The organism is Waltera sp. (genome assembly GCF_046969025.1).
Classification (GTDB): domain Bacteria; phylum Bacillota; class Clostridia; order Lachnospirales; family Lachnospiraceae; genus Acetatifactor; species Acetatifactor acetigignens.
Map to the genome: position 1 here is coordinate 1 of NZ_JBKVQF010000010.1, position 57,671 is coordinate 57,671.

General features: G+C 45.3%; 57 protein-coding genes and 4 pseudogenes (1 of these 61 running past the window's edge). 51 read left to right on the forward strand and 10 right to left on the reverse strand.

Annotated features, from left to right (window positions below):
* Window positions 1–89: 89 nt before the first annotated feature.
* Window positions 90–350: pseudogene (locus ACLTOH_RS07015) on the forward strand (hypothetical protein); the annotation flags it as partial.
* A gap of 205 nt (window positions 351–555) precedes the next feature.
* Window positions 556–1,671, forward strand: coding sequence for an anaerobic sulfatase maturase (locus ACLTOH_RS07020; RefSeq protein WP_022152699.1), 1,116 nt, complete (start codon window positions 556–558; stop codon window positions 1,669–1,671).
* A 106-nt stretch (window positions 1,672–1,777) separates the two neighbouring features.
* Here ACLTOH_RS07020 and ACLTOH_RS07025 read toward each other — a convergent pair whose 3' ends face one another.
* Window positions 1,778–1,927 carry a hypothetical protein gene (locus ACLTOH_RS07025; RefSeq protein ID WP_227733920.1) on the reverse strand — a complete coding sequence of 50 codons (150 nt, stop codon included), beginning with the start codon at window positions 1,925–1,927 and terminating at the stop codon, window positions 1,778–1,780.
* Between the two features lie 479 nt (window positions 1,928–2,406).
* Between ACLTOH_RS07025 and ACLTOH_RS07030 the strand changes: the two genes are divergently transcribed.
* Window positions 2,407–2,601: a DUF4258 domain-containing protein gene (locus ACLTOH_RS07030; RefSeq protein ID WP_337770666.1), complete on the forward strand. Its 195-nt coding sequence runs from the start codon at window positions 2,407–2,409 to the stop codon at window positions 2,599–2,601.
* 5 nt (window positions 2,602–2,606) lie between these two features.
* On the forward strand, window positions 2,607–2,834 hold the full coding sequence (locus ACLTOH_RS07035; RefSeq protein WP_021925096.1) for a type II toxin-antitoxin system MqsA family antitoxin: 228 nt from the start codon (window positions 2,607–2,609) through the stop codon (window positions 2,832–2,834).
* Window positions 2,835–2,897: 63 nt separating this feature from the next.
* Here the strand turns inward: ACLTOH_RS07035 and ACLTOH_RS07040 are convergent, their stop codons facing one another.
* Window positions 2,898–3,227, reverse strand: coding sequence for a hypothetical protein (locus ACLTOH_RS07040; RefSeq protein WP_227063401.1), 330 nt, complete (start codon window positions 3,225–3,227; stop codon window positions 2,898–2,900).
* A gap of 186 nt (window positions 3,228–3,413) precedes the next feature.
* Between ACLTOH_RS07040 and ACLTOH_RS07045 the strand changes: the two genes are divergently transcribed.
* The 7 genes and pseudogenes from ACLTOH_RS07045 to ACLTOH_RS07075 all read left to right on the forward strand — a co-directional run.
* Complete coding sequence (locus ACLTOH_RS07045) at window positions 3,414–3,854, forward strand: flavodoxin family protein (RefSeq protein WP_412223738.1); 441 nt, start codon at window positions 3,414–3,416, stop codon at window positions 3,852–3,854.
* Between the two features lie 6 nt (window positions 3,855–3,860).
* Window positions 3,861–4,037 (forward strand): annotated as a pseudogene (locus ACLTOH_RS07050) (DUF6440 family protein); the annotation flags it as partial.
* Between the two features lie 35 nt (window positions 4,038–4,072).
* Window positions 4,073–4,153, forward strand: a pseudogene (locus ACLTOH_RS07055) (hypothetical protein); the annotation flags it as partial.
* Window positions 4,154–4,204: 51 nt separating this feature from the next.
* On the forward strand, window positions 4,205–4,660 hold the full coding sequence (bcp, locus tag ACLTOH_RS07060; RefSeq protein WP_412223740.1) for a thioredoxin-dependent thiol peroxidase: 456 nt from the start codon (window positions 4,205–4,207) through the stop codon (window positions 4,658–4,660).
* A complete protein-coding gene (gene yaaA, locus ACLTOH_RS07065; protein WP_412223742.1) occupies window positions 4,660–5,403 on the forward strand; it encodes a peroxide stress protein YaaA in 744 nt (247 codons plus the stop codon). Before bcp ends, yaaA begins: the two co-directional genes overlap by 1 nt.
* A gap of 86 nt (window positions 5,404–5,489) precedes the next feature.
* Window positions 5,490–6,149 carry a PepSY domain-containing protein gene (locus tag ACLTOH_RS07070; RefSeq protein ID WP_412223743.1) on the forward strand — a complete coding sequence of 220 codons (660 nt, stop codon included), beginning with the start codon at window positions 5,490–5,492 and terminating at the stop codon, window positions 6,147–6,149.
* A 42-nt stretch (window positions 6,150–6,191) separates the two neighbouring features.
* Window positions 6,192–6,461, forward strand: a pseudogene (locus tag ACLTOH_RS07075) (group II intron reverse transcriptase/maturase); the annotation flags it as partial.
* Window positions 6,462–6,478: 17 nt separating this feature from the next.
* Here the strand turns inward: ACLTOH_RS07075 and ACLTOH_RS07080 are convergent.
* Complete coding sequence (locus tag ACLTOH_RS07080; protein ID WP_331682180.1) at window positions 6,479–6,616, reverse strand: type II toxin-antitoxin system YoeB family toxin; 138 nt, start codon at window positions 6,614–6,616, stop codon at window positions 6,479–6,481.
* Between the two features lie 403 nt (window positions 6,617–7,019).
* Here ACLTOH_RS07080 and ACLTOH_RS07085 point away from each other — a divergent pair, with 403 nt between their 5' ends.
* The 4 genes from ACLTOH_RS07085 (at window position 7,020) to ACLTOH_RS07100 (ending at window position 12,269) form a co-directional block, all read left to right on the forward strand.
* Window positions 7,020–7,982, forward strand: a complete 963-nt coding sequence (locus ACLTOH_RS07085; protein WP_178016075.1) for an aromatic acid exporter family protein — start codon at window positions 7,020–7,022, stop codon at window positions 7,980–7,982.
* Between the two features lie 60 nt (window positions 7,983–8,042).
* Window positions 8,043–8,639 (forward strand): sugar O-acetyltransferase, encoded by a 597-nt coding sequence (locus tag ACLTOH_RS07090; RefSeq protein WP_117467554.1) that lies wholly within the window; start codon window positions 8,043–8,045, stop codon window positions 8,637–8,639.
* A 173-nt stretch (window positions 8,640–8,812) separates the two neighbouring features.
* Complete coding sequence (locus ACLTOH_RS07095) at window positions 8,813–10,531, forward strand: methyl-accepting chemotaxis protein (RefSeq protein ID WP_412223744.1); 1,719 nt, start codon at window positions 8,813–8,815, stop codon at window positions 10,529–10,531.
* Between the two features lie 46 nt (window positions 10,532–10,577).
* Window positions 10,578–12,269: an EAL domain-containing protein gene (locus ACLTOH_RS07100; protein WP_412223746.1), complete on the forward strand. Its 1,692-nt coding sequence runs from the start codon at window positions 10,578–10,580 to the stop codon at window positions 12,267–12,269.
* 51 nt (window positions 12,270–12,320) lie between these two features.
* On the opposite strand, the gene bilS is transcribed toward ACLTOH_RS07100, so the two are convergent.
* Window positions 12,321–12,833 carry a flavodoxin family protein BilS gene (gene bilS, locus ACLTOH_RS07105; RefSeq protein WP_118591192.1) on the reverse strand — a complete coding sequence of 171 codons (513 nt, stop codon included), beginning with the start codon at window positions 12,831–12,833 and terminating at the stop codon, window positions 12,321–12,323.
* 141 nt (window positions 12,834–12,974) lie between these two features.
* On the opposite strand from bilS, the gene ACLTOH_RS07110 reads away from it, so the two are divergent.
* The 9 genes from ACLTOH_RS07110 (at window position 12,975) to ACLTOH_RS07150 (ending at window position 22,271) form a co-directional block, all read left to right on the forward strand.
* The gene (locus ACLTOH_RS07110) at window positions 12,975–15,122 is read left to right on the forward strand and encodes a GGDEF domain-containing protein (RefSeq protein WP_412223748.1); all 2,148 of its coding nucleotides are present in this window, start codon (window positions 12,975–12,977) and stop codon (window positions 15,120–15,122) included.
* A gap of 300 nt (window positions 15,123–15,422) precedes the next feature.
* On the forward strand, window positions 15,423–15,572 hold the full coding sequence (locus ACLTOH_RS07115) for a hypothetical protein (RefSeq protein ID WP_412223750.1): 150 nt from the start codon (window positions 15,423–15,425) through the stop codon (window positions 15,570–15,572).
* 380 nt (window positions 15,573–15,952) lie between these two features.
* Entirely contained in the window at window positions 15,953–16,210 is a 258-nt protein-coding gene (locus tag ACLTOH_RS07120) for an HPr family phosphocarrier protein (RefSeq protein WP_022154617.1), read from the forward strand.
* 36 nt (window positions 16,211–16,246) lie between these two features.
* Entirely contained in the window at window positions 16,247–17,866 is a 1,620-nt protein-coding gene (gene ptsP / locus ACLTOH_RS07125; RefSeq protein WP_148448735.1) for a phosphoenolpyruvate--protein phosphotransferase, read from the forward strand.
* A gap of 7 nt (window positions 17,867–17,873) precedes the next feature.
* Window positions 17,874–18,605, forward strand: a complete 732-nt coding sequence (gene nagB / locus ACLTOH_RS07130) for a glucosamine-6-phosphate deaminase (RefSeq protein ID WP_022154619.1) — start codon at window positions 17,874–17,876, stop codon at window positions 18,603–18,605.
* A 21-nt stretch (window positions 18,606–18,626) separates the two neighbouring features.
* Window positions 18,627–19,757 (forward strand): N-acetylglucosamine-6-phosphate deacetylase, encoded by a 1,131-nt coding sequence (gene nagA, locus ACLTOH_RS07135; RefSeq protein WP_412223751.1) that lies wholly within the window; start codon window positions 18,627–18,629, stop codon window positions 19,755–19,757.
* Window positions 19,751–20,230 carry a PTS glucose transporter subunit IIA gene (locus ACLTOH_RS07140; RefSeq protein WP_022154621.1) on the forward strand — a complete coding sequence of 160 codons (480 nt, stop codon included), beginning with the start codon at window positions 19,751–19,753 and terminating at the stop codon, window positions 20,228–20,230. The genes nagA and ACLTOH_RS07140 overlap by 7 nt, the downstream gene beginning before the upstream one ends.
* Window positions 20,231–20,307: 77 nt before the next feature.
* The gene (locus ACLTOH_RS07145) at window positions 20,308–21,777 is read left to right on the forward strand and encodes a PTS transporter subunit EIIC (RefSeq protein ID WP_412223753.1); all 1,470 of its coding nucleotides are present in this window, start codon (window positions 20,308–20,310) and stop codon (window positions 21,775–21,777) included.
* A gap of 125 nt (window positions 21,778–21,902) precedes the next feature.
* On the forward strand, window positions 21,903–22,271 hold the full coding sequence (locus tag ACLTOH_RS07150) for a type IV pilin protein (RefSeq protein WP_412223755.1): 369 nt from the start codon (window positions 21,903–21,905) through the stop codon (window positions 22,269–22,271).
* Window positions 22,272–22,389: 118 nt separating this feature from the next.
* On the opposite strand, the gene ACLTOH_RS07155 is transcribed toward ACLTOH_RS07150, so the two are convergent.
* Window positions 22,390–23,208 carry an endo alpha-1,4 polygalactosaminidase gene (locus ACLTOH_RS07155; RefSeq protein WP_412223757.1) on the reverse strand — a complete coding sequence of 273 codons (819 nt, stop codon included), beginning with the start codon at window positions 23,206–23,208 and terminating at the stop codon, window positions 22,390–22,392.
* Window positions 23,209–23,497: 289 nt separating this feature from the next.
* Between ACLTOH_RS07155 and ACLTOH_RS07160 the strand changes: the two genes are divergently transcribed.
* From ACLTOH_RS07160 to ACLTOH_RS07170, 3 genes are all read left to right on the forward strand, one after another.
* Window positions 23,498–24,271 carry a PocR ligand-binding domain-containing protein gene (locus ACLTOH_RS07160; protein WP_412223759.1) on the forward strand — a complete coding sequence of 258 codons (774 nt, stop codon included), beginning with the start codon at window positions 23,498–23,500 and terminating at the stop codon, window positions 24,269–24,271.
* Window positions 24,272–24,462: 191 nt separating this feature from the next.
* Entirely contained in the window at window positions 24,463–25,302 is an 840-nt protein-coding gene (locus ACLTOH_RS07165; RefSeq protein WP_412223761.1) for a DUF6033 family protein, read from the forward strand.
* Window positions 25,303–25,313: 11 nt separating this feature from the next.
* Window positions 25,314–26,465 (forward strand): hypothetical protein, encoded by a 1,152-nt coding sequence (locus ACLTOH_RS07170; RefSeq protein ID WP_337631120.1) that lies wholly within the window; start codon window positions 25,314–25,316, stop codon window positions 26,463–26,465.
* A 201-nt stretch (window positions 26,466–26,666) separates the two neighbouring features.
* On the opposite strand, the gene ACLTOH_RS07175 is transcribed toward ACLTOH_RS07170, so the two are convergent.
* Window positions 26,667–27,455, reverse strand: coding sequence for a class I SAM-dependent methyltransferase (locus ACLTOH_RS07175; protein WP_022312346.1), 789 nt, complete (start codon window positions 27,453–27,455; stop codon window positions 26,667–26,669).
* A 78-nt stretch (window positions 27,456–27,533) separates the two neighbouring features.
* Window positions 27,534–28,139, reverse strand: coding sequence for a TetR/AcrR family transcriptional regulator (locus ACLTOH_RS07180; protein WP_118538812.1), 606 nt, complete (start codon window positions 28,137–28,139; stop codon window positions 27,534–27,536).
* A gap of 175 nt (window positions 28,140–28,314) precedes the next feature.
* Between ACLTOH_RS07180 and ACLTOH_RS07185 the strand changes: the two genes are divergently transcribed.
* The 16 genes from ACLTOH_RS07185 to ACLTOH_RS07260 all read left to right on the forward strand — a co-directional run bounded on the left by ACLTOH_RS07185 (window position 28,315) and on the right by ACLTOH_RS07260 (window position 46,005).
* Window positions 28,315–29,475, forward strand: a complete 1,161-nt coding sequence (locus tag ACLTOH_RS07185) for a Fic family protein (RefSeq protein WP_118538865.1) — start codon at window positions 28,315–28,317, stop codon at window positions 29,473–29,475.
* A 126-nt stretch (window positions 29,476–29,601) separates the two neighbouring features.
* Window positions 29,602–30,060 carry an RNA polymerase sigma factor gene (locus tag ACLTOH_RS07190; RefSeq protein WP_337417849.1) on the forward strand — a complete coding sequence of 153 codons (459 nt, stop codon included), beginning with the start codon at window positions 29,602–29,604 and terminating at the stop codon, window positions 30,058–30,060.
* Window positions 30,057–31,724, forward strand: a complete 1,668-nt coding sequence (locus ACLTOH_RS07195) for a hypothetical protein (RefSeq protein ID WP_412223763.1) — start codon at window positions 30,057–30,059, stop codon at window positions 31,722–31,724. Before ACLTOH_RS07190 ends, ACLTOH_RS07195 begins: the two co-directional genes overlap by 4 nt.
* Window positions 31,725–31,896: 172 nt before the next feature.
* Complete coding sequence (locus ACLTOH_RS07200; RefSeq protein WP_412223765.1) at window positions 31,897–32,751, forward strand: hypothetical protein; 855 nt, start codon at window positions 31,897–31,899, stop codon at window positions 32,749–32,751.
* Between the two features lie 122 nt (window positions 32,752–32,873).
* Entirely contained in the window at window positions 32,874–33,086 is a 213-nt protein-coding gene (locus ACLTOH_RS07205) for a hypothetical protein (protein WP_412223767.1), read from the forward strand.
* A gap of 132 nt (window positions 33,087–33,218) precedes the next feature.
* Window positions 33,219–36,407, forward strand: a complete 3,189-nt coding sequence (locus ACLTOH_RS07210) for a M56 family metallopeptidase (protein WP_412223769.1) — start codon at window positions 33,219–33,221, stop codon at window positions 36,405–36,407.
* Window positions 36,408–36,605: 198 nt separating this feature from the next.
* A complete protein-coding gene (locus tag ACLTOH_RS07215; RefSeq protein ID WP_412223771.1) occupies window positions 36,606–36,974 on the forward strand; it encodes a BlaI/MecI/CopY family transcriptional regulator in 369 nt (122 codons plus the stop codon).
* Window positions 36,971–38,377, forward strand: coding sequence for a M56 family metallopeptidase (locus ACLTOH_RS07220; protein ID WP_412223773.1), 1,407 nt, complete (start codon window positions 36,971–36,973; stop codon window positions 38,375–38,377). Before ACLTOH_RS07215 ends, ACLTOH_RS07220 begins: the two co-directional genes overlap by 4 nt.
* 60 nt (window positions 38,378–38,437) lie before the next feature.
* Window positions 38,438–39,553: a hypothetical protein gene (locus ACLTOH_RS07225; protein WP_412223774.1), complete on the forward strand. Its 1,116-nt coding sequence runs from the start codon at window positions 38,438–38,440 to the stop codon at window positions 39,551–39,553.
* Between the two features lie 60 nt (window positions 39,554–39,613).
* Window positions 39,614–40,456 (forward strand): hypothetical protein, encoded by an 843-nt coding sequence (locus ACLTOH_RS07230; RefSeq protein ID WP_412223776.1) that lies wholly within the window; start codon window positions 39,614–39,616, stop codon window positions 40,454–40,456.
* Between the two features lie 126 nt (window positions 40,457–40,582).
* On the forward strand, window positions 40,583–41,533 hold the full coding sequence (locus tag ACLTOH_RS07235) for a hypothetical protein (RefSeq protein ID WP_412195370.1): 951 nt from the start codon (window positions 40,583–40,585) through the stop codon (window positions 41,531–41,533).
* 43 nt (window positions 41,534–41,576) lie between these two features.
* On the forward strand, window positions 41,577–42,029 hold the full coding sequence (locus ACLTOH_RS07240) for a hypothetical protein (RefSeq protein ID WP_412223778.1): 453 nt from the start codon (window positions 41,577–41,579) through the stop codon (window positions 42,027–42,029).
* A 44-nt stretch (window positions 42,030–42,073) separates the two neighbouring features.
* On the forward strand, window positions 42,074–42,205 hold the full coding sequence (locus tag ACLTOH_RS07245) for a hypothetical protein (protein ID WP_265104389.1): 132 nt from the start codon (window positions 42,074–42,076) through the stop codon (window positions 42,203–42,205).
* An 89-nt stretch (window positions 42,206–42,294) separates the two neighbouring features.
* Window positions 42,295–44,109: an ABC transporter substrate-binding protein gene (locus ACLTOH_RS07250; protein WP_412223780.1), complete on the forward strand. Its 1,815-nt coding sequence runs from the start codon at window positions 42,295–42,297 to the stop codon at window positions 44,107–44,109.
* Window positions 44,110–44,268: 159 nt separating this feature from the next.
* Complete coding sequence (locus tag ACLTOH_RS07255) at window positions 44,269–44,694, forward strand: hypothetical protein (RefSeq protein WP_337415312.1); 426 nt, start codon at window positions 44,269–44,271, stop codon at window positions 44,692–44,694.
* Between the two features lie 81 nt (window positions 44,695–44,775).
* On the forward strand, window positions 44,776–46,005 hold the full coding sequence (locus ACLTOH_RS07260; RefSeq protein WP_337415311.1) for an FG-GAP repeat domain-containing protein: 1,230 nt from the start codon (window positions 44,776–44,778) through the stop codon (window positions 46,003–46,005).
* A 439-nt stretch (window positions 46,006–46,444) separates the two neighbouring features.
* Here ACLTOH_RS07260 and ACLTOH_RS07265 read toward each other — a convergent pair whose 3' ends face one another.
* On the reverse strand, window positions 46,445–46,930 hold the full coding sequence (locus ACLTOH_RS07265; protein ID WP_412223781.1) for a TspO/MBR family protein: 486 nt from the start codon (window positions 46,928–46,930) through the stop codon (window positions 46,445–46,447).
* Between the two features lie 226 nt (window positions 46,931–47,156).
* On the opposite strand from ACLTOH_RS07265, the gene ACLTOH_RS07270 reads away from it, so the two are divergent.
* Window positions 47,157–48,509: an MATE family efflux transporter gene (locus ACLTOH_RS07270; RefSeq protein ID WP_337770459.1), complete on the forward strand. Its 1,353-nt coding sequence runs from the start codon at window positions 47,157–47,159 to the stop codon at window positions 48,507–48,509.
* A gap of 88 nt (window positions 48,510–48,597) precedes the next feature.
* Here the strand turns inward: ACLTOH_RS07270 and ACLTOH_RS07275 are convergent, their stop codons facing one another.
* Window positions 48,598–48,963 carry a metal-dependent transcriptional regulator gene (locus ACLTOH_RS07275; protein WP_022154453.1) on the reverse strand — a complete coding sequence of 122 codons (366 nt, stop codon included), beginning with the start codon at window positions 48,961–48,963 and terminating at the stop codon, window positions 48,598–48,600.
* Between the two features lie 308 nt (window positions 48,964–49,271).
* Between ACLTOH_RS07275 and ACLTOH_RS07280 the strand changes: the two genes are divergently transcribed.
* The 6 genes from ACLTOH_RS07280 to ACLTOH_RS07305 all read left to right on the forward strand — a co-directional run bounded on the left by ACLTOH_RS07280 (window position 49,272) and on the right by ACLTOH_RS07305 (window position 53,722).
* The gene (locus ACLTOH_RS07280) at window positions 49,272–49,484 is read left to right on the forward strand and encodes a FeoA family protein (protein ID WP_118669447.1); all 213 of its coding nucleotides are present in this window, start codon (window positions 49,272–49,274) and stop codon (window positions 49,482–49,484) included.
* 38 nt (window positions 49,485–49,522) lie between these two features.
* A complete protein-coding gene (locus tag ACLTOH_RS07285) occupies window positions 49,523–49,744 on the forward strand; it encodes a FeoA family protein (RefSeq protein WP_022154451.1) in 222 nt (73 codons plus the stop codon).
* A 142-nt stretch (window positions 49,745–49,886) separates the two neighbouring features.
* Entirely contained in the window at window positions 49,887–52,382 is a 2,496-nt protein-coding gene (gene feoB / locus ACLTOH_RS07290) for a ferrous iron transporter B (RefSeq protein WP_118505691.1), read from the forward strand.
* 162 nt (window positions 52,383–52,544) lie between these two features.
* Window positions 52,545–52,685 (forward strand): FeoB-associated Cys-rich membrane protein, encoded by a 141-nt coding sequence (locus ACLTOH_RS07295; RefSeq protein WP_022154449.1) that lies wholly within the window; start codon window positions 52,545–52,547, stop codon window positions 52,683–52,685.
* A gap of 28 nt (window positions 52,686–52,713) precedes the next feature.
* Window positions 52,714–53,133, forward strand: coding sequence for a transcriptional repressor (locus ACLTOH_RS07300; RefSeq protein ID WP_118505699.1), 420 nt, complete (start codon window positions 52,714–52,716; stop codon window positions 53,131–53,133).
* Window positions 53,134–53,362: 229 nt separating this feature from the next.
* Window positions 53,363–53,722 (forward strand): heavy-metal-associated domain-containing protein, encoded by a 360-nt coding sequence (locus tag ACLTOH_RS07305; protein ID WP_227063340.1) that lies wholly within the window; start codon window positions 53,363–53,365, stop codon window positions 53,720–53,722.
* A 530-nt stretch (window positions 53,723–54,252) separates the two neighbouring features.
* Here the strand turns inward: ACLTOH_RS07305 and ACLTOH_RS07310 are convergent.
* Entirely contained in the window at window positions 54,253–55,644 is a 1,392-nt protein-coding gene (locus tag ACLTOH_RS07310) for a sodium:alanine symporter family protein (RefSeq protein WP_337769940.1), read from the reverse strand.
* Between the two features lie 220 nt (window positions 55,645–55,864).
* Here ACLTOH_RS07310 and ACLTOH_RS07315 point away from each other — a divergent pair, with 220 nt between their 5' ends.
* Window positions 55,865–57,671 carry the 5' portion of a helix-turn-helix domain-containing protein gene (locus ACLTOH_RS07315; protein ID WP_337769941.1) on the forward strand. It continues 449 nt past the right edge of the window, so only the first 1,807 of its 2,256 coding nucleotides appear in the window; it begins with the start codon at window positions 55,865–55,867; its stop codon lies beyond the right edge, outside the window.

Genomic DNA, 57,671 nt, shown 5'->3' on the forward strand with positions numbered 1-57,671 from the left:
TCAAAACTTATGCTTATCTTCCGACAATGGTATTGAATGGAGTGGGAGATATCGCCAGTATAGCAAAAGCAAAAGAGAAATAGTGTTCGATAACTGGAAAACGTCATGCATCTCCACATCTTTTCCTTATCATGGAAATAGAACAGGGAATTTTACTTTCTTCTTATGAAATTCCAAAAGGAGAAGATAAAAATACATTTTCATATGATTCTATGAAGAATGTTGATTGCTCTAAACTAGAAAAATCTGAAAAATTTACTCCTGCACTTTATCATGAAAAGGACGGAATCTGGGAAGGTGGCAGCACAAGCCAGTTCTCTCCGGTAATGACATTCAAACTTGGGGAGCGGAGTGTCATTGGCTGATGTTTGCACGGCCTTTTGGGGAAGTGGTATTATCAACATTGATGGAGTTAAATGGGACATGGTGCTGATTTTTGCAATCAGTGTGGTACTGCTTAGGAAAACAAAATGGAATCCTGTTTTTGTGATGATATTGGCTGGGGTATTAAAAGTATTAGTAGCACTTATATAAGAAAAATATAGGGAGGATGATATGCCGACAATCAGCGTACTGATAAAACCTGCATCAGGGATGTGCAACATGCAATGTGATTACTGTTTCTATTGTGATGAAATGAAAAAAAGGTCACAGGATTCGTATGGGTTTATGTCAGAACAAACACTAAAAAATGTTATTAGAAAGACTATGATTCATGCTGAAGGGTTAATAAGCTATGTATATCAAGGTGGTGAGCCTACTTTGCGTGGACTTACTTTTTTTGAAAAAGCTGTGGAATACCAGAGGCATTATAACAAGCATGGAATACGGGTGAATAATGCTTTGCAGACGAATGGATATCTGCTAGATGATGCATGGTGTAAATTTTTCAAAGAAAATCAATTTTTAATTGGGTTATCAATAGATGGTACAAAACAGCTTCATGATATGTACCGTCATGACAAAAATGGAAATCCGACATTTGATCGGATTAAGTCTGCGGCAGATCTTATGGATCAATATGGAGTGGATTACAATATTCTGACGGTAGTAACACAGAATGCTGCTTATCATGCGACGGAAATATATAATTATTATAAGAGGCAGGGGTGGAAATATCAACAGTATATTGCATGTTTGGATCCGTTGGGGGAAATTAGGGGGAAAAGTTCATTTGCCTTAAAACCTGAACAATATGGACGGTTTTTAGTAGAGTTATTTAACTTATGGTACGAGGATTGGAAAAATGGAGAACATCCTTATATAAGACAATTTGAAAACTATATAGGAATTCTGCTTGGATATCAGCCGGAATCCTGCGAACAACGAGGAATCTGTGGTATACAGAATGTGGTGGAAGCCGATGGTAGTGTGTATCCGTGCGATTTTTATATGTTAGATGAATACAGACTAGGCAATTTTAATAGTGACCGTTTGGTAGAGATTGATGAAAAGCGAAAATCAATTGCATTTGTGGAGCAGTCGCAAAAGTCTGCAAAAGACTGCATAGAATGTAAGTTCCATACACTATGCAGAGGGGGCTGTCGAAGAAATAGGGAATTTGATGTTGCTAAAGGAGAATATGCAAATTATTATTGCGAAAGCTATCGTTTCTTTTTTGAACAATGCTTAGAGAAAATGATTCATATTGTTGAGACAATAAAAAGGTAGAAGGTAGAACTTATGAGAGGGGGAAACATTTTTCAATCCATCCACCCAATTACACAAAATCACAATTGTCTCGTAATTTATATTGCTATATGTACGCCACTTAACATTATACATTTTTCATGCGCTCCCTGAGTTGCTTTCTGGCTTCGGATACACTGAGGGTAGGAGCACCGTCTATGCGTTCCTGCTCGGCTTGTAAGACATTTGCATGTAGCTGCAGTGTCTGTTCCCTTTTTTCAAAGGCATCAATACTCATCAAGACAAGATCTCCTTCTCCCATCTTTGACACTTTATAGAGCCAAAGATGGGATTGTAGCATAGTAAAGCGACAGTGAAAATCGCAAAGCCGTGCCATGCGAGGACAGTTTAGTGCTAATGTTGTGTCACAAAAGACTATTGATTTTCCGGAGTATTTTTGCAACAATACATAGGTAATATTATGTTACGCTTTATGAAAAGGAAAAATATATGATTTTCATCATAATCCAACAATAAAAGCTGAATAGTTTGCGCTCGCAGCAAGTCCTGAAGTTGTGTTTTTTCCATTACTATAATCATATTCATGCCTTCCCCTATCAAAATCCGATTTGTTAACGCCTTATAATTATAATACAAGAGATATAAGGTTTTTGTAACGATATGAGCTAAAGATAGAGTAAACTAGATTTAGGTATTATATGAGGTAAAACTGATGTATAATATTTATAGATTACAACAATGTTAAGGAGGGAACGAATGAATTTAGAAATATATCAACAATTGTGTGCTGAATCAAAAATTCTCTGGACACAGCATTGTTTACAGCGAATGCAGGAAAGAGATATCAGTCGTGCCGACGTAAAAAATGGAATTGCAACCGGCGAAATCATAGAGGATTATCCAGATACAAAGAAATTTGAAGATGATTTAAAGACACGAAGAAAGAGGTGATGGATATGTGTATGTATTGCAAAAATAGTACAACCGTAAATAGTACAACAACACACGTCGTAAATTATAAAAATTGCATTATTGTAATTAAGAATGTTCCATGCCTTGAATGTGAGCAGTGTGGAGAAAAATATTATACGGATGAAGTTGCTGAGCGACTTGAAACGATTGTAAATATGGCAAAGAAATTGATGCAGGAAATTGCAGTTATTGACTATCCACAGGTAGCATAATCTTCTATATCGGGAGAGGGTGCCGAGGCCCCTCTCTTTTCTTCTTTTTATCTTTTCTCTGTACTATTCAATCCATCGCATTTGGAGACTTTCTCCGAAAAAGTTCCGGAATAGACGTTCTAAAGTAATAATCTGCCAACCTTTGCCCAAAAAATCAGGACTCTTTACCCCATTATAAATCACAGTTCCATATTTTATTTCTTCAAGATCATAACAAACAAATTCATTTTCTGCCAGTGATGATTTTTTTAACAGATGGGATATCATGTATTCGACCAGACCTTCGTATCCGGTATAATCAGCTTTATACCATATACCTTCGTTTTCCCATTTTAACTGATTTCCTTTTGAAGACTGGCGGTCATTTGTCCGGATATTCTGTTCAAATTTCATTGAATTGGTATTTTTAGCATGATAAGATAAAGTCAGAAAGATAGTTTATAATGGTCGAAAAAACATGGCACAAAGAAAAGGAACTGCGACAGGCGGCAGGGGACGGTTATTTATAGTAAAATTAAACCATTGCCAGAACATGAAATAGCATGATAAACAGAGAAAATTATCAGGGAGAATGAGTACATGAAAGCAGCAATTATTTATGCATCGGTTCACCATGAAAATACCAAAAAGGTGGTGGAAGCAATCGCCGGTGAAAACGCGGTAGATCTGATCGATGCTACGAAGGAAAAAGAAAGAGATTTGTCAGGATATGACCTGATCGGCTTTGCCTCCGGGGTATATTATGGGAAATTTCATCAGACAGTACTCAATTTTGCTTCTGTCAATTTACCGGCAAATAAAAATGTATTTCTGCTCTGCACCTGCGGCGGCAGTGCGGCATTCCAGTCAATAGAAGAAGTTGTAAAAAGCAAGCAGGGGAAGATCGCCGGGAAATTTTCCTGTAAGGGGTATGATACCTTCGGTCCGTTCAAGCTGGTTGGAGGGATTGCAAAGGGACACCCCGATCATAAAGATCTGGCAGATGCGGTAACATTTTATAAAGGAATCATTCGGAGGTAGACAGAAATGGCAAAGGATCAAAGATTCGAGATCGTATATTCACAGGGGACGATAACTGTTACGGAAATTTGGGTGGATAAAGAGACCGGGGTAAATTATTTATATCATGCAAGTGGCTATTCCGGAGGTTTGACACCATTATTGGATAGAGAAGGGAAGCCTGTTATTTCGCCAATTATGAACAGCAGCCGCTCCCGGTCACACGACAGGAATTTGAAAACCGGTCCATGCTGTATCATATCCTGGAAGACATGAAAGCGTTTCTTGACATCAAAAAAGACTTTATCACAGCAAGGTGATGTATTATAATGTAAAAACCAAATTAGATAAGAAAGTGGAGGAAAACATATATGTTAGAAGCAGGAAAAAAAGCACCCGATTTTGAATTGCCGGATCAGGACGGTGTAATGCATAAATTAAGTGATTATGCAGGCAAAAAAGTGATTTTATATTTTTATCCAAAGGATAACACACCCGGATGTACGAAACAGGCATGCGGTTTTTCAGAGAGATATCCGCAGTTTGCGGAAAAGGGTGCGGTCATTCTTGGAGTCAGTAAAGATTCCGTGGCTTCTCATAAGAGATTTGAAGAAAAATATGGTCTGGCATTTACACTTTTAGCTGATCCGGAACGTAAGGTTATTGAAGCCTATGATGTCTGGAAAGAAAAGAAAAACTATGGAAAAATATCTATGGGCGTGGTAAGAACTACTTATCTTATTGATGAGCAGGGAATCATTATAAAGGCAAATGATAAAGTCAAGGCGGCAGATGATCCTGAAAATATGCTTAAGGAATTGGCATAATGAAGATTATTTTATCACCTGCAAAAAAGATGATTGTAGATACCGATAACTTAGCACCGGTTGAACTGCCTGTCTATATTGATAAGACAGCAGAAGTATTAAACTGGATGAAAAGCAAATCCAAAGAAGAGCTGAAAGCAGTCTGGAAATGTAACGATAAGATTGCCGAACAGAACTTTCACAGACTGGAAACTATGGATCTGTACCGTGGACTTACTCCGGCAGTATTATCCTATGAAGGAATCGCATTTCAGTATATGGCACCAGCTGTGTTTGAGGATAGACAGCTTGCATATGTACAAAAGCACTTGAGAATCCTGTCTGCGTTTTATGGGGTTTTGGAACCAATGGATGGGGTGACACCGTACCGGTTAGAAATGCAGGCAAAGGTCGGGATAGGAGATGCAAAAAATCTGTATGATTACTGGGGGGAGAGATTATATCGTTCAGTGATTGATGACAGCAGGGTTATCATTAATCTGGCATCAAAAGAATACTCAAAATGCATAGAAAAGTATCTGACACCTAAGGATACCTATATTACGGTCTCCTTTTGTGAGTTATCGGGAAATAAACTGGTAACGAAAGGGACATATGCCAAAATGGCCCGAGGGGAGATGGTCCGGTTCATGGCAGAAAGAGAAATTGAGAATCCTGAAGAGATACGAAAATTTGACAGACTTGGATATACTTTCAGAAGAGATTTGTCATCTGAATCGGAATATGTATTTGAACGAAAATGATTAATGTGAATTGCTGATATGAGTATGGATATGGCTGCCTGCTACAATCTACGCAATTCACTTTGAATAGAAGGAGGTAAAGATAGATGATGAAACGCAAATTGATCTTAACCGGCGCAGCACTGTCCCTGGCAGTGGCTATGACCGGATGTGGCGGTAAACCAGTGATAAATCAGCAGCCAAGCAGCCGGGAGAAGAATGCGGTAGATACCCAGGCACAGACGGAGGCGACAGTCCCCGCTGCCGATTCTGCCACAACGCAGAGTTCTGCCGCAGCTACCGCGCAGACGGTAACCGGCACAGTGGATGAGGAAATGGCACAGAAGATAGCTCTTGAGCATGCCGGAGTGAAGGCAACGGATGCAACGATCACTAAGTCAAAGCTGGACTATGAAGGCAGACGCCAGGTATATGAAATTGAATGGTACGCAGGCGGTAAGAAGTACGACTATGAAATAGCCGTGGATACCGGTGAGATTTTAAGTTCCGCATACGATGAAAAAACATCCGGATGGAGTGTCAGCAATAGCAGTAACGTTACTGTCAGTGAGGCAGATGCAAAGCAGACGGCACTTGGCCGTGTAAGCGGTGCAACACAAAAGGACATCTACGAATGGAAATTCGATTATGATGATGGACGTCCGGAATACGAAGGCAAGATCATCTATGGCGGAACGGAATATGACTTTACGATCGATGCATCCAGTGGAGCTGTCATAGAGTGGGAGGCTGAGAGCGTCCGTTAGTTATGCTCATAAAAAAGTAAGGGGTTGTATTCCCGGTAATATGTGAAAGCGTCTAGGTCATTCCATCGGATATGGAAAGAAAGAGACAGTGCACAGCCGAGACTTTTGGAAGCGATACTGTATAAAGACAACTTTAACAGAGCGTATAAGAGAGTTAAGGCAAACAAGGGAGCGCCAGGAATTGATGGCATGACCATTGAGGAGGCTCTTCCATATTTAAAGGAACATCAACAAGAGATAACCGACCGCATTTATCGTGGAAAGTATACTCCGTCTCCAGTAAGACGAGTTGAGATTCCACTCAAAAGAGGGCTCATTGCCCTCTTTTATCAATCCTCATAGTGTCCACGGCAGGAAATAATCCACAAAAATCCATTTTCATCAATGTTGTAGACGAGTCTGTTTACATCATCAATTCTTCGGCTCCACGCTTTTCTGTGACGAAGCGGTTCCGGTTTCTCTGTCAACCGATGTGATTCATGAATCGTATAAAAATCATGGAATAAATAATATCAATATGATAGATTATAATTTGAAAAGACCCTCTTGAATCGTTTGGATCAGGTGTTTATGATAAGATGAAATAAGAACATAGCGTAGCTTATTAGGAGATCATTATGTGTGGACGGTATTATGTGGATGACGAAACAGCAGAAGAAATCGAAAAAGTAATCCGCTTGGAGAGATCCGGACCATCAAACAGCTGCAGATACACTCCCAGGAACGAAAGAACTATGCAGGTATTCCATCCATAGTGTTTGATTGTACGATTGTCATTTTAGGCAGACAGCTAGCCGCAAAGCTGATATACTATATGTCAGAGGGCAGGTGGGTGCTGAATTTTAAATAGTAAGAATGGAAACCATACCTATGAAAATGAAAACTGAGGAAACCATAAAACTGATCAAATATGTTACCGGCTCCGTAGCTGCCGTACTGCTTGCAGCAGCCCTGCAGCTTCAGTTTGCGTATGCCGCAGGGATTATCACTCTCCTGACGATCCAGGACACGAAGAAGGAAACTGTGCGGATAACAGCGAAGCGCATGATCATATTTGTGATCATGACGATCTTGTCAGCAGTGATCTTTCCACTTGCCGGATATCACGTGTGGGCGTTCGGTATTGTACTGATCCCATATCTGTTTAGCTGCATGGCATTAGACATGAAGGAAGCGATTGCTCCTATTGCAGTACTTTGTACACATTATGTTTCAGCTAAGAGCTGCAGTCCGTCCATGATTCTGAACGAATTCCTGATCCTGGTGATCGGAGCGGGGATAGGCACACTGTGGAATCTCTATATGCCGGATGGCAGAAGACAACTGTTGGATTATCAGAAAACCGTGGATGATAAAATCGTGTACATCTTACACAGAATGGCGATCTACATTGAACTGGAGGACAAAACGGATTATACTGGAAGCTGCTTTGATGAACTGGATGCAATGCTTGTGAACCTGAAAAAAGAGGCATTACGATATATGAATAATCATCTGATCACAGAGGATGATTACTATTACGAATATATGCAGATGCGGGCAAGACAGTGCGTGATACTGAAAAGAATATATGCAGACATCATCCGTCTGACCACTACGCCGGAGCAGGGGAAAGCACTGGCAGATTTTATACGTCAGACTGCCGATGAATTTGAAGAACAAAATAATGTGGAAACCCTGCTGTCGGAGTTAGAGAGACTGCACCACTATTATGAACAGCAGCCGCTCCCGGTCACGAGACAGGAATTTGAAAACCGGTCCATGCTGTATCATATCCTGGAAGACATGAAAGCGTTTCTTGACATCAAAAAAGACTTTATCACAGCAAGATAATGCGAGACTTTGAACAGAGAACATAACAATATAAAAAACGAGATCAGGAGGCTATCGGAAATGACGGAAAGAGAAAAAATGTTAAGCGGAGAGTTGTATGATTCATCGGATAACGAATTGGAACAATTACGTTTGCATGCACGTAAATTAGCAAGAAGATATAATTTGACAGATGAGGATCAGCAAGAGGTGCAGACACAGATATTGCGGGAATTATTGCCGGCAACAGAGGAACTTCCGTATCTGCAGGCACCGGTCTATTTTGATTATGGATGTCATACTTACTTCGGAAAATATAGCTCTGCTAATTTTAATTTCACATGCTTAGACGTAGGTGAAATACATATAGGGGATAATGTGATGATCGGTCCTAATGTTACATTGGCAACTCCTATGCATCCATTATTGCCTGAGGAGCGTAATGTCAGGAAAAGAGAAGATGGCAGCCTTTATACTCTTGAGTATGCGAAGCCGATCACTATAAAAGATAATTGCTGGCTGGCATCCAATGTGGTTGTTTGTGGTGGTGTAACCATAGGGGAGGGATGTGTAATAGGAGCAGGAAGTGTTGTGACCAGAGATATTCCTCCCTATAGCCTGGCAGCCGGAAACCCATGCCGTGTTATTCGCAAAATAACCGAAAAAGATCATATGTAAGATAGAATTGATCAATTTTCACCAGTTTATTGCAATAGAATCACTAATATTTAGCAAAAAAATTTTATATTTATTAATAGAATTTTCCAATCAACTGTGCTATAATACGGACGTTTAAGCACATAGAAGTTGAATTGAAAATTTACAGAAGCTGAAAGGAAGGGAAAACTATCATGGAAAAGATCAAAAAGCATATAGCTAACTTAAAGGTTGCAGGAAAATTAAAATTATATCGAATGACAGTGCTTGTTATGACATTCTTTTTAGTGTTGGTGGCACTGATCTCGACATTAGTGATCCGTTCAAATATAGAGAAGATCACGGAGGTCTGGTCTCCGGCATTGGAAGATCTGCAGGAATTAGAAACAATGACTGCAAAATATAGAATCAAACAGTATCAACATCTGGTAGAATCAGATGATGCTGTTATGACCTCTTGTGAAGAAGAAATTCAGAAGCTGGAGAGTCAGATCCAGGATACCGATGCGAATCTGGAGGCAATCATGTCTGCAGACAGAGATGCTCAAGAAGGACAGGACGATTACGAAGTAGCAAACGCTGCATGGGAAGAATACAGGGCTGCTTCGGATGAAATCCTGAAGTTGAGCCGTGAAGGTAAACAGCAGGAAGCAGCGAAACTGATGATCGGAGAGGTGTATGAAGAGTATAAGGCATTTGCTGAGAAATTAACTACATTACGTGACAAGTTCCAGGTAGAATTAGACCGGGCAAAGACCATGGCCAATGTATGCACCATCATCATATTTGTCGTGATCGTGGCAGCAGGTCTTGCGATTGCTGTAGTGACGACACTGATCGGAAAGATCATTACCAATTCCATTACCGAGCCGGTAGAACAGATAGAGGCAGCAGTTGCCAGCCTGCGTAAGGGCGAACTGTCTAATGTAGAAATGCTTACCTATGAGTCTGAGGATGAGCTTGGCGATACCATCAGGAATCTGAAAGAAGCCATGGGTATTCTGGCAGATTATGTCAGCGAGATCTCTGTGGAGGTAAAGGCAATAGCGCAGGGTGACCTGACCAGAAATGGTGATGATATTACAGATTTCCTGGGCGATTTCTCGGAATTGAAGACATCACTGCTGTATATTCTGAAACGGTTTAACAGTACCCTGACCGAGATCAGCAATCTGGCAGAACAGGTATCATCGAATTCATCCGAGGTGGAAAATGCATCAAAATCCCTGGCGGACGGTGCAACAGAGCAGGCAGGAGTCATCGAGGAATTGAATGCCACCATTGACACTGTCGTGGATCTGGCGGCAGATACAGCGAAGGTAACACAGAACGCATCGGCACGTGTAAAAGCCTCTGCAAATAAAGCGAACGAAGAAAAAGAAAAAATGAACGATCTGCTCAAGGAAATGGAGCACATTACAGAAATCTCCAAGGAGATCGGTAATATTATCACAGATATCGAGGATATTGCATCCCAGACCAACCTGTTATCCCTGAATGCTTCCATTGAAGCTGCCAGAGCAGGAGAAGCAGGAAGAGGATTTGCAGTAGTGGCAGATCAGATCGGCAAGCTGGCAGCAGACAGTGCAAAATCTGCTGTAAATACAAGAGATCTGATCGATAAGACCTTAGTGGAAATCGAAAAGGGCAATACGATTACAAGAACAACAGCAGACGCATTCAATCAGATCATTGCAGATATGGAGTCCTTTGCAGAGCTTGCAGAGAACACCATGGAGAAAGCCAACTCCCAGGCAGAGTCCTTGGAGCAGATCGGCCAGGGAATTGAACAGCTGTCCGGCGTAGTACAGGGCAATGCTGCATCCTCCGAAGAGAATACTGCGATCAGTATTAATCTGGCAGAGGGAGCAGCCAAGATGCGTGACCGTGTGAATATCTTTAAGCTATTCTAGAAAATGGCAGGAATAGAGTGAAGTTGTCGGAAGGAAAGTTTTTGTTGTGATTAATGATATATTTAGAGTGTTTGGAGAGCAGACAGCAGAAATCTTATTTGAGATCATTACAGAATGTATGGATGATTACCTGTATATATTTGATCTGCAGAATAATACCTTTGAGATTTCACAGTCAGCTGTGGAACGGTTTAATATGTCGAAAAATGTTCTGACAGATGCTGCAAATGAAGTTATGAATGTAGTATATGAGGAAGACCGCAGGATGCTTGCAAAGCATCTTGCGGATATATGCGAAGGAAGAGAAAATGTACATAATCTTCATTACAGGTGGCTTGATAAAGAAGGTATGCCGGTCTGGATTAACAGCCGTGGTATCGTGATCATTGATCAGCAGGGAAAGGCAGAGTATCTGGTCGGGTGTCTGAATGAGACCGGCAACAGGAGAAGAGCCGATAATGTCACAGGACTGCTTGGCGGTCCGGAATTCCTTGCTTACCTGCGTGCACAAAAAGAACCCATTACCAAGGGATTTTTTATGCATATAGGAATTGATGATTTCGGAGCGATCAATAGCTCCAGGGGAGCTGATTATGGTAATTATATCCTGAAAAGCGTAGCCGGCTGTATGAAGGAATGCCTTTCAGACAAGCAGAGAATTTACCATCTGGTAGCGGATCAGTATGTGATCGTGGATCTGGAAGCTTCCTCCGCAGAAGACGCTGTGGCACTGAAAGAAAAGATTACAGATAAACTTCATAATTTCATAGTAGCCGAAAATTATGAAGCTATATTTTCTATTTCTATTGGTGTTATAGATGCAGCAACATTTTGTGAGGGAACCGAAGAATGCCGCAAAAAGTTTGAATTTGCCTTGAAACAGGCAAAAAGCATGGGTAAAAATGGATTCTATATTTTTGACCAGGATGACTATGAGGTCTTTTTACGAAAAGGAAGAATCATAGCAACACTTCGTAATGCTATTGTGAACCATTATGATGGCTTTGAAGTATACTACCAGCCGATCGTGGACTGTCAGTCCGAACAGATCATTGGAGCAGAGGCACTGATGCGTTTTTCCATGATAACGGAAGAAGGGCGGGAGTTTGTTTCACCGATGGAGTTTATCCCATTATTGGAAGAGACCGGATTGATCATTCCCGCTGGAAGATATATTTTGAACGAAGCTGCAGCAATGTGCTGTGAAATGCAGAAATATATTCCTGACTTCCGGATGAATGTAAATGTATCCTATGTTCAGATCCTGCAAGGCAATGTGGAGCGGGATATTCTGGATGCAATTCAAAAATATTCATTACAGCCGGAATGCTTATGTGTTGAAATGACAGAAAGCGGATTTATGGATATGACACCTTCGTTCTGTAAATTTCGTAAAACTCTGGACAAGAACGGGATTCCCTTTGTGATCGATGATTTTGGAACAGGATATTCGAATCTTCATTGTATCCGTGATATGAATCCAAGTTACGTGAAAATGGATAGGGATTTTACTGCCAAGGCGATGAACAGTGCCAGGGATTATGAATTATATAAAAATATCATCCCCATGGTACATAGTATTAAAGTCAGGATATGCGCAGAAGGCATCGAGGAAAAAGAATGGCTTCTGAAAATGAAAGAAATGAAGGTTGATTATCTGCAGGGATATTATTTTGGAAGACCATGTGGAAAGAAACAGTTTCTGCAGCAATATGCCAGTGGCATCAACGTTAAATAAAGAGAGTAAGGCAGACTCAGCTATGTGGGGCTGCCTTATTTTATGGTCTTATCAGAAGGATGGATCCATAACGGCTTCTTTCAGTTTTTCCAGGTCATTGGCATCAGGGTGAGACAATGCACAGTCAAAATTCTGGATCAATACATCAAGATTTGCCGGATGATCAGGAGCTTCCTTCATTTTCAAGTAGCGTTCCCGGACAGACTGCGGCATTCTGCCCTGACACATATACTCTCCGACGATAACATTGCTTGCGTCAATGAACTGCTTAACCTGACTCAGAATTTTCCGAAAATAGATATCACTGCCACCAAAGCCTGCAGTTCCAAACAGAAAAATCTGTTTATTCTTTAACTGCGATAATAGCTGTAATGTCTTGGTATCTGCATTTCCCTTGTCTGTCCAAAATCCGATATAGAGCAGTTCGGAAGAAGGGATCACTGTGTCGGACACACCGAAATACTCACATTCATCCTGAGGTAATGCCTCGTGGATCGCATCAGCCAGCACCTTGGTATTACCTGTTAAGCTGCTATAAACGATGGAATATTTTTTATTCTTCATATCATGTTGTCTCCTTTCATAGGATCATGAAATTATCATATCGCATTCCTATTTTAGTTCGGAAAGCATGATTTGTCGAATGAATTTTCCATAAACATTTTACGGGGGCTGCCCCGGTATCATTTAATGAGGTTAAAAAAGTTGACAGAAGAGAAATATACGATCCGAAAGTATAAAAGAATTTTATTTTATGTGGTGATCCTTGTGCTGCTTGCAGCCTTTGTTTTAGGGCAGCGCATTTACCCCAGTGAGAGGGACACGGTCACGGAGGAAAGCATTACTTTTACGGGAACCTTTTACCGGGTGCTGGCAGACGGAACAGAACAGGAGATCCAGGTCCCGGGCAAATGTGATGTGCCGGCAGGAGAGCTTTTGGTCATCCGGGCAGTGCTTCCACAGGATTATAAGGAAAATACGATCGCCATCAGGTCCTCCCTGGAGAATGTGCGTATTTACATCGGAGGGGAACTGAGGACGGTGTATGATACGGAGAATACCAGACCTTTTGGGAAAAATTCTGCCAGCCGGTATGTGTTCTGCGAGACATCAGGAGAGGATGCGGGAAAGGAAGTGCGGATCGAACTGCAGTCCTTTACCCACAAGTATTCCGGTGTCGTCAATACGGTATATTGTGGGGATAAATTAGATATCTGGGCATATATGTTCCACTGCTATTTTATGGTAACTTTGATCGCCTGTACGATGTTGTTTGCCGGACTGGTCGTGCTGATCATCAGTCTGGTGCTCGATATTGTATACAAGACAAGATTTGATCTGGAGTACCTGGGATGGTGCATGATCCTGGGAGCAGTGTGGATGCTGGGAGAATCGAAGCTGCGCCAGCTGTTTGTTTCCAATGCTTCTATTCTGTCGAATATGTGCTTCTTTGTTGTGATGATCTGCCCGATTCCGATCCTGTTCTATATTGACAGTGTGCAGCAGGGAAGATACCGGAAGGTCTATCATGTGGCAGAGTGTATCACTTGTGTGAATTTGGTACTATGCACGGCCTTACAGGTACTGAATATCGCAGATTTTATCTCGACAATGTTTTTGTCCCACATGGTGATCGCAGGAACCTTCCTGACGGTATTTATCACCATTTGCAGGGATCTTATTCAGGGAACAGCGAAGCATTACAAGCTTCCGTTGATCGGACTGGTGGCTGCCATGATCGCAGTCATGCTGGAGGTGACAGCAGTGTATCGTGTTGTGTCTCTGTCCGGAATCTTTATCGCAACCGGACTGGTGGTCCTGTTGGTCGTTACTCTGATCCAGACAATGGACCGCATCCGCGAGCTGGAGCTGGCCAGGCAGAGAGAGGCAAGGGAAAGCCTGGATTATCTGACAGGTCTTCCTATGCGTCATAAGGGTGAGGCACTGATCCTTGAGAAAATGCAGAAGCAGGGTGGCTGTCTGGGATTTGTGGATATGGATAATCTGAAGAAGATCAATGATGTCTATGGACATAAGGTGGGGGATCATGCCCTCAGACTGGTGGGAGCGACGCTTACAGAGTGCATGAAGAACGCAGTAGTCTGCCGGTTGGGAGGAGATGAATTCCTGTTCTATCTGCCGGAGGCATCAGAAGCAGAGATGAGCATGCGGATAAGAAAGCTGTTTGACAGCTTTGGTGCGGCAAAAAATGTCACGGCGGAGACTTCACCGGCATCCTTGTCCTGCGGTCTGTGCATGTGCAGACAGGGAGGAAACTTTGAAGAATATTATATAAAAGCGGATAAGGCGTTGTATTATGTCAAACAGAACGGTAAAAACAGTTACCGGTTTTATGAGGAGCTGGAGGAACAGCAGCTGGATACACAGGCCAGAAAAAATGACCTGGAGGTAATCGCCGGAGCATTGCTGGAGAGCGGAAGCTATACAGGAGCATTAGATCTTGACTATCGTGAGTTTGCCAGACTGTATCAATATGTAAGCAGCCTGGGAGAACGATACCGGCACCGCTGTTATCTGGTGCTGGTCACCATGGATGCAAAATCAGACCAGACGATGTACATTGATCATATCGATAAAGCAATGGAGTGCATGGAGAAAGCAATCCGGCAAAATATCCGGAAGAACGATATATGCACCCGATACAGCTCTCTCCAGCACCTGATCATACTGGTGGAAGCAGAAGAATCGTATATCCCGGATATTTTACAGCGGATATTCATGAATTATTATGATGCCTACGGCAGGAATGATTTTCTTCCCCGGTATGAGTACAGGAAGATGACACAGGCATCAGATGGAATCTCTTGCGATACTGGTTGCTTCGTTCCTTAATTGACAAAGTCCTGTAAAATAGGTAAGCTAGATTTGTAAAATGATACATGGGAAGAGACCTTTGCGGCACTTCGTGACATTTTTGCAAAAGAGGCACAGCGGCATAAAGAGTTACAGAGCAGTGAAAAATGTGACGGATATAGCAGAAAAGTCTATGAAAGGCTGGTCAACGGCATTTTACGGCAGACGAGGTCCGGGAGATGGCAGCCAACCCTTTCTTTCAATGGGGATTTCCTATGTGAGGTTGCGTTGCCAAATCGTGAGATTTCTCTGGTATATAACAAAGAGATTTTGCGGCGGATGGAAAACATAATTCCACAGGCCACAGCCATTTCGATTCAGGAGGCCGCTTTTTCGGGTGATCATAAACGGCTGAAATCGCAGCTTCAAATGATGCTGACGCAGTCAGTAAGTTTTTTCGATACTGCCGCTGCCGGGGATACTGATTGAACTGAAAGCCGGAAAAAACTGTAGTGATGAAGAATGCCGGGATTCAGACAATCTATAAGTATGGAGTGGCCTTCAGTGGAAAAAACGTGGAGATAGCGGTCGAATAGGAAATGGAGCTGACTACAGCAAATAACAAAACCAAAAGAATGATCCAAGAAAGGGTGCCAGATAATCAGGCATCCTTTTTATATAAAGTTTTTTATAAAAAGTTTACAAAATTTTACGATAATGTTCAAAAATATACAATTTATCAAAAGTGATGTAGACAAACAATAAAAAGATGGGTAATATGTATATGTAATCAGCCAGATGAACGAAAAGTATGTACAACATGCTACATATTTAAAGCAAGAAATATAAAATAAGGAGGAATGTTGCCGATGAAACAGTTCAGCTATATCATTAAGGATGAAATCGGTCTGCATGCACGTCCTGCGGGACTGCTCGCCAAGGAAGCGAAAAAGTATCAGAGTACAGTGACACTTTCCTGTAAGGGGAAATCAGCTGCAGCAAGCAAGCTGATGGCGATCATGGGAATGGGCGTGAAGCACGGAGACAACGTGGAAGTCACGATAGAAGGAGCGGATGAAGATACCGCCGCCGCAGAGCTTCAGAAGTTTTTCCGTGAGAACCTCTAGGAGAAGACCTGCACGACAGAGTTTGGAAGGTAGAAAATGGAAAAATATATTGGAAAATCCGTATATAAGGGAACAGCGATCGGACCTGTCAGTGTTTTGAAGAAAAAGGACAGTCTCGTTAAGAGGATCCATATCGACAACACAGCGGAAGAACTGAAACGGCTGGATGCGGCTAAGGAACGTACGATGACGCAGCTGGGACAGTTATACGAGAAGGCTCTGCAGGAGGTCGGAGAAGTCAATGCAGCTATTTTCGAGGTGCATCAGATGATGCTCGAGGATGACGATTATCAGGATGCCATTCACAGCATGATTCAGAACGAAGAAGTGAATGCAGAGTATGCGGTGGCAGTGACCGGTGATAATTTTGCAGAGATGTTCGCCAACATGGATGATGAATATATGCAGGCCCGCTCTGCGGATGTCAGGGATATCTCCAACCGGCTCGTCCGCAATCTGTCCGGGGAGGAGCAGATTGACTGGAGTACCATGGAGCCGTCGATCATTGTGGCAGATGATCTGACTCCCAGTGAGACGGTACAGATGGATAAGAGTAAGATCCTGGCCTTTGTCACAGTACATGGCTCAACGAATTCCCATACTGCGATCCTTGCACGTATGATGAATATTCCGGCACTGATAGGGGTACCATTGGAACTGGATAAAATTCATAACGGGACCCGGGCTATTGTGGACGGCAGGGAAGCGGTATTTTACCTGGATCCTGAGGAAGAGCAGATCCGGCAGGCAGAAGCGGCACAGCAGACGGAACAGAGACTAAGAAGCCTGCTGGCAGAATACAAGGGACGTGAATCCGTGACAAAGAGCGGACGCAAGGTCAATGTATATGCAAATATCGGCAGCGTATCGGATGTGGCATATGTACTGGAGAATGATGCGGAGGGTATCGGCCTGTTCCGCAGTGAATTCTTATATCTCGGAAGGGACTCTCTTCCGGATGAGACAGAACAGTTCAATGCTTACCGTCAGGTGCTGCAGATGATGGCAGGGAAAAAGGTCATCATCCGTACCCTTGATATCGGTGCGGACAAAAATGTAGATTACCTCGGACTGGGCAAGGAAGATAATCCTGCCATGGGATACCGTGCGATCCGGATCTGTCTGGAGCAGCCGGAGATCTTTAAGACCCAGCTGAGAGCACTTCTCAGGGCGGCAAAATACGGAACACTGGCCATTATGTATCCGATGATCATTTCCGTGGAGGAAGTGCTGGATATTCAGAAAATCGTAGCTGAGGTGGCTAAGGAGCTGGAGGAAGAAAAGCTTCCTTACGCAATTCCGGAACAGGGAATTATGATCGAGACTCCTGCGGCTGTCATGATGAGTGAGGAGCTGGCGGAGCATGTTGATTTCTTCAGTATCGGCACGAATGATCTGACACAGTATACTCTGGCTATCGACAGGCAGAATAACAGACTGGACAGATTCTATAATCCACATCATGAGGCAGTCCTGCGTATGATACAGATGACTGTTGATGGGGCACATAAGCATGGAAAATGGGTCGGCATCTGCGGAGAGCTGGGAGCGGATACGACACTGACCACACGATTTGTACAGATGGGAATTGATGAACTCAGTGTGGCACCGTCCATGGTGCTGAATGTCCGTAGTAAAATATGCGAAATGGAGTGAGAGATTCATGAGAATATACAAAGCGAAAGATTATGCAGATATGAGCAGAAAGGCTGCAAATATTGTATCGGCACAGGTTATTATGAAACCGAACTGTGTTCTCGGACTGGCTACGGGATCCACTCCCATCGGTCTGTATAAACAGCTGGTGGAATGGTTCCGCAAGGGAGATCTGGACTTTTCTGAGGTTATGACGGTGAACCTGGATGAATATAAAGGCCTGAGTCGGGAAAACGATCAGAGTTATTACTATTTTATGCATCAGAATCTGTTTGACCATGTGAATATCCCGGTGGAAAATACACATCTGCCAAACGGAATGGAGCCGGATTCGGAGAAAGAATGCCATAGATATGCGGAACTGATCCAGTCACTGGGCGGTGTGGACCTGCAGCTTTTGGGAATTGGACATAACGGGCACATCGGTTTCAACGAACCGGGAGAGAGTTTTGACAAGCAGGTACATTGCGTGAACCTGACAGAGTCTACGATCGAAGCCAACAAGAGATTCTTCGCATCGGCGGAGGATGTTCCGAAGCAGGCATATACCATGGGGATCAAGACCATTATGCAGGCGAAGAAAATATTGATCGTAGCCAGCGGCGAAGACAAGGCGGAGATCGTACAGAAAGCTTTCTTCGGCCCCATTACACCGCAGGTGCCGGCATCGGTATTACAGCTTCATAATGATGTAACGCTGGTGGCAGACGAAGCAGCGCTTAGTAAGCTTTCTGAATAAGAAAGGGGAAGCTGATAGGTCATGAGAATCAGAAATGCAAATATATATACAGAGGAGCATCGGTTTGTCAGAGGGGATGCAGCCGTGGAGAACGGCAGGTTCGTAAGCTGTACCGGGAATCCGGCAGGTGAGGAAGCTGTTGTGGATGCCAAAGGCATGTATCTGATACCAGGACTGGTGGATATTCATTTCCATGGTTGTAAGGGCGCAGATATGTGTGACGGTACGAAGGAAGCACTGGATGTCATCACATCATATGAAGCCTCTGTCGGTGTGACAAGTGTCTGCCCGGCTACCATGACGATACCTAAGGATGAACTGCTGGAGGTCATGAAAAATGCCGGCAGCTATGAGTATTCCGGTGGATCCCACCTGGTGGGCATTAATATGGAAGGACCTTTTATCAGTCCGGCGAAAAAGGGTGCTCAGGCTGCAGAAAATATCATGCACTGCGATTATGAATATTTCAGCAGGCTGCAGAAAGCAGCGAACGGGCTGATCAAGCTGGTAGATATCGCACCGGAGGAGCCGGGAGCGATGGAATTTATCGACAGAGCCAAAGGAGAAGTGGTCATTTCACTGGCGCATACAGCTTCCGACTATGATACAGCAAGGGAAGCCATTGAACGTGGAGCATCTCATGCGACACATTTGTATAATGCAATGCCGCCGCTGAACCACAGGGAGCCCGGCGTGATCGGGGCAGTGAGAGATTCAGAGAAATGTCATCCGGAGCTGATCTGTGATGGTGTACACATTCATCCGTCAGTGATCCGTGCAACGTTTGCGATGTTTAGTGCTGACCGCATGATCCTGATCAGTGACAGTATGCGTGCAACGGGCCTGGAGGATGGTGAATATACTCTGGGAGGACAGCCGGTTACCGTCAGAGGCAATCTGGCTACCCTGCATGACGGCACGATCGCCGGATCGGCGACGAATCTGATGGATTGTATGCGGTTTGTAGTAAAAACGGTCGGTCTGCCGTTAGAGACGGCAGTGATGTGTGCCACGGAGAATCCGGCGAAGGAGATCGGCATTTTCAATGAAGTGGGCAGTATATCCGTTGGTAAGAGGGCAGATTTCGTACTCCTGGATCAGGAACTGAACATTGCAGCGGTATATATCGACGGAAAGGAGTTCACATGTTAGATTTTTTGAAAGGTAAGCGAAAAGGGAATTGTATCGGATCTCCCTGTAAGGGGAAGGCAGTTGCTCTTACGGAGGTACCGGATCCTACATTTTCCGAGAAGATATTGGGAGACGGATTTGCAGTGATCCCCTCTGAGGGGAAAATATATGCTCCCGCAGACGGAGAGGTGACCGTGGTATTTGATACGCTTCATGCGATTACCATGACAACGGATCAGGGAGCGGAGCTTCTGATCCACATCGGACTGGACACCGTGACGCTCAAGGGGGCCCCCTTCACGGCACATGTTGCTGCCGGAGATCATGTCAAAAAGGGCGATCTTCTGCTGGATGCGGATCTGGAGAAGATTCAGGAAGCCGGACTGCATATCATCACTCCGGTCCTGGTCTGCAATACCGATGAATATAACAAGATCAGTATTCTGAAGGAGGGAGAGGTATCTCCCGGCGAGGACGTGCTCCAGATCTCTTAAGAGCGGTACGTCCGTATCAACTAACGAAACTGACCGGAGCTGTTCCGGTTGAGTATAATGTAAAGGAGGAGAAATGTATGAAGTTTCTTCAAAAACTGGGTAAAGCGTTAATGCTTCCCGTAGCGGTTCTGCCGATCTGCGGTATCCTCATGGGTATTGGTTACTGGTTGTGCCCGGCAACAATGCAGGGTGGTGCGATCGAGGGTGTAAGAAATCTGATCGGTCTGTTCCTCGTAAAAGCTGGTGGTGCTCTGATCGACAACATGGCGATCCTGTTTGCAATCGGTGTAGGTGTCGGTATGTCAGAGAAAAATGACGGTACCGGAGCCATTGCAGCTCTGGCTTCCTGGCTGATGCTCACAACACTTCTGTCTACCGGATTTGTTACGACCATTATGCCCTCTATCGCTGAGGATGCTACCAAGACACTGGCATTCGATAAGATTGCGAATCCCTTTATCGGTATTATTGCCGGTATCATCGGTTCCATGTGCTACAACAAGTTCAAGGATACCAAGCTTCCCGACTGGCTGTCCTTCTTCAGTGGTAAGCGCTGCGTAGCTATCGTAGCAGGTGTGGTATCTATTCTGGCATCTGTTGTACTGCTGTTCGTATGGCCTTTACTGTTCGGCGGTCTGGTAGCTCTCGGTGAAGCTATCGTAAGTCTGGATGTATTCGGTGCCGGCATTTATGCTTTCCTGAACCGTCTGCTGATCCCTACCGGATTACATCACGCACTGAACAACGTATTCTGGTTCGATACCATCGGACTGGGAGATCTGCAGCACTTCTGGAAAGGTGAGACAAGCGCTGATGTATCCTGGAGCCTTGGAATGTATATGTCCGGCTTCTTCCCTTGTATGATGTTCGGTGTCCCCGGTGCGGCTCTGGCAATGGTAAAATGTGCAAAGCCCGCCAAGAAAAAGGCAGCGATCGGTCTGGTAGCTTCCGCAGCAATCTGTTCCTTCATCTGCGGCGTTACCGAGCCCTTTGAGTTTGCATTCATGTTCTTAGCTCCCGGACTGTATGTGATCTACGCAGCACTGTACGGCATCTTCACCATGATCACTGTTGCTCTTGGCTTCCGTGCAGGCTTCAGCTTCTCCGCAGGTGCGATGGATCTGCTGTTCTCATCCCGCCTGCCTGCAGCGGCCAGAATCTGGCTGATCATCCCTCTGGGCATTGCAGCATTTGCTGTATTCTACTTCGTATTCCTCTTCGCTATCAAGAAATGGGATCTGAAGACCCCCGGTAGAGAAGATGATGATGTAGAAGCAGAGAAGAAGATCGAGCTGGCAAATGATGATTTCGCAGCAATCGCAGCAACCATTCTGGAAGGCTGCGGCGGCAAGGACAACATTGCAAGCATTGACAACTGCATCACAAGACTGAGACTGGAAGTAAAAGACATTACCGCAGTGAATGATAAGGTGATCAAATCTGCAGGCGTAGCCGGTGTCATGAAACCCGGTAAGACCTCCGTTCAGGTAATCATCGGACCTAAGGTTCAGTTCGTAGCGGATGCATTTTCCAAGCTTTGCGAATAATAAAGCACTGATAAAACTGAATATATGACCGGAAGAAAGACCTGCCTGGGAAGACCATGCGGGTCTTTCTTATACGCAGGCCCGATGCCTGCGGGATATATTGTAATGTAATGGAGAGAAAAGTCATGAAAAAATCAACAGGAAAGAGGGGAAACGGGGGATTTTCATTAGTAGAGCTGATCATTGTAATAGCTATCATGGCAGTGCTGGTGGGAGTATTGGCACCGCAGTATCTGTCTTATATACATAAGGCAAAGGTCGCTGCAGACCAGGCGAATCTGAAGAACTATTTTACGGAGATCCAGCTGGATTATATTACTACAGGAAAGTATAACCCGGCGATATATAGCATGTCTTCGGATAGACCGGATTCGCTGAAGCAGCGTGAAATTCATTTTCTGAACGGATCGACAGCCAAAATGCAGGCCGGATATTTCTCGGTGACAGAGGACACACGAGGGAAGGGGGGGATACAATATCTATTATTATTGTGATGAGTGTCTAAGTGATAATGATAGTGTGAAAAATAAGCATCTGGATACCTGTGCGACAACATTTCTGTGATGGCGCTTGAGAGGAATATGTTATCTTCCCAGACATAACCCGATATTATCAGAAATATAGCAGATGTACCCATGCTTCCCGGCGTAGGCGGCTGCCTGCCTGCGGATGGTGGGATCCATTGCGCATTGCGTATTCCAGGGTGTAAGCGGTACAGCCGTGTGACATAGCCAGATCCAGATACTCAGTATAGTATTCACGCGTGCTTTGATCATTTTTAGTATAGATATCCTTTGAAAAATCATACGCAGTAAAAACGTTCTCCTGGTTTACCCCATCGATGAGAACGTTTTTTTCTGTTGTAAGATATTTTTTTACAAAACAGTCCCCACCGTTGATCATGATCTTTCTGCCTGTATGGTTCATATAGTCCAGAATTGTAAGGATTCCGTCATAGATGGATTCCTGCGGATAGTTATAGTATACATCCGTGTTATCGACAAAAAAGCCGTCCACACCCTTCTGCACCAGAGAGTCTACTCTGGAAGCTGTACATGCCTGCCATTCCGGAGCCGAGACATCGATCCATTTTTCCTCCGGCCAGTTCTCATAAGCGCCCAGTGTATATTTCTCAAAGTCTGTATCATAGGATCGGAAGCTTTCGATCGATCCGATATTGATATAGGAGTAGATTTCACGGACACCATTTTCTCTTAAACGGGCAATGTCATTTTGGGAAAAATATTCCGCATCTATGACAAGCAGATCAATGTCAGAAAGTTTTTCTGTGATTTCAGAATCTTCACCGATCAGGACAACGTATTTTCCTGTACTATCGGAGGTGCTGGCAGAGCAGGCACTGAGCAGGGCTGTAGATAATATCAGAATGAGAACACATATTATTTTTATGAATAGCTTCGTTTTCCTCAATTAACGGTACCTCCTTTTTCGCTTGATCTGCTTCAATATTTGTATCCAGATAATTATACTATAGATGGCTCTACATTTCATGTATTTCTGTTAACTATTCAGAGCCATACAAAATACTGCATTCAGGCAGATAATGTCGAAAAAAATATCTGTAAAAATATTAAAAAGGGCGAAAAATATTGAAAAATGTGATATAATTTTTTATGCAAATATAAGATAATACCGGGACAAAAAGCCCCCGGATTTGATGCGTTCAGCGGTTAAGACAACCGGGAAAGTAGGAAGTTATATGAAGATTCAGGATTTTTGTGACATGGACAAATTTGAGCAAATCATGAAGAACTGGGCAAGCAGTACAGGACTGGCAACCGTGGCTGTGGGTGCAGACGGAAAATACATCAGTGACTGTTATAATTTTACGGAGTTCTGTATTGATCTGACGAGAGGAAGCGCAGAGGGGAAAAAGCGCTGCGAGCAGTGTGACAGAGAAGGCCATGGTGTGTATCCCTGCCATGCGGGACTTGTGGATTTCGGTATTCCGATCACACTGGAGGATGGAACCGTGTTGGGCAGTATTATCGGAGGACAGGTGCTGCCGGAGAATCCGGATGAGGAGAAGTTCCGTCAGACAGCAAGAGAACTTGGCATTGATGAGGATAAATATATCAAGGCCTTGAAAAAGGTAAATGTAAAGACAAGGGAGCAGATCGACGCTTCGGCAAATCTGCTGGGAGATGTGATCAACATGTTCGTAAGAGCCAGCTACGTCAACAGGAAAAACGAGAATCCGGTAGGTGAGCTAAAGGGTGGCATTACGAAAGCTGCGGAACAGATCGAGGAAGCAACGGACAAGACCAAGGAAATCGATGGCTACAGCAAGAGACAGCAGATTCTGGCACTGAATGCTTCGATTGAGGCTGCAAGAGCCGGAGATCAGGGCAGGGGCTTTGCCGTGGTGGCAACGGAAGTACAGAAGTTAGCAAGAGATATGGCGACCTCCAGTGCGGACATTAAGAAGCTGTTGGGAGAGCTGCATGTTACGATCAACCATTTGAATCAATAGTAATTTAGGATAAAGTTTACAGGAAAACCGTTTTTCTGATCCACAAAGGCGCAGAAAGGCGGTTTTTTTGCACATTTTTGCATGTTTCCTTTTGGTGTGTATAAAAAAGTCGGAGAAGTTGTCCGATATTCTCAATAGAGGAACCAGGTAAACAAACGGATTTGGCATTTATTTTCAAGGAGGAAATAATTATGGCGGGAATCGGAGCAACCGGCAGCGTAGGTGCGTATGCTGCGCAGAGTGATTACAGCAAGAGTACGAAGACGAAGAAGCCTGAGGTATTCGGAACGCCGGATAAGACAGCCGGCACAACAGGTACGGGAAAGACGTCCGAAACGGCACAGACCAGGGGAAAGACTGAGGATTACGGCAGAACCATCGGTCAGCCGGAGCTGTCGGAGAAGGCTGCGAAATACTATGAGCAGCTGAAGAAGAGGTACGGAAATTATGATTTTATTCTGGTCAGCAGAGATCAGAAGGAGAATGCAAAAGCCAATGCTGCAAAATATGCCAATGGCTATAAGACGGTTGTTCTCATTGATGAGGACAAGATCGAACAGATGGCAACAGACGAGAAATTCCGCAAACAGTATGAGGGAATCCTGAGCGGTGCCGCTGCACAGATACAGCAGTTAAAGACCAGCCTGCAGAGTTCCGGTGCGCAGGTCAAGGGCTTTGGAATGCAGGTAAATGATGGAGGAACACTGTCATTTTTCGCTGTATTGAAGAAATCCAGCGCCGAGCAGAAGGCCCGGATCGAGAAAAAGGCTGAGCAGAAGAAAACAGAGAAAAAGGCTGCGGAGAAGAAGGCTGCTAAGAAAGAAAAGGAAGAACGGCTAAAAGACAAGAAGTCGGATAAGGTAGCAGACAGCAAGGAGGAAGCCGGCACAGAGGATACGGTAACGATCAGTGCCGGTTCCATAGAAGAACTGTTGTCTAAGATAGAAACCTACAATTTCAACACACGGAGTGACAGTGTGCAGACCGCAGGCGAACGGCAGGTCGGCCAGAACTTTGACTTCAGAGGGTAAGGTGATGCTGTATGATTTCTATGGGGAAGTCCGGAGGTGTTTACGGGAGCGGCAATACCGGTTTGCCGCAGGCATTTTCCGGAGGAAAGAAGACGCAGAACAATCAGAAGAGTATCTTCGGAGCAAAAAATAAAAGTTCTGTTACCGATATTCGTAGAATGCTGTCCAGAAACAGTCAAAGTACGCAGACGCAGGCAGCGAACAGTTGGGGACAGGATTCTATTGTGACGAGTACTTTAAGTTACAGTGAATCGCTGCGCAATCAGAGGCAGCAGACGAAAAATACGACGCTGGCGCTGAAGAAATTGAAGTACCAGTTCAAAAATATCTCGTCCAAGATACTGCGGAGCAAGACGTCCCAGGCGGCAAAGCAGGCAGTCGGGCAGGCGAGAAGAGAGATCATGCGCCTGAAGCGTCAGAAGCAGAACAGTGACAGTGACAGCGACAGTGAAGAGATCGACGCAGCAATCGCTCATGCACAGGCTATGGAACGTGTGGCGAAGAAGAAAGCAAAACATCTCGAAGAAGAGGAAATGATGAAGGCTGCCGGCGGAATCTGCCAGGGAGACCGGATCAGTGAAGAAGAAACGAAGGATGCGCAGGACGCAGAATCTGAAAACGCGCGGAATGCGGAAGAAATGTCTGCGGAAAGTTCTGCGGATGAAATGTCAAGGGATCTCTCCGCATATGAGTATGCAGGCAATGAGGTGCATGCAGGGGATAGCTATGATATATCCGACTATATTGATCTTGGCATAGATGCATTCTATGCGCAGACGGGAGACTTTATGTCGGAAATGAGCGATTTCACTTCGGAGATGATGCAGGAAATGTCCGATAGCTTACGCGACTTGATGGAAGAGATGGGGCTGGATGGATTATCAGATAATGCGGTCTCTGTGAATAGGGAGATGGATCCCGCAGACCTCAAGATGATGAAGATCAAACACCGCAACAAAGAGATGAAAGACATCGTCAAGGCCGATGCGGAGTACCTGAAAGCAGTTTTCAACCACCTGGAGAAAATGAAAGACAACGTGGTCATTCCCACCGGGAATGCAGGAGCGGTTTCCTCCGGCATGACAGGGACTTCATTTTCCGCAGATGCTGTCGGCGTAGGTGTATCGGCGGCGCCTGTGCCGGTGATCAATATTACATTATAGGGTGGACATATAAGAAGAAATTTGACATCCCGGACACTGTGCTTGTGAGACAGACACAGTGTCCGGGATGGTTTTATATAAAAACATTTTTGATTTTCGTGAAAAACCACGTGAAAACATTTTTGATTTTCGTGAAAAACCACGTGAAAACATTTTTGGATTTCGTGAAAAACTATACAAAAACATTTTTGATTTTCGTGATTATTTCCGCCCGTATAGGATTCCCATGCCGGAGATCATCCAGGGAGCAGCGGCATATCCCGGGATAAAATCCAGTTTCTTCTCAAGATTGCCGATGTAGTGAATTTCTGTGATTCCTTCTTTTTTCAATTCTTCGACAAATTCTTCCATGTCACCGTAGAGTGCTTTCTGGGAGAACATGTCCTGAAAGGAGAAGGCACCGCCCTTTTTGACTATGCGCAGAGCTTCTCTGACCACATCCCGTTTATCCTTGGCGGAACGGACTTCGTGGAAGACAAAGTTGCTGACAGTGGCATCGAAGGTCTCATCCGGATCTTCCAGATGGGCGGCATCTCCTTTGTGGAAGGTGATCCGGTCGGCAACACCCTCCGCTTTCGCATTGGCTTCACATTGCTCTTTGGCATAGTTCCACTCGGCACCCCAGTAGTCCATACCGACGAGTTTTGCCTTGGGGAAAGCCTTGGCGCAGCGGATCGTCAGGGCAGCCGCACCACATCCGATGTCGAGCAGAGTGCCTTCGCCGTCCCATTCCAGATGATCTACGAGATGCTGATGGACTTTTGCCATCATGTTGCCTTTGCCGAAGGCAAACAATTCATGACAGATGTGCATGTAAATGCCATAGACCAGGCAAATCGCGGCAAGAATGCCCAGGATCCATGTCGGAATGGCAAGATGCAGCACCGGTCCGGTCACATAGGCGGCAATGCCGAGTACGGCAGCAGCGACATAGCACAGCGCCAACATTTTTTCAGGTACCCAGTTTCCGTAGTTCACGTTTTTGTTCATAACTAATCCTCCTACTTGTTTTCTGAATATAACAAAAGTTATATTTGTTATTTTTTATAAAAGAAAATGCCCACCGCATTAACGGTGAGCATCCTTCTCGCTCTTAAAATATGCAATTAAACCCTGCGTTCCGGCATCGGCGTGAATACCGATGGCTTTCGTCAGGAACAGGCGGTGTTCCATATCATAATCTCCTTTGATCAATTCCAGAAATCCGTGTAACCTCATGGATGTCAGAATCCGTAGTAATTCTTTATCGGGCACATAGCCTAGTTGTTTTTCATAATAGCCCTGAAAGGCCGTGAACATATTGTTGAAGACGACATCCCGGAAGGATTCGTATTTGCTGCCGGAGCATTTCTCCAGTACCAGTTCACATTCCTGCCTGTGCGCACAGATATATTCCATGATCTCACGTTCATTCTGCTCTGCGGTCTCAGGATGTTCCTGTTCTCTTTTGGTAATTTCATACATCATTTTCTGATATTCGGCAATCAGGGGATCCAGAATTGCCCCCAGCAGTGCCTCTTTATTTTCAAAAGAGAAATAAAAAGCCCCGGTAGTAACTCCGGCCCGTTTGCAGATATCCCGGAGGTTCGCCCCGGCGTAGCCTTTTTCCAGAAATTCTTCCCTGCCGCAGCGGATTAAGTTTTCTTCCGTGATTTTCTTACGATCTGTCTCCATAACAATTGTTATATTAGCATAGACTAACTCGAGGGTCAAGAAAAAATCTACAGGTAAAATATTTTTGATTTCCGCAAAAATCTCTACAAAAATGTTTTGGTTTATCGTTATTTTAAGATATAATAAAAATAGTAGCAGGAAAACTAAGATAGTGATATATAGCGGGGAAATGAATATGGACAAAGACCCATTTAAAGAATATCTGAGAGAATCCGAACCGAATAAAGCAACAAAAGGGTATGTGTGGAGCACGGCGGTTGGACTTCAGGCAGTAGATGGTCTGAAACCCTCGCAATATCTGATTGACACTGCAATTCAAAATATTGAAGGTAAGATCACGCTAAAAGAGGCACAGAGTCTTATAGAAAGCTATTACAATGAGAGACCTGTCCGTGTATCAGATAATGAACGCACGGAAGAAGCAGATAAAGTTTCCAGCCGTATTGCGGAGCTCCTTTCCGAAACGGCGTTTTCCTTTTCACCGAATGAGTATATAGCTATTCATCGTAAGCTTTTTCGTGGAATATATAAGCATGCCGGAAAAATAAGAGATTATAATATTACGAAGAAAGAATGGGTGCTTGATGGCGCAACGGTCGTTTATGGGAGTGCTTCAGAACTGCGTGCTACATTGGAATATGATTTTTCGCAGGAAAAGGATTTTAGTTATAAAGGACTTTCGATAGAAGAGAGCATTCATCATCTGGCTTTGTTTGTATCAAGGCTATGGCAAATTCACATTTTTGGTGAGGGAAACACAAGAACCACAGCGGTTTTTTTCATAAAATATTTGAGAACACTTGGTTTTTTTGCAACAAATGACATTTTTGCGGAAAATGCATGGTATTTCAGAAATGCACTTGTCAGGGCCAATTATACGAATTTACAAAAAGGAATTCATGAGACAACGGAATATTTGGAACTCTTCCTCAGAAATATGCTTTTAAATGAACACAACGAGCTGCACAATCGAAATATGCATATCAGTGGACTTTTAAAGGATACAAAAGTGGACATTGGAACTTCAAAAGTGGACATTGGAACTTCAAAAGTGGACATTGGAACTCAAAAAATGGACATTGAAACATCAAAAGTGGACATTGAAACAAGATTGGCTGAAAAAACGCTGAATTTTTCAACAAAAACAATTATGCATATCCGTGTATTATATGAAAAATTCGGAGATTGTCAGTTTTTTGGCAGAGGAGAGGTTATGGAATTGCTTGGGCTGAAAAGTTCAGGCGCTTCTAAAATAATATCCAATATGGTACAGGCTGATGTAATCGAACCGGTATCCGGGCATGGAAAAGGAAAATACAAATTCAAAGAGTTATAGAGTATATTGGATTTAAAGGCATCGGAACATCCGGTGCCTTTTTTTAAAATACAGGAACCTTTTTACCGTCCGGCGACTCATATAGTATGAAGCCGGCGAAGAGAAGGAGGTGTTACTTTGTCAGTTATGACAAAAGAGGAATTTGTGCGGGAAGTGCGGGGCTATACCCTGCATATGTACCGACTGGCATATTCTATTCTGAATAATAGTACGGATGCGGAGGACGCTGTCAGTGAAGCGGTGCTGCATGCCTATGAAAAATTAAGGACACTGCGGGATCCGGGCAGCTTTAAAAACTGGATCTTACAGATCACGGCAAATGAAGCGAAAAAGATTTATCGGCAAAATAAGCGGACCGGTGCGGTGGCATGGGAAGAGAATCTGTCCCCGGCATTTTATGACGAACACCATGAACTGTGGGATGCTGTCATGCAGCTGGATGGCGGATACCGGGATGTGATCGTATTGTTTTACTATGAACGGTGCACAATCCCGGAGATCAGCAGGATATTGGAATGCAGGCAGGGAACCGTAAAATCGAGATTGTACCGGGCGAAGGAGCAGTTAAGGGAGAGGCTTATATGAGAGATGATTTTATAGACAGAAAAATAAGAAAAATGGCGGAGGCGGAACGGATGGCAGTGCCGGAGTCTCTGGATGCGAAAGTGGAAAATATTTTGGACGGACTGGAAACAGAGAAGAAGGACAGCAAAAACACGGATGGAAAGAGAGTGAATCAAACGGTACGCCATTATGGCTTTAGACGAATCGTGATCCCGGCAGCAGCCTGTCTGCTTCTGGCCTCCGTTACCGTGACGGCATCGGGATTGTACCGGGCGCGGATGGAGAGCATGAATCATGAAAAACTGGAAACATATTTTTCCGGGTTGCAGGAGGCAGATGTTGCAGCGGATAGCTACAGCAGACCGCTTACGGACGGCGAAAAAAACAGGCTGGAAGAACTGAGGCAGGCCTATCTGGAGGAAGGATATTTCCCCCAAAAGGAACTTGCCATGCTTGATAGTCCTGAAAAATACAAAAAGGGCGTGGCTTTCTATGCAGCGCGGAGTACATTTTTCCTGCCGGAAGAGGAAATGACGGAGGAGGAACTGTTGGAGCTGATCGATTTCCGGGAGAAGAGAGATTATAGTCTGGCGAAAATCACAGAAGAGATCGAGGCGGGCGACTATGAATATGTGAAGACGGAAGATAGTGCATTACCGGGTGATATGTCACAGGAGAGCGGATCGCAACAGACACATGACGCAGGAGAGGCAAGTGTAGTCCCGGGGGCAGATACGGCAGCACAAGAATGGCAGGTCGCCTATGAGGGAGACGTAAGTATCCGTTGTGCTGTGGCGGTAGAACAGGGGCTGTATGTCGGTGGGTTCACCATGGAAGGGAAAGCACGGGTGGAATATCTGACTTACGGCAGCGGGACCCCGGAAAAGTTTTATGATGATTTCGATGAGGACGGCGAGGTGTATAGCCTGTGCATCGCACCGGACGGAAGTGTCTATGCGGCATTACGCGGACTGGCATCTCCGGGAGCGGAACATGGCCGGCTGCCTGCAATCTATCATATCAGCCCGGAAGGAACGCTTCTGAATAGTTTTACTGTTGGGGAGAGGGAATGGAATATAGTCGATAGTATGGCAACAGATGCCCAGGGCAGATTATATGTGCGGATGCGGATGCAGGAGGACGGCAGTTATGTGCGGATCTATTCTGCGGAAGGTGAGCTGATCGGAACCGTGGCGGATGACAACGACTATGCCGTACAAGGTGCCGGAGCATTAGGACAGGGTAAGGACGGCAAAGTCTATGCGGCTGCACAGGCAGTGGGCGATACGACAGCAGGTGATATGGCTATGATATTAGTGTCAGTAGACCCGGAAAACTTCAGGTTTGTTCCGGTGGCTGGAGGCGAGAATGCTATTTGCAGTGCCGATACGATCTACCCGTGGAAAATGGTGGCAGCAGGTGTGAGTGAGACGGCAGATTTTATCCTATGGGGATACAACGGCGTGGACACCTATCGTCTGGGTGTGACGGAATTCACCAGAGTGCAGGAGAACTGGGAGATGCCCTGCGGTACGGAAGGTACCTGTGCGGTTCTCGTACCGGACGGTCGCATTCTCTATATCGGCGCATCCGGCGGCTTCCAGGGAACGACGGCGGACGGCGTGGAGATCAGCGGAAAAGATCCTGTGAAGACAGTGCTCTATTACGAACCACTTGCGAAATAGAGTGACAATAAACTGGCGACACCGGGAAAACGGTGCCGCCAGTTTTAAAGTTTCAGACTGTTAAGTTTGGGTGAAAAAAGTGGATACCGAGGTGAAATTTTGTTATGCTGTTTGTAACAAACGGAGTATAAAAGTCGTCAATATAGATAGAAGGGAAACAAAGGAGGGGCTTATGAAGAAGATTAACGTAAAAGCAACCATTTTTCTCAGTGCAATCGTATTGGTGGTAGTGGTACTTCTGCTGAATCTCATCGAATTCCGCAAAACGGTGGATTTCACGGTGCCGGGGATACAGATGCCGAAGGAGAACGCTTTCGGAAAGCAGGAAGAGGTACAAGTGAGCGTCAACGGAACCTATTATTACCGGGTACTGCCCTGGATCCACGGCAGCACTTTCCATGGGCAGATATCTTTTGCCGGAGAGGGAGAGGAACCGCAGAATTATTTCTTTACCTATGGAGCAAGCAGAGGATTTCTGAAGGAGGGAAGAGGGGCTGGCTGGATCGGAACCCCGGATGCCCAGACTACCGTAGCGATTTATCAGGCGGTACAGAATGTGGAAAAAGGGATGATATCTGTAGAGAATCCCGCCAGCTACGTTTTATATCCGGCGGCAACACCGGAAGGAGCCTATGTCATAGCGGATGTATGGTATCCCGGAATGCTGGAAAACAGTGCAAAGACCGCGTCCTGTGCGAACTTTTTGCCGGAGGAATGCCCTCAGAAGATCGGTTGCAGCTTCTGCGCGGAGGATTACGATTATGTGGAAGATGTCGATACCGTAGAGCAGCTGTGGCAGGAATTTATACAACTTTCCGGAAAAGTGACGTCAGATCCGATCCCGCCGGAAGAGATGGTGGAAGGTGTGGGATATTTTCAGTTTGTCTATGCAGACGGTGAGACAAGGACCTTTCGCTACGCGTCGGAAGAACAGGGATTATGGATAGGTGAGGACGAACGATGCCTGGTGGACGGCCAGGCTTTCTATGACTGGCAGGAGCGTCTGATGGAAGCGGTGCAGAAGTAAGCACGGGAAAGAGAGGGGCGGAAATCTTCTCCATTCGCAGCAGATCCCACATCGGACAGGGGTATGCGAAGCAGTATGGTGAGGAACTGCGGCAGTATTGGGAAGCAACCAATGAGGTTTTTGTGTGGATCAGTGAACAGTATCAGAAACCGTTATATGTCACTTCGGATGTGACCATAGGGGATGGAAAGACAGTGATCTCTTTCCGGGGTACCGGCACTTCCATGACTACCGGGGAGACAGAGGAAATCCATAGAGACTGCGTGCTGGATTTTGAAATGCATGCGGAGGTATTGCGCTCGGAAGAAGAGCTGGAGCTGACAGTAAGTGACTGAAATCCGGAAGAAGAGGGGCAACAGAATCAGATTTCTTACTTGACAGATGGGTCGGTAAAATGTAGACTATAATTACAAAGAGTCTATAAAACATCGACTATGCCTTGCCGGGGGGCAGGACAGGAGGGGCTTATGGGTGAGAATATCTACAGAATATTTGACGGTGTATGGAACTTAAGTCTGGTGGGAGGATACTGTGTGCTGCTGGTGATCCTCGCCAGACTTTTGTTGCAAAAAGCACCAAAATGGTGTTCCTATCTGTTATGGGGAATCGTGTTTGTGCGGTTGTGCTGCCCGATACTACCGGAGACAGGAATCAGCCTGATTCCGGACAAATTGCTGTCTGTGGGGACAGAGATGACGTCCGGGCAGCAGACAGTCGGTCCGGGCAGTCATGGTTATGCAGAGGCCAACGATACGAAGAATATCGGAGATGTCCTGCGGCGGGAGTACGATGCAGAGGAAGTACCGGACAGCCAGACGGCAGAAAAAACGATGGCAGGTGGAAATGACAATACTGTCATGAATGCTGACGGCACGCAGGACTTTTCCCTGGGAACTGCGAGAACAGAAAGTGGAGCTACGGTTGCAGGGGTGGCAGCCAGTGGAACAGATACAGTGATTTCGGGAACATCTGCCGGAACGGGTACTGACGCCCGCGCATGGACATACCCGGTGTGGTTCCGTGTATTATCCATGGTATGGTTGGCAGGAATGCTTGGATTCCTGGGATATCATGCTTATTCTTATCTGCGCATGCGTCATCGGATTCGTAGATCTGACAATGGTGTCAGACAGTTGGAACCTGGGATCTGCGAGATCGACGGTGGGCATCTGTCCTTCGTCATGGGGCTGATCCATCCGGTAATCTATCTGTCTTCGGGCTTAGATCCTGAGAGCAGAAAAGTCGTTCTGTGTCATGAACGGGTGCACTTACAGCGCAGGGACTATCTGTTTAAGCCTGCGGCGTTGGTGATCTGCTGCGTCCACTGGTTCAATCCGCTGGTGTGGCTGGCATTTTATCTGATGAACATGGACTGCGAGATGTCCTGTGATGAAAAAGTGGTGAAGCTCCTCGGGGAGGAGAGCAAGAAAATCTATTCCTATACCCTGCTGGAAGAGGCTTCCGGCGGCGAATGGAAACGCTATCGTGGCGGTTCCATCTGCGCACTGCTCTCTTTCGGAGAAGACCATGTGAAAAATCGTATCCGCCACGTGCTGGACTACCGCAAGCCGCCGTTCTGGATGCTGGTTGGTGCAGCAGCGGTGCTTGTGATATTGGTGGTATGCCTGTGCAGCAACCCGGGTGGCGGAACGGATGCAGTGGATGTTGCAAATGCGGATAGCGGTGCAGAGACAGAGGCAGATGCGGCGCAGGCAACCGGCGGGGCAGATGCAACCGAGGAAGCTGCAACAGGGGAGTTTGCGACGGATGAAGTGGACTATGAGGCTGCCAAAACGGAATGGCTGACGGTATTTGAGCAGGGTATCCACAGCAGGGAAGAGTTCAGTGCCCTGTTTGATGTGGCTGCCTTGGAGGATACCCGGTCTTTTGCCGGACAGGATGGAATCCAATATCTCGGCTACAATGGTGCCGCGGCGCGGAAACTGCATCAGCGGATTTTAGACGGAGATGCCGCTGCCCATGAGACCTACAAGGATCCGGTGAAGGCTGCGGAAGCTCTGCTGAATCTACAGGGTGGCAGCGGGGAAATGACGGAACTGCTCTATGAAGCCGGGAGGCAGTATTTATTTTTCCAAAAGGATTCCACAAGACCCGGCGAAGGCTCTGTGGCAAACGTACATTATATTTTCGCTGATGGATCCGGTATCGATATTCCCATGGTATTTGCGGAGGAGAGCAGTCAGATCTGGATGCTCTCCCTGGGAGACATCGACAGTAAAGGCCGGCATTCTACCGGTCCTCTGGACGGAGAAAATCAGGCCAGAGTGGTCTATGCGGAATACGGACCCAGGGATGAAGATTGGGCTACCGTGGCAGAACTGTCGAAAAAATGGGTGTATGTAAAGGTATCCCCCGGATCTTTTGCGGATGTTGCTGCTACTTATCAGGTCTCCAGTTACGGTATTTATGCGGCCACCGGGGACGACGCCGGACTAAATTGTATGGTTCCGGGATATATAGCGCCGGGATGTGCGGCAGAGGGACGTTCCACGGTTTACCAGAATGTGGGAAATTACTATACGTCTGACAGTTATAGACAGGAGATGGCTTATCTGAAGCAACAGGATAGTGTCCGATTGTACTATTTTGCAGCTTCTGATTATCAGGATGGAGATCTGGACATCTGGATCGACACGATCCGGGAATATGATACTTCGGGACAGACCGGAGAAAACGGGGTCACGGACTGGAAACTGCCGTCGGAGGCGCAGGATTTCTCCGCAGACATGCTTACTGCGGAAGACGGTTATTGGATCCTGAGTCAGAGCAACGGAACCGCCCAGATGAAACTTCCGCTTCTGTCCAACCAACCGGTCTGGAATGGGAAGGTGGCGGCAGATCTGACGACAGAGGAAGCGGATGCTTATGCAGCAGCACAGAGACGGGATATTATGACGAATGTGGGAGTCGTATTCGATCTGTCTGAGCGAGCGGAGCAGGAGACTTATGCCCTGTTGGATCTGGACGGAGACGGAACCGCAGAGAAACTTCTGCTGCGTTCGAGAATGGCACAGGCAGTAAACGAAGTGGATCATTCGCCGCTGGATCAATATATATTTGCGGTGAATACCATGCGAGGCGAGACGCGGACGGCACAGAATCTGGGAAACAGCATTTACGCCTTCACTCCTGATGGCAGACAGATATTACTGGCACTGATGCGTAGGGACGAGTTCGGACAGTGCGAGAGTTTCCTGTTCAGCTATGAGAACGGGGAATTACAGGAGGTAGGAAGCTTCGCACAGGATATCCGGGAGATCTGGGTGGAAAACGGCCAGATCATCACCACCCAAAGCTATGATTATATTCTGCAGAGAGAGAATCTGCGGATCATATACCGCATTGGAAGTGACGGAAGACTGGCGGAGATCCCCACAGACCGCTATGATCTGCCGGAGCAGGCGGTCCTGCACGGACTCAATAAGGATCTGGAAGTCTGCCGGACTCCGGATGCCGGCAGCGAACGCTTTACCATCAACGCAGATCACGGAGTCTATTTCCTTTATCTAGATGCCGGCAGACAGTGGCTCTGCGTGGAGACCGAGAATGGTGTCACCGGGTGGCTTAAGCTGGCGGATTACACGGCGGAAGAAGCGTGGGCCACTTTCAATGATCTGATACCGAATGGGGGATGAGAACAATTTATACTGGATACACTTGAAAAAAAATGAAAAAAGTTTCCGGTATAAGAGAAACTTTTACTTTTGTAGGGAAAAAATAGACATTGACAAATATGGTTTACAGGATGTAACATTAAAGTGTTACAACTTGTAAACCGTTTTGCATAATAAGACTTAACGGATGCCACAGAGGGCAGAAAGTGAGGAATTGTAATGTCGGAATATACCATGGGAGCTGTGGAGATGCGTTTTGCGGAAATCATCTGGGAGCATGAGCCGGTCGCTTCGGAGGAACTGGTGAAATTATGTGAAAAGGAATTGAACTGGAAGAAATCTACGACCTATACGGTCCTGCGGCGCCTCTGTCAGAAGGGGATTTTTACCAGTGAGAACGGGACTGTCACCTCACTGATGTCGAGGCAGATGTTTCAGGCGAGACAGAGTGAGGTGATCATCGAGGAGTCCTTTGCGGGATCCCTGCCTGCTTTTGTGGCGGCGTTTACCTCCCGGAAAAAGCTGTCTACGAAAGAGATCAAAGAACTGAAGAAGATCATAGAAAATAACGGGGGAGAAAAGGAATGACAGGGATGGCAATGATGCAGATACTGATCAGAATGAGCATTCAGGGAAGCATCATCGTAGGAATCGTATGGATCCTCAGAATGGTATTTAGAGGACTGCGGATTTCCTACCGCTACTGTGTGCTATTGTGGGGAATCGTTTTTTTCTATCTTATATTTCCCTGGAAGATCGAGAATGAGCACGGATTCTGGCGGGCACAGCCGGAGTCGATGGTAGTGGCGGTGAGCGCGGATGGACCGACAGTGGTGACGGGACTTGGGACGGGCATTGTGTTGGGGCAAAGTGCTGTGCCGGAGCAAAATGTTACACCTGGACAGAGTACCTTGCCGGAACAGATGAACGGAACAGATGCGACGACCGTGCAGGGTACGAATTTCGAAGCGGGATCGAACGAGCTCCCTGTGACGGCTGCACAGTCCAACGGCACAGCAGTCATGCCTTTCCTATCGGCCGCCTTTACACAGGTGATATTTGCAGTCAGATACCTGTGGCTGGCAGGAATCCCTTGTTTTCTCGCGTATTTTATCTTTTCTTATGTAAGAATGAAGCACCGTCTGGCAGAATGCCTTCCCGGGGAGGAGGGAGTCCGTTACGTGGACGGCATCCGCACACCGATGGTATTCGGGATTCTGCGGCCGCAGATCTATCTGCCGATGGAGATGAAGCCGGAATTTTATGACTGTGTATTGCAGCATGAGCGGATCCATCTGCACCGCCGGGACTATCTGTGGAAAATACTGACCTATCTGATCAGTATTGTGCATTGGATGAATCCGGTGGTCTGGCTGGCATATTATCTGCTGTGCTGTGATATAGAAAAAGCCTGTGATGAAGCAGTGACGGAACATCTGGAGCCGGAGGACCGACAGGAATATGCCGCCGTACTGCTATCCATGGCAACCGATACGACCGCACGCAGGATATTTGCAGCACCGGTGTGTTTTGATGAAGGTGACATCCGGGGCAGGATCCGGCATATTTTAAAATGCCGTAAGACCGCAGGGAAGCTTGCGGCGCTGGCAGTGGAACTGTGTATCATTGCAGCACTGGTACTGCTCACACAGAAAAGTGCGGTTTCTTCTCAGAAAACAGAGGAAGACTTCACAGAAATGGTGACAACGGAAGAAACAGGACAAGTACAGGAACAGAATCTGCCAACAATTTACATACAGCAGGAAGAGGAACTGCAAGCTCCCAGTCCTTTTCGTATTGAAAACTATTATATCACTGAGCGGGTCACTGCCTATAATCATTATTATATTGATAATGATGGTATTCTCTGGGGGAACGGTTATAATGAGAATGGTCAGTTGGGAACAGGCAGTTACGAGACGGATTTTGACAAGGGGCAGTTTGATGATGTGAGGATTGCAGATCATGTGGTTTCCGTAGATGCCGATTAGAATAATAATTTCTGCATTTATCTGACGGAGGATGGAAACCTCTACGGACTGGGATTAAATATGGCAGGACTTTTGTTGGGAAAAGACACTGTGAAGCAGGTATATAGCGACATGGATAACGACAGGGTATGTACCCCCACACTGTTAATGAAAAATGTCAGATATGCCAGAGCCGGCAGGGAAGCCATTATCGTACTCAAGGAAGATGGAGCCGTATATTGGTGGGGACAGCTTCGGACGACAAGCAGCACGACCGTTGGGGGATATGATGAATACTGGTCAGTAACAGAGAATCCGTTGAATCTGGTAAAAATGATGTATCTGGAACCACATAAAGTTCTGGATCATTGTATCTATGTGGACATCAATGCGTGGAATGGAGCGGCAATCACGGAAGACGGAGAATTATATCTTTGGGGATTAAATATCTTTGGACAGTGCGGCGTTTCTAAGAGTGAGAATGTTCATGACTTTGTCAGAGAACCCCAAAAGGTACTGGATAAGGTCAGTATGGTATGGCTGGGTGGAATTCGGCACAGCGATGATGCCCGCACCTTTGATGCAGATATCTCTGCTATTCGATATGGATATAATAATTTTGCCTTATTGGAAGATGGTATGTTGTTGGGAGCAGGAGACAAACTTGGCAAGGACTCTGTGACCACAGTGATGGAGGGGGATCTGGATGAGGCAGGATCGCACCGCTGCTCCTTCTCCTTTGTGCCGGTGAAGGCAGTGGTCTATTCCCTGGAGTATAATCGAGAGGTCCTGTCAAGGATGCAATGGGGAATGCAAAGGGAAGAAGTACGGGCATTGTGTACCGATGCCGGATTGCAATGCGATGTCGCCAGTGAGAATGCAAGTCTCTATATAGAGAACAGCAAATACTATTGTTATTTTGATGAAAATGGTGGATTAGACAGGATACAGATTCAGGCCGGCAGCAGCCGGGATGGGAGATTCCTTGTCGATAAGACAACGCTGGAGGAATTACAGCGAAACATCGCGGATGCCGATGACACATTGACGCAGGTGAAGTCTGTTGAGGAAGATTCCTGGGAACGTTGGCAGTATGAGGACATGCAGGAGCAGATTCGATATTACTTTACCGTATATGAAGGTATTGTTACTGTTATAGAAGAGGAACAGATGATCAATGAAGAAGCTACGAAGTAGCGGTTTCGCGAATGGGGTTCTGAATAGTTACGAGAATTTTAAGCAGTAAGGGAGATTATCATGAAAAAACAATACAGATTAGCAACATTTGCACTGTCCGCCTGCCTGTTAATGGCATGTGGCGCCCGGGAGACCAATGCACCGGAGAACAACGAAGCGGAGAAACAAACCGAAAATATTTCCAATATAGACACTAAAATAGATGAGACAGAGACCTCCGGAGCTCTCACGGAGTCCGAATCCCGGGAAACACCCATTGCACCGAAAGAAATCGCGATAGATTTCACCGTAGTATCGGAATTTCACCCGGAAGGAACTGCGGTGCAGCCCTATTCCCTGGAAATCCTTTCCGAGACGTATAACAATATTACTTTTGCGGATGAATGGTACAATGCATCGGAAGACGTTTCCCTTCCCATGATCGGAGAAAATTGGGACTGCTTCTATGATGAGAATTACACTTACCAGTGGGACGATGGAAAACTCAGCATTTTTGATGGCGAGAACTGCCTGTATGTACTGGAATATCCGACAGACAAATGGTACGTCAATGGTAATAACGCCTGCCTTGAGAACGGGATCTTCTATGGGGCATCGGTGATGAACGGCTATGCCCAGCCGGACACCTGCTTTATGTTTGCATACGATCTGGAAAATGAGAAACTGCTGTGGCGAAGTGCAGACCAGACTTATAACAGCATGAATTTTCTCGTGAAGGGGGACGTGATCTTCTGCGGCTATGGCTTTACCGCAGAGGACGATTATCTCTATCAGCTGGATAAAAATACCGGAGAGGTGATCGACCGCCTGCCTCTGAAAAAGATGCCGGACCTCATGGCAGAGAAGGATGACCGGTTGTATGTGCACACCTATAGTTATGATTATGTGATTGGGATATTTTAAATTGAAAATATCAAAATAATTGATATCGGTCGACTATCTTATCATTAAATATTGAATGTGTATTAAAAATATGCTATTTTAAAAATGTAACATAAAAAGAGTTACATTTTTAAAAATGGTGACTATATGAAGAATTTTTTAGAAAAAACATTGCGTCAAAATGTGATGATAGAAGAAACTGAATATTTGAATGAGAAGCTGCCTCTAGCCTTTCGTGGAAGATACACTTTTTATAAGGTTGAAACAAACGGTTCACCATGGATAGCAATTCAACCCAAGGCAGATGTTGGCTTGGCAGCGCTTAGAAAGGACTGGATTAAAATTGAAAAGGCAGCAGGTCTTAATTGCGCCATTTTTTTTGATTCTACATCATTTTATATTAAAGAAAAATTATTGGAAGAGGGAATTCCCTTTGTACTGAAAGATAAACAGGTGTACTTGCCTTTTATCGGATATTTGCTGTCCAATGAGAATGAAAGGAAAATTTCTCCGGTTCATTTAATTTCATTTTTAACACAAAAAGTTATATTGGTTGCAATATATGAAAAATGGGAAAATGTTACTGCATCAAAAGCTGCAATAAGATTAGGCGTTACGAAAATGTCTGCAAACAGGTGCTTTGATGAAATTGAGTATCTGAATGTGGATATTTTGGGTATGAAGGGTAAATCCAGGGTGATAACTGTTCCGGCGGATATTCAGAAACTGTGGAATGATGTACGGGTCATATTGAGAAACCCTGTGATTGCAAGGTATGAGCTAAAAGAGGATATTCAATTGGAAAAAAAGGCAGGAATCACTGCACTATGTGAGTACTCATTACTTTCGGATAATGAATATCCGACTTATGCAATTACCAAAAAAGAAATAACAGAATCCAGAATTAGAAAAATGAAGCAGGTACATTCCGGGGAAGAAATAGGATGCGTTGTTCTGGAACTGGGATACTTTATTGATTTTAAGAATAAGAAACTGGAAGATCCATTGAGTGTGACATTGTCGCTTACAGAGAGCGAGAAACAGGATGAAAGAATTGGTATTTCTATAAAGAGGATGCTGGAGGAATACGTATGGTAAAAGGCTTTTGAAAAATCTTGTGGGAGGAGGATTCAGAAAAAGTATGTACAAAGCAAAGATGAGGTGTGTGGCATTATTAATAATTATGTTAAGCATGGTAAGCTGTGGGCAGAATAGACCGGAACAGAATGATACAGAACAGAATACTTCAGAAGTTACCGAGGAGATGACACCTAATACCATAACGACTACAGCTGTATCAAATGAAGAGACTGAACCGGTTGATTTATTGGAAGATTTCAGTTTGGAAAATTTAAAAGGGAAAACCGATCCGGAAGTAATCAGACAGGAATTATCCGTCCTTCCGTTAAATATAGATGAACTCAAAGATTATCCGGTGTATGTTTTGGATTGGCAGTCAAGGGAATGTAGCGGAGCAGAATTGCTGGACGAATTTTACGAGCAGACATCAGAGAATCAACCGGCGCAATTAGTGATTGTACACTATTTAGTGAGTGAGGAATTGGTTACAGCGAGATGTATTTCCATTCCCTGAACATAATTAGAAAGCAGCCGGAACAAAGTGAAATTGAACTAATAATGATAGTATTTACGGATCAGGAAGATGTCTCCGATGAAAAGGCGGAACAGTATGTGGAACTGTTATATGACGGGAAGAGACCGGAGAACGTAGAGGTGCGTCCTTTCCTGAATTTACGGAAGACAAGTTAAGTTATACAGTGGGAAGTTGTGGCAGCAGTGCTTGTTTTTTTACCTGTTGGAAAAAATGATATTGCGACAACGTGCGAGGGGGATTACGAATGAAAACTTTTAAAACAATAGCATCATTGCTGGTAGGTACAGTATCATCTTTGCTGTTAATGGGATGCGGAGAAATAGACACCGGGACGGAAACATCTGCGTGGGAGAAAGAGACTGCTACAATTGTGCCGGAAGAACCTAAAACGGAGATTATACTTGGAGATATCGGGGGAGCGTCGACATTACAGGAAGCAGTAGCTGATTTTAATAGTAAAAATGACGGAATAACAATCACAATACATGATTATTACGAAGAAAATATAAACGACGGAATTAGTCGTTTGTATGATGATATTTTGACAGGAAAAGGACCTGATATCATTAGTTTTTCGACAGATGAAATGGACGTGGAAGTGCTTAGAGAAAAGGGTGCGATAGAGAATCTTATTCCCTATCTGGAGAAAAGTGATGTGATTGGGGAAGAGGACATCGTTGATTCTGCGTATCATGTTTTGACAGCGGATGGCGGCTTGTATATGTTGCCAACGAATTTTGTGTTATATACATTGATAACAAAAGAAAAATGGTGCAGTAACAAAGAAAATTTTACCTTCGAGGAAGCCTTGCGGGCCGTTCGGGAATGTGAAGAGGATCCTATGATTTCACGGGATTTATTTTTACAGGAAGGGGCAATCTGCGGAGGATATTCCGGGGAAACGGAAGATAACAGATTGGAACAATATATAAAAATTGCAGAACAATTACCGCAACAGGCGATGTTTCAAACGAATGACCTTTTGATGCGGGAAGGAAAAATTCCATTCAATCTTGAGTGCATAGGTGACATGCAACAATATTTATATAAAAAATCCGTATGGGGTGAGGATGCAGTCTATACAGGATTTCCGGGAGCAGAGGGAAAGGGAAGAATATTTATTTTTGACAACTGTTTCGCCATTAACAGTCAAAGCACGCACAAAGAAGAAGCATGGAAGTTTGTGGAAAGCTATTTTACTGAGGAAGGACAGAAAACGATTGCTCCCAATTGGAATTTCTCAATATTGCAAGATGTGCTGGATCAACAGCTTAGTGATAGCAGAAAGCAGGAATATTATCAGACATCGGATGGAAAAAGAGAGAAACTTCCTATTCTGACATACGAAATTGGCAGTACCTATGAAAATGTTTATGCGGCACAAGATGAGGATATACAGGATGTAAGGGAGATGATAAATAATACGAAGGTAATGCAGCGCAGTGACCTTCCTTTAATAGGGATTACGCAGGCAGAGGCTTTGTATTATTTTAACGGAGAAAAAAGTATAGAAGAAACAGCAGCGGCTATAAGGAATAAAATTGATGAAATGCCGAATGCAAAAAATGCACAGCCAGATATGGATGTCATTATCAATATAGGGGATTTTTCAGTTTCCTTATATGAAGGTGAGCAGGAAATATTGGGGAAGCTGGACAAGATGGGGCTGTTGTATGAAAAGGTTGAGGATTCGGATAACAAAAAATATAATTATTATTATAACGTAGGTGATGGGGAAGCTCAATTTATACAAGTTTATTTTCTTGAAAAAGAATGTGTCAGAATAAGAATCAGCAGTAATGAAACATTTGCACATACCTCGAGAGGCATATATTCCGGAAATACTTATTCTCAAATGGTCGAACAATATGGAGATTCTTATGAAAAACATACTTATATGGGCAAAGAGAGATATACCATTTATCGTTATGCTTTAGGAGAATGTTTCCATGAATTCGGCATACCGGGGGAAGCGACCGGTGAAATCTATAATGTTGATGTTTATGTTTCCGGTCAGATGCCTATCTATGATTATGGAGAAGAGATTGTAGAGGATTAGAAATTTTTTGAAAATATGTAAGGCGATGAGACGGAGTATATGGAATAGCTGAATGCAAACGAAGGTAATGCTGAAGAACTGGAGATTCCGTATTTTTCATTTACGGAAGAAAATATTGTGAGAGAAGAAAAAAGAAGATAATTGGGGGAGAAACAAAAAATGACCAAAAAGCAGAAAGTAGTATTTGCGGTTGTGGCAGCAGTTGTGGCAGCAGTGCTTGTGCCGGGGATAATTTTGTCTTACGTATGCTATCATTTTATTTATGGGACAAGAATCACTTCACGGGAGGGAGAAGCATACCACAAATTAGAGGGAAAGGGAGTATACAGCCCGTTAGCGGTGTTTCCTTCCGCAGATATGGACACCGTTTCACAAGATTTTTATTATCAGACCCGTGATGAAATATTTGCAGCAACCTGCCAGATCTATTTGGAAAATCAATATACCAGGGAACAGTATGAGGCAGAAACAGAACGTCTGCGGAATTTGGAATTTTCTTATCAGGATCAGACGAATATGCTCTATCAGGATGAAGAAAATTATTGCAGCGTTGCGTATGTGGCAATGGCAAATTGGATCGACTGATATGAATATGCCATCACGTTAGACGACAGTAATACCATTATTTATGTTTATCTGCAGAACATGGACGCAAAGGACATACATATGCAGTCTGACTACCTTCCGAAATATTTTCAGGATAATAATGCCGGAAAGCATCAGGATACAGACCCTATGACCTCGGATTACAGAAGTTTCTATGCGTTCCGGATAGGAGATCATTATATAGATTGCATGGACTTGGCGGATCAGATTGAAATCGCCGATACCGAGCCGGAGACTCAGGCAGAGGCTGTAGCACAGGAAGTTGAGACGCCGGAATCTCAGACGATTGCTTCGGATACATCTGAAGAAAAAGACACGAGCAGCATGCTCATTAATTCTGAGACTGAAATAAGTGCAGATTTAGATGGAGATGGGAAAGAAGATATAGTGCGTGTTGTAGATAACGGCGATATCGATGACTTGGCAAAAGATGGTACACGACTCATAGCGAATGTGAATGGCGTAGATACGGCAATAAAGGATTACGAAGGATACGTTTATGGTTCACGTATTACTACCGGTGATCTGTCAGGAGATGGTAAAGCGGATGTATTATTGGAAAGATACATCTTCGGAAGCAATTATGGTGCTGTTGAAATTTATATTTTGCATTTAGAGGATAGCGGTTGGGTAGAATATCCATACAACTTTATACACAATCCCAATATTGATTCAGAACAGCCGGATAAATTCGGTGATGTTAAGATTGATGACAAGCGGCCGATAGACAGTTATATCGGGGCAACCATATTTGAAAAAGACGGAAAAACGATGGTTCGTTTTATCTCATTACAATATGAAGTCGATGACGAAAGCACGGTAAAATGTACAGAGGCATCCTATCGGGAAGATGGGTGGTATATAGAAGATATTAGATTAATTGATAATTATTACGATAAGAGAGAAGAATTATTAGCGCCGCAGGATGATACACTGACGATAAGAGGAGAAGTGGCAGGGAGCGAGAATAGAAAAATAGTATACGAGATAGCAAAAGAATTTTCGGAGGCCTATTTTCAGGGTGATTCGGAAACAATAAAAAAGTATTTAGTGGAAGATTACAGTGGAACACTGGATACTTATACAGATTCTCGAGAATCTAAAGGAACAGAAACTGTTAGTATAAATGAGATAAAAGGATTAGCGGATGTTGGGGATGAAACAGGGGTAACCTACACAGTGCAGGCGGAATTTTTGCCGGCAGGAGAAGACTCCTTGTTCTATCTTTTTATGGACTTTGAGAAGCAAGAAGGCGGATGGCGGATAAGGACATACGGATTAGAAAAATAAGAGCTTAAGGAAAGCACAGAAAAATTTAAACAATTTGAAAAATAGGTTGATAAATTCATACGAACCATATATCTCTAATTTTAGAAGTAAATGGTTGCCGCTTGCTGATGGTGCGGGATATAAGTAAATCAGTTCGTAAATGAAGCCACTTGCTATACAGGTGGGATAGAAATAGTATAGTTCGTAAATGTTCCCCATCAGGTAACTGATGGGGAATTTTGTCACAAGAGAAACCTATAATAATACATAAGAAACTGGATAAGCTATTGGTTGAAAATTTGAATGAAGTATTGGCAATGTACAATTGTGGAATTAAATTAACTTTCACAGATATTAAAGCAATTAAAAATATTATGGAAAAGGAATTGGGAAAATAAAAAAGATTTACATTGCCTATGAGTATCAATATCTTCATGGTCAATCGGATGAAATCGTGAAATCACCGGCTCAGCCACCACACCCCCAGATTCAGATACCCCGCGAGCGCAACCCACACCAGATAAGGCAGCATCAGCCATGCGGCAGGCTTCGAGATGCGGTAAAAGGCAACGGTAGTGGCGAGAATCAGGATCCACAGAGCGACCAGCCACAAAAAGGCGAAAAGATACCATCCCAGGTTGAAGAACCAGATGGACCAGAAAAAATTAAAGATAAGCTGTACAGCATACAGGGTGAGGGCTTTCGTGTCCTCACCTTTTTGCATGACAACGAGATAAGAGGCGATTCCCATGAGGACGAACAGGATACTCCACACCACCGGGAAGAGCCACATAGGCGGTGTCAGGGGAGGCTGATTCACTGTTTCAAAGGCTTTCATGCCGTCCATGGTGATCCAGGCGGAGAGTCCACCTGCCGCCAGAGGGATGGCAACGGCAGTGATGAGGTTTTTCCAGTGAATATTGTGAAATTTGTCGGAGAGTTGCATGGGAGCCTCCTTTGAAAATACGATTTTGCATGTGTCAATATCCGCGTATGGTCTGATTAGTATTGTATGAAAATGAGATAAAAATTATGTGTCTGGCTATAAAAAGAGGACAAAAATTTGGGACTATCGGCAAACGGAGGTTTTGGTGTATGATTAAGAGTGTAATAAAGCATTATGACTATCAGCAAAAGGAAATATCCAAGAAAAGGTAATAGGTAACATAGCTATGAGCACAGAACACACACAGGGTTCCCTGACAAAAGAAGCAATCCGGCTGGCGTGGCCGGCGGTCTGCGAATCCTTTTTTATCGCACTGGCGGGTATGGTGGATACTTTTATGGTGAGTACGCTCGGAGCCAATGCGGTGGCAGCGGTAGGGCTGACCACACAGCCGAAGTTCCTGGGGCTGGCACTGTTCATTGCAGCGAATGTGGCAATCTCCGCCCTGGTGGCGAGACGACTTGGAGAGAAGAGGCAGCAGGCGGCCAACGAGATTCTGGTGATGACGATCTGCTTCTGCATTGTGGCAGCCGTGATTATCAGCGCACTCACGGTGGGATTCGCGGATCAGATCATTGAATTCTGCGGATCGAGTGAGGATACTCATGCCATGGCGGCAAGATACTACCGGATCATCATGGGCGGCATGATCTTCAATGTATTGTCCATGGGAATCAATGCTGCACAGCGTGGCGCGGGCAATACGATGATCGCCCTTAGGACGAACCTGATCTCCAATCTGGTGAATATCTGCGGCAACTACCTGCTGATCAACGGCCATTTCGGATTCCCGGCACTGGGAATCACCGGAGCCGCCATTGCCACGGTATTCGGTACGGTAGTGGCATGCGTGATGAGTATCGTCTCAATCTGTCCGAAAGACGGATTTATCAGTATTTCGTACATGATCGAGCATCACATCAGACTGCGGTTGGAACCGCTGTTGGAGATCATCAAAGTCGGTTATTCCGTGTTTATCGAGCAAGTATTGATGCGTATCGGATTCATGTCGACTGCCATGATGGCTGCGAAAATGGGTACGGAAGCCATGGCGGCACATCAGGTAGGCATGAATATCCTCGGTCTGACGTTTTCATTCGGTGACGGTATGCAGGTAGCGGCGGTGGCGTTGATCGGCCGGAGTCTGGGCGAACGTGACCCGGAGAAAGCGAAAAGCTATGGAGCTATCTGTAGACGTATCGGTATGGGAATCTCTGTTGCACTGGCGGTTATCTATTTCTTCGGAGGGGAGACCATCTACCGGATGTTCTTTAGAGAAGAAAATATTATTACGTACGGTGTGAATATTATTCATTGCATTTGTATTATTGTCCTGTTCCAGGTGTCTCAGGTCATCTACATGGGATGCCTGCGCGGCGCGGGAGATACGGCATACACGGCAGTAGCTTCTACGATCAGCGTTACTTTGATCCGTACGGCGGCATCCTATATTTTCGGGTTTACTCTGGGACTGGGAATGACCGGTATCTGGATGGGTATTCTGGCGGATCAGGTATCCAGATTCCTGTTTGCGTCGATTCGGTTCCGACAGGGAAAATGGGTGACAATTAAGATTTAATGAGCTTATGATAATAACAAAACTCCCGGAGCAATATCGCACCGGGAGTTCTTGCTTTCAAATAACATGCAATGATTCACTGTGAGTTCTATTTCGTCTTCAATGTCTTTTTCATAGCAGTGAAAGTCTCTGCACTGATCACATGCTCGATCCGGCAGGCATCCTCAGCAGCAACGGTGGGATCCACACCGATGGAAGTCAGCCAGTCCGTAAGAAATGTGTGACGTTCATAGATTTTCTCTGCAATTTCCCGCCCCTTATCCAGCAGGGTGATGTAGCCTTCCTTGTCCATTTCAATATATTCCCCATTGCGGAGATTCTTCATAGCTACGCTGACGCTGGGCTTGGACACACCCAGATCGTTGGCAATATCAATGGAACGGACCACACCGTTCTTTTTCTTCAGCACTAAGATCGTTTCCAGATAATTCTCAGCAGATTCCTGTATTTTCATGTAATGACCATACCCTTCCCATACATAGCATTTTGAACCGAAATACCTGCTCTACATGTGGAAACTTAACCATCCGCAGGCATTACAATAAGAATAGCAGAAAAGGGTAGGAAATGCAAGATTTCAACTTAATGAGAAAAAATATCAATAAGAAATTCCTACGAGATTTCTATGAAAAAAATCGAAAAAATATATTGACAGTAAAAAAGGGTTAGTATATACTAACCACGTGAATTGAGAATGAATCTCATTAAGAGCTAATGAGAAACCACAAGCAGTTCAATACTATTGAAGGGAAGGAAGTGTGTATGATGCCCCTGAGTATGGTAGGTGCCGGTGAAGAGAACACGATCCAGAGGATCGGCGGCAAAGAGGAGACGAGGAAGTTTTTAGAGACCCTCGGATTTGTAGTAGGCGGTAAAGTGACAGTTGTGTCCCAGACCGAAGGCAACCTGATTGTGAATATCAAGGAATCAAGAGTAGCCATCGGCAAGGATATGGCCAATAAAATCATGGTGTAGCAGGCAGCTGTACCAAAAGATGCTAATAGGAGGAGAAAATGAAGACATTGAAGGAAGTTCCCTGCGGACAGACCGTAAAGGTAACCAAACTGAATGGTGAAGGTCCTGTCAAGAGACGTATCATGGACATGGGCATTACCAAAGGTGTTGAGATCTATGTGAGAAAGGTTGCTCCTTTGGGAGATCCCGTGGAAGTAACTGTCAGAGGCTATGAGCTGTCTCTTCGTAAGGCAGACGCTGAGATGATTTGCGTTGAGTAAATGATCTTTTTTTTAGCAGGAAGGTTAGCTGGAACTAATTAGTGAAAGCTAATCACATGAGCAAAAAGGAAGCTCTGAAAGAGCGTTTTGCGAATGGGGTCTGAATAGTTATTAAATGATTTTAGAGGAAAGAGGTAGAAAAATGGCAATTAAGATTGCACTTGCAGGTAACCCTAACTGCGGTAAAACAACACTTTTCAACGCTCTGACCGGTTCCAACCAGTTCGTAGGTAACTGGCCCGGTGTAACCGTTGAGAAAAAAGAAGGTAAATTGAAAAAGCAGTACGGTGGCAACGGTGATGACGTGATCATCATGGACTTACCCGGTATTTACTCCCTGTCTCCGTATACTCTGGAGGAAGTGGTAGCACGTAACTACCTGATCGGTGAGAGACCCGATGCGATCCTGAACCTGGTAGACGGTACCAACATTGAGAGAAACTTATATCTGAGCACACAGCTGATGGAACTGGGTATCCCCGTTGTCATGGCTGTCAACATGATCGATATTGTGAATAAAAACGGTGACAAGATCAACGTTGCGAAGCTGTCTGAGAAGCTGGGCTGCCCCGTTGTTGAGATCTCCGCTCTGAAACTGACCGGTATCGAGAACGCTACCAAAAAAGCGATCGAACTGGCACAGAAGAAGAGTGCAGCAGTTGCGGTACATAAATTCGCGCCTGAGGTTGAGAGCGTGATCGAGACCGTAGAGAAGAAGCTGACCGATGTTCCAGAGGAACAGAAGAGATTCTTCGCTATCAAGCTGTTAGAGAAGGATGACAAGATCCAGGCACAGATGAAGAGCGTTCCCGATGTATCCGCAGAGATCAAGCAGTTGGAAACGGCTATGGATGATGACACTGAGAGTATCATCACCAACGAGAGATACACATACATCTCCTCTATCATCAAAGAATGTTATACCAAGAAGGAAGGCCAGAAGTTAAAGACTTCCGATAAGATCGATAAAATCGTGACCAACAGATGGCTGGCACTGCCGATCTTTGCAGTGGTTATGTTCATCGTATATTATGTATCTGTTACCACCGTTGGTACCTGGGCTACTGACTGGGCAAATGACGGTGTGTTCGGAGATGGCTGGCATCTGTTCACCATCGGAACCAGTGCTTATGAAGAAGCCGCAGAACCTTATGACGATGCAATGAATGTCATCAATGCATTCGTAGAGGCAGACGGCAGCGAAGATCTGGCAGCAGTGATAGACAGCGAAGCAGATGACTATGATCCTGCAGCAGCTGTTGCAGCAGTACAGGAATTTGCAGCAGGCATTGATGCATCCGCTACCGCTGATTACACTCTGGAAGACGAAGAGACACTGGCAACCGAGGATGTAACTTATACCGGTGCTGATCTGGCAGATGCTGTTGCAGTATATGCCGAGGATGGCGCAGAAGCTCCCGATCCCGCAGACTACGGTATCTGGGTACCCGGTGTACCCGCACTGTTAGAGAGTGGTCTGGATGCGATCGGATGTGCCGACTGGCTGAAAGGGCTGATCCTTGACGGTATTGTAGCCGGTGTCGGTGCAGTGCTCGGTTTCGTACCTCAGATGCTGGTACTGTTCATCTTCCTGGCATTCCTGGAGTCCTGTGGTTACATGGCACGTATCGCATTCATCATGGACCGTATCTTCCGTAAGTTCGGTCTGTCCGGTAAATCCTTCATTCCTATGCTGATCGGTTCCGGATGTGGTGTTCCCGGTATCATGGCTTCCCGTACCATCGAGAACGACAGAGACCGTAAGATGACAATTATGACTACCACATTTATTCCTTGTGGTGCTAAGCTTCCTTTCATCGCCATGGTAGCAGGTGCTATCTTCGGCGGCGCAGCATGGGTTGCTCCTTCCGCATACTTTTTGGGAATCGCAGCAATCATCTGCTCCGGTATTATCCTGAAGAAGACCAAGATCTTCGAGGGAGATCCCGCTCCTTTCGTTATGGAGCTTCCCGCTTACCACTGGCCTACCGTAGGTACGGTACTGCGCAGCATGTGGGAGCGTGGCTGGTCCTTCATCAAGAAGGCAGGTACCATCATCCTTCTGTCCACCATCGTTGTATGGTTTACCACATATTTCGGATTCACCGAGGACGGCTTCCGTATGCTGGCTGAGGATGAGATCGATATGAGTATCCTGGGCAAGATCGGTCAGTGCCTGGCATGGATCTTCATCCCTCAGGGCTTCGGTAACTGGCAGGCAACTGTTGCATCCATCACCGGTCTGGTAGCTAAGGAGAATATCGTAGGTACGATGGGTATCCTTTACAGCGCAGGCGAAGGTTCCGTATATGCGAACATGGCCGCTACCTTCACCGTAGCAAGCGGTTATGCTTTCCTGGCATTCAACCTGCTGTGCGCACCTTGCTTCGCAGCTATGGGTGCGATCAAGCGTGAGATGAATAACACTAGATGGTTCTGGATCGCTATCGGATATCAGTGTGGTCTGGCATACGTGGTATCCCTGTGTGTATATCAGATCGGCAGCCTGATCCTTAACGGATCTTTCGGCATTGGAACTGTTGTAGCATTCCTTCTGATCATTGGCTTCATTTATCTGCTCTTCCGTCCTTACAAGGAGAGCACCACTCTGAAGGTTGACACCAAGAAGGTTGCATAAGTAAAATAAATAATTAAGCTCACTCGCAGGTGTCTGGCGTGACTGCTTGCAGGCAAAGACCGATACCTGTGAGGGGAGTAAACAGATAGGAACGTAACATTACTTGCGGGTCTTCGATAAGGGAACCCGCAGGATTTTAAAGTAAGAGTAAGGAGGCAGTCTATGGGAACCGTAGTTGTATTGGCGATACTGGCCGGTGTCGTTGCATTGATTGTCCGCAAAATGATAAAAGACAAAAAGAATGGAAAATCCATTCAGTGCGGTGGCGATTGCAGCCACTGCGGAGGTCATTGTGGACACTAAGGAACAGGTAAGCTATCAGACCACGAAAATGCAGAGAGAGATCATATTGACCAAGCTGAAAGAAAAGGGCTGCCGCATTACAAAACAGCGTCTCCGGCTGATTGATATTATCCTCCAGAATGAATGCTCCAGCTGTAAGGAAATCTTCTACCGGGCATTGGAAGAGGATGACAAGCTGGGAGTTGCAACCGTATACCGCATGGTCAATCTCCTGGAGGAGATCGGTGCCATCAGCCGCAAGAACATGTATAAGGTGGCTTACTCTGAAAATTGTATGATGGAAAATGCCTGCACCATTGAACTGGACGATGGATCTGTACACCATCTGTCAGCGAAAAAATGGAACTCGGTGATTCGCGCCGGTTTAAAGTCCTGCGGTTATCTGGCAGACCAGAAAGTGACCAACGTGACCATCAAGCCTTGCGAATGTGCGGAGCAGGTATGTTAAGACAAGAGTATAATAATAAGTAGAAAGTAAACCGGTGTGAGGGGAAGGCGGTCTGGAGAGACAGTACTGTTTCCTACACCGGTTTTGTTTATATGGGTGGCAGGATAATACTAATCTGCATGAAATTTTGACAGATATTGCAGCAAAAAGGAAGCCTCGTGGAGGTAATTTTGCGAATGGGGTTCTGAATAGTTATTTTTTGAAAGAAAACAATAAGGAGAGTGAAAAAATGGGAACATATATGATATGTGGAATATTGATCATAGTGATCGTGGCAGCATTACTGGGATCCAAAAAGCATTTCAAGGGAGAAGGCGGATGCTGTGGCGGAGGCGGAGATGTGAAGATCAAGCCGAAGCACTTAGATACTATCGTAGCGACCAAAAAGCTTCATATTGAAGGAATGTCCTGTGTGAACTGCCAGAATCGCATTGAGAATGCCCTCAATGGCATGGCCCAGGTCAATGCTAAGGCAAGCTTTAAGAAAGGCGAAGCAATCGTAAAACTCGGCGCAGATGTTCCCGAAGAGGAACTGTGCGAGGCTGTGGAAAAGCTGGGATATAAAGTTACTTCTATTGAATTGATGTAAATTGAGAGTTAGTGAAACAAATCCACGAACGCCCATGGCGGACGGAATGTCCTTCCTCGATGTAAGGTCTCCCGGTGGGAATTTTCTGACGAAAAGTGAGTAGCGGTTCTAAACCGCACGGGCACGGCTCCAGTTGCCATCCATGGCAACGTCCGCCTGTCGCGAACGTCCTGTTCGCTCCACCCTGTTTTTCTACACTTTTCGAGAAAATATCACCACCTCCCGACAAACATCCTCGGAAGGACATTCCGTCCGCCATGGGCGTTCTGCATTTTGGAAAGTTTTAAAAAAACAGTAGCCCCGGCTGGGTATAAGAATAAGCAGTGCCGTAAGCAGACGTCGGTACTTAGCGGTCGTATTGTGACCGCTTATGTACCGCTACGCTCTGCGACAGAGCGCGAGCGTGCCGCGTTTCTTATACCCTGCCAAGGGCTACGGGATTATTTCACTAACTTTCAATTCACTGTCATTATCGAACGAAAGAACTACATCATTTATTCAATGATCATAACGCAAATCCCATTCAGATATTACCCGTTCTCTTTCGCAAAATATTCCTTCGTCAGTTTCACTACAACACCGGACAGTAGGAACACTGCGATCAGGTTGGGGATGACCATGAGTCCGTTGAAGGTCTCGGCGATGCTCCACATCAGTCCGAGGTTCATTGTAGCACCCACGATAGCTGTAAGGGAATACAGAACCATGAAAGGCATGTTGGAGCGGGAACCTAAGAGGAATTCGATACATCTTGTACCGTACAGTCCCCAGCCGATGATCGTCGAAAATGCGAAGCAGCACATCGCCACAGCGGTAAAGATCGATACCCAGCTGCCGTAGACAGTGGTGAATCCGCTGATGGTCAGTTCCGCACCGGCAGCTTCGCCGTAATTCACAGGCACGCCACTGCACAGGATGACCAGAGCTGTCATGGTGCAGATGATGATCGTGTCCACAAATACCTCAAAGATGCCGAAGAATCCCTGTTTTACCGGTTTCTTCGTATCGGCACAGGCATGAGCGATGGATCCGGTACCAAGGCCGGCCTCGTTGGAGAAGATACCGCGGGACACCCCCTTTTTCATACTCATGAAGAAGCTTCCTACCACACCGCCGGTCACGGAAGCGGGATTGAAAGCACCTTCTATAATAGAAGCAAATACAGCAGGCACAGATTTTATATGGAAAATAATAACGCCCAGTGCCAGCACGATATACATGATCGCCATGAAGGGAACCAGCTTGGAAGTAACGTTACCGATACGTTTGATACCGCCGATGAGGATCAGGGCAATGATGATCGCCAGAGCGATACCGATGATCAGGTTTACGAGATTAACGGCGTCTGCGGGCAACACATTGAAATTGCTCAGTGCGGAATCGATGGCAGTGGTGATGGTATTGACCTGTGTGGCATTACCGGTACCGAACACGGCCAGCACACCGAAAGCAGCAAACAAATACGCCAGAAAATGCCACTTTTTATCCAGTCCGTTCTTAATATAATACATAGGGCCGCCTACCAGGTCGCCCTGTGCATTGGTCTCACGGAAGTGTACAGCCAGCGTTACCTCGGCGAACTTGGTGCACATGCCAAGCAGCGCAGATATCCACATCCAGAATACCGCACCGGGACCGCCGATGGCGATGGCACCTGCCACACCTGCCACATTACCGGTGCCAACGGTAGCTGCGAGAGCGGTACATACCGCCTGGAAAGGTGTCAGGGCTCCGTCGGAGGCCTCTTTTTTCTTCATCATACGTCCCAGCGTCACCTTCATGGAATAGGGGAACTTGCGGATCTGCAGGAAGCGCATCCGGATACTTAAATACAGACCGACACCGATGATGCAGATCATGGCGGGGACACCCCAGATGAAATTGTTGACAACACTGTTGACTGCCTCAATTGTGGATAACATAAACAGAATCTCCTATCATTTGTGAATAAATACGATAAATGTAAAATACTCTTATACCTTATCACATTTGCGGACATGACGCCATAGTTTTTCGATGCAGTGTGTTAAAATGTCAAATTTATTTCTGCATTAATTATAGAAGAAACGGCATGGGTGGTTACGTTTGACAAAGGCAGTACGGGGCTGTAAACTGTTAGAAACGAGGAGGAGCGGGGGATTTATGAAATTATATGACAAACTTCCTTTAAAGAAAGCTTATTATCGTATATTCACCGGAATGATCATGTTTCCGTTATTGCTGGTACTGGTGTTGTCTCTGGTGCTGTTGGGAAAACAATATCGGGATCAGGCGATAGAAAATATCCGCGGTGTGCAGCAGGGTGTGGCAGGAGAGGTCCAGTCGGATGTGGAGTTCATGTCCATGCGCCTGTCCCAGTTGACGAACGTGAATGACAATATGGTCATTCAGTATGTAGTACAGATGGACACAGCAGATACCAATGCCCGCTATGATGCCCAGAAGAAGCTGGATCAGGCGGGAAACCTGGTCATAGAGCCGGTAAAAGATGTGGTGTCCATCGGTTTCTATATGAAAAGCGGAAATGCGATTTTCTTAAAAAGTGATATTAAGCGTACCGTCAGCGAGATCCGACAGTGCCCATGGTATCAGGATGCACTACGTGAGCCCAATTCCGTAAAAATAGGCTCCTATCAGACCATCGGGGCTAGTGACCTGTATCTGGGTGGTGGTAAGGACCAGCTGGTACTGATCTATGCCCTGTCTCCCAATGTGATGATCGACAGATCCCAGAGTGTGGAAATGGTAGTGCTGTATCAGACCACCGATGCCGGGAATTCCATCCGCAATTACAACCGTAACTATAATAGGAAGAATAACAAACTGGGGATCATGCAGATCGTGGATGAAAACGGAACTCCTATTTTCCGGACGGAAGAAGCGGAAATCCAGGACACTTTCGGTTATACCTGTGTGCGCACTCCGTTGGAATTGGAAAATGCCACCTGGTATATCGAGAGTCATATCAAGACCTCGGAGCTGATGCAGGATTTCCTTAAGATCGCCGAGATCATTCTGCTGGTGGCGGCACTGATCTTTGCGCTGGCGGGGTATTTTGCCGGATATTTTATCCGTCAGATTGTGAATCCCATCGGAGAATTGAGCGATGGCCTGAAACAGATCGAAGATGGAAAAATGGATATCCACATTGCGCCACAGGGACAGGCAGAGATCCGCGGTGTGATCCACCACTTTAATGCCATGGCCAGAAGCCTAAAATCCCTCATTGCCGATTATGAGGAACAGGTGCGGAAAGCAGAGAAAACCAACGGCGAATATTTCACGGCCATGATCCGGGAGGAGATGTCACCGGCACAAGTGGCGGGAGAACATCCGGAATTTTTCTCGGATTCTTATGTACTGGTGGGATTGTATTTTGAATGGGAACCCGGTGTGAAAGTGGATGCGGAGCTGATCCGCCAGGTATTAGCCGGATTCGAACGCAATCCCAGATATACCCTGCATTGTGTGGCTTGTCCGGAGGAACTGACAAGAGCGATTTTGTATTACCGGATCACAGAAAATGAAGACCGGCAGCGTATTTCCAGCATGTTGAAGGAACTGCAGAGCTATGTGAAGATGGAATACAATGCAGAGATGGAATGCTGTATCGGCGGCAAATGTGTCACCATGGAAGAATTTGACATGGGTGTCACTTATCTTCGGGAGCATGCGGGACTGCGTTACCTGTATGGAGAAAGCGCTATTGTGGATCTGGAAGAGCGCCGGACAGAGGCAGAGGTGCTCCGGAAACTGGCCGGGGAATACAGCAGACTGGCAGATACGCTGTACGGCGCAGATGCGAAAAATTTCACAGCGGAGAAGGAAAAGCTGTTCGAACGGCTGAACACCGGGGACAGGCAGGAAGCGGAGGAACACATCTATGGGGTGATCCTGGCGATAGCCACCCGTTTTGGAACCGATGGCATTACCTTATCGGAGATCTTCA

Coding starts and splice junctions, on each gene's coding strand:
- ACLTOH_RS07020 (WP_022152699.1), top strand. CDS start 556: ATGCCGACAATCAGCGTACTGATAAAACCTGCATCAGGGATGTGCAAC.
- ACLTOH_RS07025 (WP_227733920.1), bottom strand. CDS start 1,927: ATGAGTATTGATGCCTTTGAAAAAAGGGAACAGACACTGCAGCTACAT.
- ACLTOH_RS07030 (WP_337770666.1), top strand. CDS start 2,407: ATGAATTTAGAAATATATCAACAATTGTGTGCTGAATCAAAAATTCTC.
- ACLTOH_RS07035 (WP_021925096.1), top strand. CDS start 2,607: ATGTGTATGTATTGCAAAAATAGTACAACCGTAAATAGTACAACAACA.
- ACLTOH_RS07040 (WP_227063401.1), bottom strand. CDS start 3,227: ATGAAATTTGAACAGAATATCCGGACAAATGACCGCCAGTCTTCAAAA.
- ACLTOH_RS07045 (WP_412223738.1), top strand. CDS start 3,414: ATGAAAGCAGCAATTATTTATGCATCGGTTCACCATGAAAATACCAAA.
- bcp (WP_412223740.1), top strand. CDS start 4,205: ATGTTAGAAGCAGGAAAAAAAGCACCCGATTTTGAATTGCCGGATCAG.
- yaaA (WP_412223742.1), top strand. CDS start 4,660: ATGAAGATTATTTTATCACCTGCAAAAAAGATGATTGTAGATACCGAT.
- ACLTOH_RS07070 (WP_412223743.1), top strand. CDS start 5,490: ATGATGAAACGCAAATTGATCTTAACCGGCGCAGCACTGTCCCTGGCA.
- ACLTOH_RS07085 (WP_178016075.1), top strand. CDS start 7,020: ATGAAAATGAAAACTGAGGAAACCATAAAACTGATCAAATATGTTACC.
- ACLTOH_RS07090 (WP_117467554.1), top strand. CDS start 8,043: ATGACGGAAAGAGAAAAAATGTTAAGCGGAGAGTTGTATGATTCATCG.
- ACLTOH_RS07095 (WP_412223744.1), top strand. CDS start 8,813: ATGGAAAAGATCAAAAAGCATATAGCTAACTTAAAGGTTGCAGGAAAA.
- bilS (WP_118591192.1), bottom strand. CDS start 12,833: ATGAAGAATAAAAAATATTCCATCGTTTATAGCAGCTTAACAGGTAAT.
- ACLTOH_RS07115 (WP_412223750.1), top strand. CDS start 15,423: ATGGAAAACATAATTCCACAGGCCACAGCCATTTCGATTCAGGAGGCC.
- ACLTOH_RS07120 (WP_022154617.1), top strand. CDS start 15,953: ATGAAACAGTTCAGCTATATCATTAAGGATGAAATCGGTCTGCATGCA.
- ptsP (WP_148448735.1), top strand. CDS start 16,247: ATGGAAAAATATATTGGAAAATCCGTATATAAGGGAACAGCGATCGGA.
- nagB (WP_022154619.1), top strand. CDS start 17,874: ATGAGAATATACAAAGCGAAAGATTATGCAGATATGAGCAGAAAGGCT.
- nagA (WP_412223751.1), top strand. CDS start 18,627: ATGAGAATCAGAAATGCAAATATATATACAGAGGAGCATCGGTTTGTC.
- ACLTOH_RS07140 (WP_022154621.1), top strand. CDS start 19,751: ATGTTAGATTTTTTGAAAGGTAAGCGAAAAGGGAATTGTATCGGATCT.
- ACLTOH_RS07145 (WP_412223753.1), top strand. CDS start 20,308: ATGAAGTTTCTTCAAAAACTGGGTAAAGCGTTAATGCTTCCCGTAGCG.
- ACLTOH_RS07150 (WP_412223755.1), top strand. CDS start 21,903: ATGAAAAAATCAACAGGAAAGAGGGGAAACGGGGGATTTTCATTAGTA.
- ACLTOH_RS07160 (WP_412223759.1), top strand. CDS start 23,498: ATGAAGATTCAGGATTTTTGTGACATGGACAAATTTGAGCAAATCATG.
- ACLTOH_RS07165 (WP_412223761.1), top strand. CDS start 24,463: ATGGCGGGAATCGGAGCAACCGGCAGCGTAGGTGCGTATGCTGCGCAG.
- ACLTOH_RS07170 (WP_337631120.1), top strand. CDS start 25,314: ATGATTTCTATGGGGAAGTCCGGAGGTGTTTACGGGAGCGGCAATACC.
- ACLTOH_RS07175 (WP_022312346.1), bottom strand. CDS start 27,455: ATGAACAAAAACGTGAACTACGGAAACTGGGTACCTGAAAAAATGTTG.
- ACLTOH_RS07180 (WP_118538812.1), bottom strand. CDS start 28,139: ATGGAGACAGATCGTAAGAAAATCACGGAAGAAAACTTAATCCGCTGC.
- ACLTOH_RS07185 (WP_118538865.1), top strand. CDS start 28,315: ATGGACAAAGACCCATTTAAAGAATATCTGAGAGAATCCGAACCGAAT.
- ACLTOH_RS07190 (WP_337417849.1), top strand. CDS start 29,602: ATGACAAAAGAGGAATTTGTGCGGGAAGTGCGGGGCTATACCCTGCAT.
- ACLTOH_RS07195 (WP_412223763.1), top strand. CDS start 30,057: ATGAGAGATGATTTTATAGACAGAAAAATAAGAAAAATGGCGGAGGCG.
- ACLTOH_RS07200 (WP_412223765.1), top strand. CDS start 31,897: ATGAAGAAGATTAACGTAAAAGCAACCATTTTTCTCAGTGCAATCGTA.
- ACLTOH_RS07210 (WP_412223769.1), top strand. CDS start 33,219: ATGGGTGAGAATATCTACAGAATATTTGACGGTGTATGGAACTTAAGT.
- ACLTOH_RS07215 (WP_412223771.1), top strand. CDS start 36,606: ATGTCGGAATATACCATGGGAGCTGTGGAGATGCGTTTTGCGGAAATC.
- ACLTOH_RS07220 (WP_412223773.1), top strand. CDS start 36,971: ATGACAGGGATGGCAATGATGCAGATACTGATCAGAATGAGCATTCAG.
- ACLTOH_RS07225 (WP_412223774.1), top strand. CDS start 38,438: ATGGCAGGACTTTTGTTGGGAAAAGACACTGTGAAGCAGGTATATAGC.
- ACLTOH_RS07230 (WP_412223776.1), top strand. CDS start 39,614: ATGAAAAAACAATACAGATTAGCAACATTTGCACTGTCCGCCTGCCTG.
- ACLTOH_RS07235 (WP_412195370.1), top strand. CDS start 40,583: ATGAAGAATTTTTTAGAAAAAACATTGCGTCAAAATGTGATGATAGAA.
- ACLTOH_RS07240 (WP_412223778.1), top strand. CDS start 41,577: ATGTACAAAGCAAAGATGAGGTGTGTGGCATTATTAATAATTATGTTA.
- ACLTOH_RS07245 (WP_265104389.1), top strand. CDS start 42,074: ATGATAGTATTTACGGATCAGGAAGATGTCTCCGATGAAAAGGCGGAA.
- ACLTOH_RS07250 (WP_412223780.1), top strand. CDS start 42,295: ATGAAAACTTTTAAAACAATAGCATCATTGCTGGTAGGTACAGTATCA.
- ACLTOH_RS07255 (WP_337415312.1), top strand. CDS start 44,269: ATGACCAAAAAGCAGAAAGTAGTATTTGCGGTTGTGGCAGCAGTTGTG.
- ACLTOH_RS07260 (WP_337415311.1), top strand. CDS start 44,776: ATGCAGTCTGACTACCTTCCGAAATATTTTCAGGATAATAATGCCGGA.
- ACLTOH_RS07265 (WP_412223781.1), bottom strand. CDS start 46,930: ATGCAACTCTCCGACAAATTTCACAATATTCACTGGAAAAACCTCATC.
- ACLTOH_RS07270 (WP_337770459.1), top strand. CDS start 47,157: ATGAGCACAGAACACACACAGGGTTCCCTGACAAAAGAAGCAATCCGG.
- ACLTOH_RS07275 (WP_022154453.1), bottom strand. CDS start 48,963: ATGAAAATACAGGAATCTGCTGAGAATTATCTGGAAACGATCTTAGTG.
- ACLTOH_RS07280 (WP_118669447.1), top strand. CDS start 49,272: ATGATGCCCCTGAGTATGGTAGGTGCCGGTGAAGAGAACACGATCCAG.
- ACLTOH_RS07285 (WP_022154451.1), top strand. CDS start 49,523: ATGAAGACATTGAAGGAAGTTCCCTGCGGACAGACCGTAAAGGTAACC.
- feoB (WP_118505691.1), top strand. CDS start 49,887: ATGGCAATTAAGATTGCACTTGCAGGTAACCCTAACTGCGGTAAAACA.
- ACLTOH_RS07295 (WP_022154449.1), top strand. CDS start 52,545: ATGGGAACCGTAGTTGTATTGGCGATACTGGCCGGTGTCGTTGCATTG.
- ACLTOH_RS07300 (WP_118505699.1), top strand. CDS start 52,714: ATGCAGAGAGAGATCATATTGACCAAGCTGAAAGAAAAGGGCTGCCGC.
- ACLTOH_RS07305 (WP_227063340.1), top strand. CDS start 53,363: ATGGGAACATATATGATATGTGGAATATTGATCATAGTGATCGTGGCA.
- ACLTOH_RS07310 (WP_337769940.1), bottom strand. CDS start 55,644: ATGTTATCCACAATTGAGGCAGTCAACAGTGTTGTCAACAATTTCATC.